The sequence below is a fragment of the Bacillus yapensis genome (genome assembly GCF_005280205.1).
In the GTDB taxonomy this organism is placed as follows: Bacteria; Bacillota; Bacilli; order Bacillales; family Cytobacillaceae; genus Robertmurraya; species Robertmurraya yapensis.
This window is the reverse complement of sequence record NZ_SUND01000013.1, coordinates 1-57,671: the sequence shown is the minus strand read 5'-3', so window position 1 is coordinate 57,671 and position 57,671 is coordinate 1. Positions and strand designations below refer to the sequence as shown.

General features: G+C 39.0%; 58 protein-coding genes and 1 riboswitch. Of the genes, 10 read left to right on the top strand and 48 right to left on the bottom strand.

Annotation, left to right across the window (positions count from 1 at the left end):
• Positions 1-393: 393 nt before the first annotated feature.
• From FAR12_RS15575 to FAR12_RS15505, 15 genes are all read right to left on the bottom strand, one after another.
• Positions 394-1,251, bottom strand: a complete 858-nt coding sequence (locus tag FAR12_RS15575) for a PhnE/PtxC family ABC transporter permease (protein ID WP_126409697.1) — start codon at positions 1,249-1,251, stop codon at positions 394-396.
• Positions 1,251-2,036, bottom strand: coding sequence for a PhnE/PtxC family ABC transporter permease (locus FAR12_RS15570; protein WP_126409696.1), 786 nt, complete (start codon positions 2,034-2,036; stop codon positions 1,251-1,253). The genes FAR12_RS15575 and FAR12_RS15570 overlap by 1 nt, the downstream gene beginning before the upstream one ends.
• Positions 2,026-2,814, bottom strand: coding sequence for a phosphonate ABC transporter ATP-binding protein (gene phnC, locus FAR12_RS15565; protein WP_126409695.1), 789 nt, complete (start codon positions 2,812-2,814; stop codon positions 2,026-2,028). The genes FAR12_RS15570 and phnC overlap by 11 nt, the downstream gene beginning before the upstream one ends.
• Positions 2,815-2,838: 24 nt before the next feature.
• Positions 2,839-3,882 (bottom strand): phosphate/phosphite/phosphonate ABC transporter substrate-binding protein, encoded by a 1,044-nt coding sequence (phnD, locus tag FAR12_RS15560; protein WP_126409694.1) that lies wholly within the window; start codon positions 3,880-3,882, stop codon positions 2,839-2,841.
• Between the two features lie 111 nt (positions 3,883-3,993).
• Positions 3,994-4,689, bottom strand: coding sequence for a phosphonate C-P lyase system protein PhnL (locus tag FAR12_RS15555; RefSeq protein WP_126409693.1), 696 nt, complete (start codon positions 4,687-4,689; stop codon positions 3,994-3,996).
• A 30-nt stretch (positions 4,690-4,719) separates the two neighbouring features.
• Positions 4,720-5,898: a phosphonate metabolism protein PhnM gene (gene phnM / locus FAR12_RS15550; RefSeq protein ID WP_126409692.1), complete on the bottom strand. Its 1,179-nt coding sequence runs from the start codon at positions 5,896-5,898 to the stop codon at positions 4,720-4,722.
• A gap of 30 nt (positions 5,899-5,928) precedes the next feature.
• Positions 5,929-6,774, bottom strand: a complete 846-nt coding sequence (locus FAR12_RS15545) for an ATP-binding cassette domain-containing protein (RefSeq protein ID WP_126409691.1) — start codon at positions 6,772-6,774, stop codon at positions 5,929-5,931.
• Complete coding sequence (locus FAR12_RS15540) at positions 6,775-7,620, bottom strand: alpha-D-ribose 1-methylphosphonate 5-phosphate C-P-lyase PhnJ (protein ID WP_126409690.1); 846 nt, start codon at positions 7,618-7,620, stop codon at positions 6,775-6,777.
• Positions 7,620-8,735, bottom strand: coding sequence for a carbon-phosphorus lyase complex subunit PhnI (locus tag FAR12_RS15535; protein ID WP_126409689.1), 1,116 nt, complete (start codon positions 8,733-8,735; stop codon positions 7,620-7,622). The genes FAR12_RS15540 and FAR12_RS15535 overlap by 1 nt, the downstream gene beginning before the upstream one ends.
• The gene (gene phnH / locus FAR12_RS15530; RefSeq protein WP_126409688.1) at positions 8,735-9,340 is read right to left on the bottom strand and encodes a phosphonate C-P lyase system protein PhnH; all 606 of its coding nucleotides are present in this window, start codon (positions 9,338-9,340) and stop codon (positions 8,735-8,737) included. The genes FAR12_RS15535 and phnH overlap by 1 nt, the downstream gene beginning before the upstream one ends.
• 14 nt (positions 9,341-9,354) lie before the next feature.
• Positions 9,355-9,780, bottom strand: a complete 426-nt coding sequence (gene phnG, locus FAR12_RS15525; RefSeq protein WP_126409687.1) for a phosphonate C-P lyase system protein PhnG — start codon at positions 9,778-9,780, stop codon at positions 9,355-9,357.
• A 306-nt stretch (positions 9,781-10,086) separates the two neighbouring features.
• Positions 10,087-10,404, bottom strand: a complete 318-nt coding sequence (locus FAR12_RS15520; RefSeq protein ID WP_126409686.1) for a DMT family transporter — start codon at positions 10,402-10,404, stop codon at positions 10,087-10,089.
• The gene (locus FAR12_RS15515) at positions 10,404-10,754 is read right to left on the bottom strand and encodes a DMT family transporter (protein ID WP_126409685.1); all 351 of its coding nucleotides are present in this window, start codon (positions 10,752-10,754) and stop codon (positions 10,404-10,406) included. The genes FAR12_RS15520 and FAR12_RS15515 overlap by 1 nt, the downstream gene beginning before the upstream one ends.
• A gap of 473 nt (positions 10,755-11,227) precedes the next feature.
• Positions 11,228-11,929, bottom strand: coding sequence for a GntR family transcriptional regulator (locus FAR12_RS15510; RefSeq protein ID WP_126409684.1), 702 nt, complete (start codon positions 11,927-11,929; stop codon positions 11,228-11,230).
• Between the two features lie 324 nt (positions 11,930-12,253).
• Positions 12,254-13,021, bottom strand: coding sequence for a MerR family transcriptional regulator (locus FAR12_RS15505; RefSeq protein ID WP_126409683.1), 768 nt, complete (start codon positions 13,019-13,021; stop codon positions 12,254-12,256).
• 371 nt (positions 13,022-13,392) lie between these two features.
• On the opposite strand from FAR12_RS15505, the gene FAR12_RS15500 reads away from it, so the two are divergent.
• On the top strand, positions 13,393-13,842 hold the full coding sequence (locus FAR12_RS15500) for an SRPBCC family protein (RefSeq protein ID WP_126409815.1): 450 nt from the start codon (positions 13,393-13,395) through the stop codon (positions 13,840-13,842).
• Positions 13,843-14,010: 168 nt separating this feature from the next.
• Here the strand turns inward: FAR12_RS15500 and FAR12_RS15495 are convergent, their stop codons facing one another.
• The 6 genes from FAR12_RS15495 to FAR12_RS15470 all read right to left on the bottom strand — a co-directional run bounded on the left by FAR12_RS15495 (position 14,011) and on the right by FAR12_RS15470 (position 18,680).
• Positions 14,011-14,784, bottom strand: a complete 774-nt coding sequence (locus tag FAR12_RS15495; RefSeq protein WP_126409682.1) for a class I SAM-dependent methyltransferase — start codon at positions 14,782-14,784, stop codon at positions 14,011-14,013.
• Positions 14,785-15,137: 353 nt separating this feature from the next.
• The gene (locus FAR12_RS23500) at positions 15,138-15,317 is read right to left on the bottom strand and encodes a sulfurtransferase TusA family protein (protein WP_281275680.1); all 180 of its coding nucleotides are present in this window, start codon (positions 15,315-15,317) and stop codon (positions 15,138-15,140) included.
• Positions 15,318-15,389: 72 nt separating this feature from the next.
• A complete protein-coding gene (gene yedE, locus FAR12_RS15485) occupies positions 15,390-16,616 on the bottom strand; it encodes a selenium metabolism membrane protein YedE/FdhT (protein ID WP_126409681.1) in 1,227 nt (408 codons plus the stop codon).
• A gap of 25 nt (positions 16,617-16,641) precedes the next feature.
• A complete protein-coding gene (locus tag FAR12_RS15480) occupies positions 16,642-16,980 on the bottom strand; it encodes a DsrE family protein (protein ID WP_126409680.1) in 339 nt (112 codons plus the stop codon).
• Between the two features lie 208 nt (positions 16,981-17,188).
• On the bottom strand, positions 17,189-17,821 hold the full coding sequence (locus FAR12_RS15475) for a DapH/DapD/GlmU-related protein (protein ID WP_126409679.1): 633 nt from the start codon (positions 17,819-17,821) through the stop codon (positions 17,189-17,191).
• Position 17,822: 1 nt separating this feature from the next.
• Positions 17,823-18,680, bottom strand: a complete 858-nt coding sequence (locus FAR12_RS15470) for a PHP domain-containing protein (RefSeq protein ID WP_126409678.1) — start codon at positions 18,678-18,680, stop codon at positions 17,823-17,825.
• Positions 18,681-19,156: 476 nt separating this feature from the next.
• Between FAR12_RS15470 and FAR12_RS23495 the strand changes: the two genes are divergently transcribed.
• Positions 19,157-19,309, top strand: a complete 153-nt coding sequence (locus FAR12_RS23495; RefSeq protein ID WP_170972223.1) for a hypothetical protein — start codon at positions 19,157-19,159, stop codon at positions 19,307-19,309.
• A gap of 75 nt (positions 19,310-19,384) precedes the next feature.
• On the opposite strand, the gene FAR12_RS15465 is transcribed toward FAR12_RS23495, so the two are convergent.
• A complete protein-coding gene (locus FAR12_RS15465; RefSeq protein ID WP_126409677.1) occupies positions 19,385-20,518 on the bottom strand; it encodes an MGDG synthase family glycosyltransferase in 1,134 nt (377 codons plus the stop codon).
• A gap of 201 nt (positions 20,519-20,719) precedes the next feature.
• Entirely contained in the window at positions 20,720-21,418 is a 699-nt protein-coding gene (locus tag FAR12_RS15460) for a DUF4386 domain-containing protein (protein WP_126409676.1), read from the bottom strand.
• A 63-nt stretch (positions 21,419-21,481) separates the two neighbouring features.
• Between FAR12_RS15460 and FAR12_RS15455 the strand changes: the two genes are divergently transcribed.
• Positions 21,482-22,381 carry a helix-turn-helix transcriptional regulator gene (locus FAR12_RS15455; protein WP_246010409.1) on the top strand — a complete coding sequence of 300 codons (900 nt, stop codon included), beginning with the start codon at positions 21,482-21,484 and terminating at the stop codon, positions 22,379-22,381.
• Between the two features lie 231 nt (positions 22,382-22,612).
• Here FAR12_RS15455 and FAR12_RS15450 read toward each other — a convergent pair whose 3' ends face one another.
• From FAR12_RS15450 to FAR12_RS15410, 10 genes are all read right to left on the bottom strand, one after another.
• Positions 22,613-23,374, bottom strand: coding sequence for an alpha/beta hydrolase (locus tag FAR12_RS15450; RefSeq protein WP_126409674.1), 762 nt, complete (start codon positions 23,372-23,374; stop codon positions 22,613-22,615).
• Between the two features lie 373 nt (positions 23,375-23,747).
• Positions 23,748-24,590: an aldo/keto reductase gene (locus FAR12_RS15445; RefSeq protein ID WP_126409673.1), complete on the bottom strand. Its 843-nt coding sequence runs from the start codon at positions 24,588-24,590 to the stop codon at positions 23,748-23,750.
• Between the two features lie 89 nt (positions 24,591-24,679).
• Positions 24,680-25,393 (bottom strand): M48 family metallopeptidase, encoded by a 714-nt coding sequence (locus FAR12_RS15440; protein ID WP_126409672.1) that lies wholly within the window; start codon positions 25,391-25,393, stop codon positions 24,680-24,682.
• Between the two features lie 18 nt (positions 25,394-25,411).
• On the bottom strand, positions 25,412-25,903 hold the full coding sequence (locus FAR12_RS15435) for a YehS family protein (RefSeq protein ID WP_126409671.1): 492 nt from the start codon (positions 25,901-25,903) through the stop codon (positions 25,412-25,414).
• 166 nt (positions 25,904-26,069) lie between these two features.
• Positions 26,070-27,398, bottom strand: coding sequence for a D-arabinono-1,4-lactone oxidase (locus FAR12_RS15430; RefSeq protein ID WP_170972227.1), 1,329 nt, complete (start codon positions 27,396-27,398; stop codon positions 26,070-26,072).
• A complete protein-coding gene (locus FAR12_RS15425) occupies positions 27,398-28,570 on the bottom strand; it encodes an amino acid deaminase/aldolase (protein ID WP_126409669.1) in 1,173 nt (390 codons plus the stop codon). The genes FAR12_RS15430 and FAR12_RS15425 overlap by 1 nt, the downstream gene beginning before the upstream one ends.
• A gap of 167 nt (positions 28,571-28,737) precedes the next feature.
• Entirely contained in the window at positions 28,738-29,469 is a 732-nt protein-coding gene (locus FAR12_RS15420; RefSeq protein WP_126409668.1) for an ABC transporter permease, read from the bottom strand.
• Complete coding sequence (locus FAR12_RS23490; RefSeq protein WP_170972222.1) at positions 29,466-30,200, bottom strand: ABC transporter ATP-binding protein; 735 nt, start codon at positions 30,198-30,200, stop codon at positions 29,466-29,468. The genes FAR12_RS15420 and FAR12_RS23490 overlap by 4 nt, the downstream gene beginning before the upstream one ends.
• On the bottom strand, positions 30,201-30,632 hold the full coding sequence (locus FAR12_RS23485; protein ID WP_170972221.1) for a helix-turn-helix domain-containing protein: 432 nt from the start codon (positions 30,630-30,632) through the stop codon (positions 30,201-30,203).
• A 155-nt stretch (positions 30,633-30,787) separates the two neighbouring features.
• On the bottom strand, positions 30,788-31,066 hold the full coding sequence (locus FAR12_RS15410) for a YciI family protein (protein ID WP_126409667.1): 279 nt from the start codon (positions 31,064-31,066) through the stop codon (positions 30,788-30,790).
• Between the two features lie 133 nt (positions 31,067-31,199).
• Between FAR12_RS15410 and FAR12_RS15405 the strand changes: the two genes are divergently transcribed.
• Positions 31,200-32,528, top strand: a complete 1,329-nt coding sequence (locus tag FAR12_RS15405; protein WP_126409666.1) for a radical SAM/SPASM domain-containing protein — start codon at positions 31,200-31,202, stop codon at positions 32,526-32,528.
• A gap of 166 nt (positions 32,529-32,694) precedes the next feature.
• On the opposite strand, the gene FAR12_RS15400 is transcribed toward FAR12_RS15405, so the two are convergent.
• On the bottom strand, positions 32,695-34,491 hold the full coding sequence (locus tag FAR12_RS15400) for a glycoside hydrolase family 2 protein (RefSeq protein ID WP_126409665.1): 1,797 nt from the start codon (positions 34,489-34,491) through the stop codon (positions 32,695-32,697).
• A gap of 33 nt (positions 34,492-34,524) precedes the next feature.
• Positions 34,525-35,142 carry a YesL family protein gene (locus FAR12_RS15395; RefSeq protein ID WP_126409664.1) on the bottom strand — a complete coding sequence of 206 codons (618 nt, stop codon included), beginning with the start codon at positions 35,140-35,142 and terminating at the stop codon, positions 34,525-34,527.
• Positions 35,143-35,484: 342 nt separating this feature from the next.
• Between FAR12_RS15395 and FAR12_RS15390 the strand changes: the two genes are divergently transcribed.
• On the top strand, positions 35,485-36,348 hold the full coding sequence (locus FAR12_RS15390) for an AraC family transcriptional regulator (RefSeq protein WP_126409663.1): 864 nt from the start codon (positions 35,485-35,487) through the stop codon (positions 36,346-36,348).
• A gap of 71 nt (positions 36,349-36,419) precedes the next feature.
• On the opposite strand, the gene FAR12_RS15385 is transcribed toward FAR12_RS15390, so the two are convergent.
• The 3 genes from FAR12_RS15385 to FAR12_RS15375 all read right to left on the bottom strand — a co-directional run bounded on the left by FAR12_RS15385 (position 36,420) and on the right by FAR12_RS15375 (position 38,617).
• On the bottom strand, positions 36,420-36,818 hold the full coding sequence (locus tag FAR12_RS15385; protein WP_126409662.1) for a sporulation protein: 399 nt from the start codon (positions 36,816-36,818) through the stop codon (positions 36,420-36,422).
• Between the two features lie 292 nt (positions 36,819-37,110).
• On the bottom strand, positions 37,111-37,932 hold the full coding sequence (locus FAR12_RS15380) for an EcsC family protein (RefSeq protein ID WP_126409661.1): 822 nt from the start codon (positions 37,930-37,932) through the stop codon (positions 37,111-37,113).
• Positions 37,933-37,945: 13 nt separating this feature from the next.
• Positions 37,946-38,617 carry a protein kinase family protein gene (locus tag FAR12_RS15375; protein ID WP_126409660.1) on the bottom strand — a complete coding sequence of 224 codons (672 nt, stop codon included), beginning with the start codon at positions 38,615-38,617 and terminating at the stop codon, positions 37,946-37,948.
• A 246-nt stretch (positions 38,618-38,863) separates the two neighbouring features.
• On the opposite strand from FAR12_RS15375, the gene FAR12_RS15370 reads away from it, so the two are divergent.
• Positions 38,864-39,886: a phosphatidylglycerol lysyltransferase domain-containing protein gene (locus FAR12_RS15370; RefSeq protein ID WP_126409659.1), complete on the top strand. Its 1,023-nt coding sequence runs from the start codon at positions 38,864-38,866 to the stop codon at positions 39,884-39,886.
• Complete coding sequence (locus FAR12_RS15365) at positions 39,883-40,257, top strand: GtrA family protein (RefSeq protein ID WP_126409658.1); 375 nt, start codon at positions 39,883-39,885, stop codon at positions 40,255-40,257. Before FAR12_RS15370 ends, FAR12_RS15365 begins: the two co-directional genes overlap by 4 nt.
• A gap of 105 nt (positions 40,258-40,362) precedes the next feature.
• On the opposite strand, the gene FAR12_RS15360 is transcribed toward FAR12_RS15365, so the two are convergent.
• The 3 genes from FAR12_RS15360 to FAR12_RS15350 all read right to left on the bottom strand — a co-directional run bounded on the left by FAR12_RS15360 (position 40,363) and on the right by FAR12_RS15350 (position 44,276).
• Positions 40,363-41,355, bottom strand: coding sequence for a ketoacyl-ACP synthase III (locus FAR12_RS15360; protein WP_126409657.1), 993 nt, complete (start codon positions 41,353-41,355; stop codon positions 40,363-40,365).
• Between the two features lie 324 nt (positions 41,356-41,679).
• Positions 41,680-43,074, bottom strand: a complete 1,395-nt coding sequence (locus FAR12_RS15355) for an L-cystine transporter (RefSeq protein ID WP_126409656.1) — start codon at positions 43,072-43,074, stop codon at positions 41,680-41,682.
• Positions 43,075-43,325: 251 nt separating this feature from the next.
• A complete protein-coding gene (locus tag FAR12_RS15350; RefSeq protein WP_126409655.1) occupies positions 43,326-44,276 on the bottom strand; it encodes a helix-turn-helix transcriptional regulator in 951 nt (316 codons plus the stop codon).
• A gap of 98 nt (positions 44,277-44,374) precedes the next feature.
• Between FAR12_RS15350 and FAR12_RS15345 the strand changes: the two genes are divergently transcribed.
• Together FAR12_RS15345 and FAR12_RS15340 are read left to right on the top strand one after the other, a co-directional pair.
• A complete protein-coding gene (locus FAR12_RS15345; protein WP_126409654.1) occupies positions 44,375-44,857 on the top strand; it encodes a GyrI-like domain-containing protein in 483 nt (160 codons plus the stop codon).
• Between the two features lie 7 nt (positions 44,858-44,864).
• Entirely contained in the window at positions 44,865-45,335 is a 471-nt protein-coding gene (locus tag FAR12_RS15340; protein ID WP_126409653.1) for a phage tail protein, read from the top strand.
• A gap of 938 nt (positions 45,336-46,273) precedes the next feature.
• Here the strand turns inward: FAR12_RS15340 and FAR12_RS15335 are convergent.
• The 7 genes from FAR12_RS15335 to FAR12_RS15305 all read right to left on the bottom strand — a co-directional run bounded on the left by FAR12_RS15335 (position 46,274) and on the right by FAR12_RS15305 (position 56,055).
• Positions 46,274-49,342, bottom strand: a complete 3,069-nt coding sequence (locus tag FAR12_RS15335; RefSeq protein ID WP_126409652.1) for an MMPL family transporter — start codon at positions 49,340-49,342, stop codon at positions 46,274-46,276.
• Positions 49,339-49,854 carry a MarR family winged helix-turn-helix transcriptional regulator gene (locus FAR12_RS15330; protein ID WP_126409651.1) on the bottom strand — a complete coding sequence of 172 codons (516 nt, stop codon included), beginning with the start codon at positions 49,852-49,854 and terminating at the stop codon, positions 49,339-49,341. Before FAR12_RS15330 ends, FAR12_RS15335 begins: the two co-directional genes overlap by 4 nt.
• A 652-nt stretch (positions 49,855-50,506) precedes the next feature.
• Positions 50,507-52,747: a DEAD/DEAH box helicase gene (locus FAR12_RS15325; RefSeq protein ID WP_126409650.1), complete on the bottom strand. Its 2,241-nt coding sequence runs from the start codon at positions 52,745-52,747 to the stop codon at positions 50,507-50,509.
• A gap of 170 nt (positions 52,748-52,917) precedes the next feature.
• A complete protein-coding gene (locus FAR12_RS15320; RefSeq protein WP_126409649.1) occupies positions 52,918-53,715 on the bottom strand; it encodes a DUF2705 family protein in 798 nt (265 codons plus the stop codon).
• An 18-nt stretch (positions 53,716-53,733) separates the two neighbouring features.
• Positions 53,734-54,531 (bottom strand): ABC transporter permease subunit, encoded by a 798-nt coding sequence (locus FAR12_RS15315; protein ID WP_126409648.1) that lies wholly within the window; start codon positions 54,529-54,531, stop codon positions 53,734-53,736.
• 6 nt (positions 54,532-54,537) lie between these two features.
• A complete protein-coding gene (locus FAR12_RS15310) occupies positions 54,538-55,422 on the bottom strand; it encodes an ABC transporter ATP-binding protein (protein WP_126409647.1) in 885 nt (294 codons plus the stop codon).
• Between the two features lie 21 nt (positions 55,423-55,443).
• Positions 55,444-56,055, bottom strand: a complete 612-nt coding sequence (locus tag FAR12_RS15305; RefSeq protein WP_246010408.1) for a TetR/AcrR family transcriptional regulator — start codon at positions 56,053-56,055, stop codon at positions 55,444-55,446.
• Positions 56,056-56,373: 318 nt separating this feature from the next.
• A riboswitch (cyclic di-AMP (ydaO/yuaA leader) is annotated at positions 56,374-56,520 on the bottom strand.
• Between the two features lie 283 nt (positions 56,521-56,803).
• Here FAR12_RS15305 and FAR12_RS15300 point away from each other — a divergent pair.
• A complete protein-coding gene (locus FAR12_RS15300) occupies positions 56,804-57,526 on the top strand; it encodes a gamma-glutamyl-gamma-aminobutyrate hydrolase family protein (protein WP_126409645.1) in 723 nt (240 codons plus the stop codon).
• Positions 57,527-57,671: the final 145 nt, after the last annotated feature.

The window sequence follows — 57,671 nt, the reverse complement described above, 5'->3', positions numbered from 1 at the left end:
TGAAAAGTTAATAGGAAGGTGTTAGGAATGTGTATCAACTTCGTCTTAAGCATATAAAAGTGGTAAGCATATTCAAGATGTAGCAGGTATACAAGCTCCTGGTAGTTACATAACACTAGGTTAAGATACTTCATTTAAATTTCGGTAGTACCAAATTTTTCGAAATTCAAGAAGGTAACATTCATTGGTTTTTTAACTGGTTGTACAGACCCATATAAGGACCAGCAAAACGAACCAAAACTTTAAACACCTGCTGAGGATAGAACTACAGAAGAAAATAACGAAGAATACAGAGAATTTATAATTATAAAGAGTTGTCTCATAAAGCGAGAACAACTCTTCTGGACTTCTAAAGAATCTTTTTATCGTGGGAGAACATCTTCCCTTCAACTTTTATCCATTCACCCTAAGCTTCTTCTTAAACTTTGTCGCAAAGACCTCTAACAAAATGGCAATTGCTAAAATAAAGTACGTAATCGTACCGATTTCTCTGATATCCAAGTAGAAATTACTTGCCATGAACATGTCGAAACCGATTCCGCCTGCACCTGCTGCCGCTCCCATCGCTACGGCGACTGCGAAGTTAATTTCAAAGCGCAAGAATGTCCAGGAAATCATGTAAGTGAGTGAAGATGGAATGACAGCTTGAAAAATGATTTGCCAAAAGCTCGCTCCACTTGCTTGAAGGGCTTCAATGACGCCATTATCCAGTTCCTCAAAAGACTCGGAATAAGCCTTTACTAAATAACTAACAGAATGAAATGTCATCCCGATGACCGCTGCCACACTACCAAGACCAGCTGCAACCGCAAAGATGAGCACCCATAAAACGGTTGGAACCGCTCTAATAAAAGCAACAATCCCTTTAATCACTGCAGATACTCGCTTCGAAGTTAAATTTTCGGCTGCCAATAAGCCTAAGAAGACAGCAATAATTGCCCCAAATATCGTCGTTAAAAACGCGAGGCCCAGTGTAATCAAGACCTGATAGAACGCATGGGTAAAAGTGAAATGATTAAAATGCGCTTCAAAAAACATCGCTTTTATATTCGCGAATGTCGCCAGTATTGCTTCACCAAAATCAATCTCTTTATAATCAAAACTAAAAAAGGCATATACCGTTAGGAACGCTAGGGCAAGAAGAGTGATTCGAATGGCAATCGTTGATTTTGTTAAGATTTTAATTTTGATCGGCTTAGATGGAGACTCAAGCATCGGCTCACCCGATACGACTTGTTCATTGGCTTCCATTAGAGAATCACCCTCCTTACATAATTCGATATGGATTCGATCAAAAGAATCGAGATGATGATAGTAACGACCACAAGTGACGCGATATCGTAATTCAAGCTTTTATAATACAGATTAAAAGTAAAGCCAATCCCTGAACCGGTCAGCAATCCAATTAATGTCGCACTACGGATATTCGTTTCAATCATAAAGAGAACCCAGCTCAGCATTTGCGGTACACTTGATGGAATCACCGATTGAAAAATAATAGATGCATAATTGGCACCCGTCGCTCTTAATGCTTCAACCGAACCTCCACTGACCTCATCAATCGTTTCCACAAAAGCCCGCGTTAAGAATCCAAAGGAACCGAAGAACAACGCAAAATAACCAGTCAATGAGCTTTGTCCAAAGGAAAAGAGCAAGATTAATGCCCACGCTGCAACATCAATATTTCGAAAAAGCGTTGCGATTGCACGACTGATGCTTCCGAAAAAGGCATTCACTCTCGTCGTATTCGAACCCATAAGCGCAAAAAACAATGCAAACACGGCACCAATTGATGTAGCCGCAATCGAAACGAGCAACGTTTCAATAAGGCTACTCAAAATATCTGGAAGCTTCACCAAAGACTCTTGTGTCGGGTAAAAATTCCCTAATGCCCATGTCACCGCTCGAGGAAGGGATTCGAATCCTTTTACAATATCGTACTCTGTGATGATAATGGCACCGACCGTAATTGCAGCTAGAATGGCAAAGAACCCGATCGAATTTCTTCTTTTTTTGGCAAAGAAATCAGCTTGCATGGATGCCTCCTATGTCAAAGATGAGGTCTTCAGCTTCCGAACCGTAAATACGCTGAATATCATCCTTTGTAATGTCTTTCGGAGTACCATTAAATACAACCTGTCCATGGTTAATTCCGATCACTCTATCCGAATACTTTAACGCCACATCCACTTGGTGCAGATTCACCAATACGGTAATGCCCATCGTTGTAGAAATATTACGAAGATGATCCATAATGACCTTTGCTGAGTTCGGGTCGAGTGAAGCAATCGGTTCATCACAAAGCATCATCCGTGGATTTTGAATCAAGGCACGTGCGATCCCAACGCGCTGCTTTTGACCACCACTCAATTGATCCGCCCGCTTGTATATATGCTCAACTAGGCCCAGCGTCGATAAAATTTTAACGGCCTGTTCCTTCTCCTCTTGGTTATAGAGACCTAGAGCTCCGGCAATGGTGGATTTCTTTCCAAGATTTCCATGAAGGGTATTTTCAATCACACTCAAACGATTCACTAAATTGTAGTGTTGAAAAATCATCCCGATTTTCGTACGGACCATTTTAAGCTCTTTCTTCTTCAAATTCATCACGTTCATGTTATCAAAGATGATTTCTCCGTTTGATGCATCAATCATTCGATTGATACAGCGAAGGAGAGTTGATTTCCCCGCTCCAGATGGACCGATGATTGATACAAACTCTCCTTCACTGACGGAGAAGTTAACATCTGATAACGCCTTTGTCTCATTTCCAAATTGCTTGGACACATGATTGACTTCTAAAAGGGGTGTCATAGGTTAACTCTCCTTATATCCATGTTATTTTGAAAGCTCACGAATCGGATCGAACCACTCGTCCTCTACTTCAACTAAGCGCTCATCCGCTGTCTTCTTAAATAATCCTGAGAACTCAGAATCCTCTGGTACAAATACTTTTTCATTGTTCGTAATGTCATCTGAAGTCATGATTTCAAGAAGCTCTGCTCGTAAGTCTTCACTGATATTATCTGTATTGATAACAAATGGTGCATTCAATACTGGTGTTACAGAAATCAGTTGGAACTCTTTTCCTACAACTGTATTGAACGGTTCTGCTGCATCAGTCTTTACTTTATAAATCGCACCTGGTCTGTTAACATCACCTTCAGCTAGCTCTACATAGTTGTTCACACAAGTATCACAGAATGCAGCTACATCCGCTTTTCCTGATAAAAGGTTCACTGCAGAACCTTGGTGAGAACCACCGTATAGAACTTCACTGAAGAATTTGTCGTCGCCACCTTCTAGTAAATCTTCAGCTGTTAAATCTTTAAAATCATCTTTTTGGCTGAAGTATTCTACGATTCCAGTAGAAGGAACTTTAAAGCCAGAAGTTGAGCTATTCGATACAAATGAGAATTTCTTTCCTTGAATGTTATCAATCGCAAACTCTTCGCCATCTTTGTATTCATCTACATTATCTTTTTCAACAGCTAACCAGCTATAGTAAACAGCATCCTCTAATGTACCTGACGCACCTGTTGGTACGACTAAAGGTTCAACCTTATCATTTTTGTTTTTTGCTTCGATATAACCTTGTGCTCCTAAGAACGCCATGTCTGCATTTCCGTTGGCAACAGCTTCAATTGCCACAATATAGTCAGTAGTTGTTTGATGCTCTACTTCTTTACCAGTCTTCTCTTCGATTACTTTCCCAATCGCATCACGCGCTTCTGTTAAATCAGCACCAGATTCATTTGGAAGCCATGCAATCGTAATCGTGGCTTTGTCTTCCCCCGAGCTTCCTTCAGAATTCGCTGATGATGAACAACCTGCAACAAATAGGATTACTAGTGATAGTAAAAATAAGAAAGATTTCTTCATTATGAATCTCCTCGCCTTATATTTTTTTTACCCTCATTACTATATCTACTAAATGTCAATTCACTATTAATGAAGCATTAATTTTTGTAAAGTATTGGTAAAAATAGGAGTTTAAGAGAATACACCATTTTGCATATTGTACTCTCGATTGACTAGATGATTCATAAACTCCAGATCGTGGAAGATTCCTAGCATCGTTGTTCCTTCGTTCATCAGCTGTTCAATGAGAAGCTTCACCTTCATTTTCGAGTCATGATCGAGACTCGCAGTTGGCTCATCTAAGAGAAGCAAACGTGGCTTCTTCACCATTGCTCTCGCAATATTGAGTCTTAGCTTTTCCCCACCGGAAAAAGTCGTTGGGTAACTATCCCAGAGCTCTTGGTCCAATTCAAAATGAGCTAAAATCTTTTCTGTTTCTTTTTCTGCGAAACTCTTACTTTCACCCATTTCAAGAATCGCCTGTTGTACAAGCTGTCTTGCCGTCGTTCTAGGCATGACATTCAAAAATTGGGACACATATCCAATTTCATGTTTCCTTAAGTAGAGCATTTGGCGTTCGGAGGCATCAGCCAAATTGATGCGGCCAAATTTTTTCGAATGGTACCAAATACCCCCTTGCTGGATCCGGTAAGCCCCATAGATGCATTTTAAAATCGTTGACTTTCCACTTCCGCTTTTTCCGGTGATTCCGACAAATTCGCCTTCATTTAGCTGGATATCCACATGACTGACGGCGCGGATATGTTTGCCGAGGTTATGGAGGTCAAACGATTTGGATAGATCCTTGATTTCTAATAGAGTTTCCACCTGCTCACCTGCTTTCTCTTGATTGGTAGATTAGATTCGATAGTTTGTCTTTTGAATGAGCTTCCCATCGACAAAGACACCTGTAATGACAGGAAAGTCATCAGTAATCCGTTCAATGATTAGCAAATCAGCTTTTTTCCCTTCGCAAAGCGAGCCGATTTCATGATCCATTTTTACCGCTTTTGCAGGATTAATCGTCACTAGCTTCATCGTTTCTGCTAGGTCCATGTCATAGTTATCTAATAATGCAAAGATGGCGTGGAGCATCCCCGCAGGATAATAATCACTACACAAAATATCAATCGCTTGATTTTGAATCGCTTCTGCCGCCCCTAAATTCCCGCTGTGAGAACCGCCTAGAAGCACATTTGGAGCACCTGCAATCGTGTACATCCCAAGCTCTCTTGCTCTTTGAGCCACCTCCAGCGTAATCGGAAATTCACTAATCGTTGTACCGAAGCTTTTCACAAGTTCTAATTTTTCAATCGAATCGTCATCATGTGAGGCTACGGCAATTTGATGTTCATGGGCTAACTCTGCGATTTCCCTGATGTCTTCAATCGAAAGTTTTTCTTTCGTTTGGTGATTATGAATAAGCACATCAATAGACGCTTCACTAAGTTTGTTATAGCCCTTTATCGTTTTTCGATAGATTTCTAGATGACGATACTGGCCTTGCCCAGGCGTATGATCCATGAAGGAAACGAGATGAACTTTATTCTCACGAATATAATTTTTGAGATTATCAATTTCATCGACATTATCAATCTCAAATCTTGCATGAAATCGATGACGAACGAGATGCCTTGTTGTGTGGCTCTTATCGATTAAATCGATGAACTTTCGAACATTATCCGGCTCGCGGATTGGTTTGTAGTCATACTCTGTTCCTTTAAAAAGAGAAAGCGAATGAAACATCGTCGTAATTCCGTGCCCAATTAATTCTTTTTCCGTTTCTCTTAAGCTCAAATCAAAATTCATCAATGAAGTCGGTCTTGGCGCCGCCATATGCTCAATATAGTCCGAATGGATATCAATAAATCCAGGGGAAACATAGCCCCCAGCTGCATTAATAATCTCCATTCCCTCTTTAAATTTAATCTCACCTTTTGGTGCAATCTTTTTGATTCGATCTTCTTCTATTAAAAGATCATAACCATGCAACACGGTATCTTCGGTGATTAATCTACCATTTGTAATGACGTACAAAGTCCTTCCCCCTAAGCTTTTCCGAATAGTTTAAAGCAAAGAATGAACCAATTGCTGCGTATATGGATGCTGTGGATCCTCTAAGATTTGGTCAGTTAAGCCTTCTTCAATCACTTTTCCTTCTAGCATCACAAGTGTTCTGTCTGCGAGCATACGAATCACACCAAGGTCATGTGAGACAAGAACAATGCTAATGTTTAGTTCACGTTGCAGACTCTTGATTAAATCAAGAACACTTGCTTGAACAGACAGGTCAAGTCCAGTCGTCACTTCATCTAGCAAAAGTAAAGGTGGATTATTTGAAAGTGCCTTCGCGATTTGCACACGCTGCTGCATTCCGCCGGAAAATTTTTTCGGAGCTTCTTTCCTGCGGTGCACAGGGATATTCACCTTATTTAAAAGCTCGGTACCCCTTCCCTCCATCATCCCCACATGGTTGCTCCCTGCTGCAATGAGCTTTTCTGCAATATTACCAATCGAGGAAAAGTTCATTCTTAATCCTAGTAATGGGTTTTGATAGACTTTCCCCATAATGTGGTTACGAATGTATCGTTGCTGCTGAGATGATTCCTGAAAAAGGTTCTTTTCCCCATTTTCATAAGCACTAACAAAGGCTTCGCCATCCGTCACATCCTGGTCAAAATAAAGGCACTGCATCAAAGTCGATTTCCCACTGCCACTCTCCCCTACAATCCCTAGCACTTCTCCTGGAAACACATCAAAAGAAACATCGCGACAAGCGTAGACCGTTCCGCAAACCTGGCAATAGTTTTTCACTAGTGTCTCAGATTCTCCATTTTTACAATGCGGACAGCCAAGGCCAAACTGTTTATTTAAGTTCTTTACCGATAAAACTGGAACTTCAAATTCAGTCATTTATTTCACTCCAACCGCATTTAATTTTTCAAGACAATAGCTTGTATCGTTGCATTGATAGACCGTTTCATCTGTTGCTTCATCGACAAGCTCATCTAAAAATACGCCAGTCGAGCCACACAAGCGACACTCTTTGTCTTCAAAGGATTCTGGTTCAAAAGGAAAATCTTCAAAGTCTAGTGACACAACCTTTGTATACGGTGGAACAGCGTATACCTTCTTCTCACGACCAGCTCCTAGTAAAATAAGTGCTTCACTTTCATCCATTTTTGGATTATCGAAACGTGGAATCGGACTTGGAGCCATCACATAGCGATCATGTACAAGAACAGGATGGTCAGCCCCTGTCGTCATGCTGCCATATTTCATAATCTGCTCAAATAACATCAGCCACGCACCAGAGTATTCTTTTTCCGCATGGAACTTCTTCGTTTCACTTTCACTTGGCTCATAATAGCGAAGTGGTTCTGGAATTGGCACCTGCAGGATCAGAATCTGGTCTTTTGATAAAGACACTTCAGGAATTCTGTGTCTCGATTGAATCAGGGTCGCCTCTCTTGTTTCGTCGGTTGTTTCGACTCCCGTCGTATCGAAAACAAGCTTTTTGATATTGACCGCATTAACCGAATCATCAGAGCCTTGGTCGATGACCTTCAAGACATCATCCTTCCCGATAAGGGAGAGCGTTAGCTGCAATCCCCCAGTTCCCCAGCCTCTACCAATGGGCATTTCTCTAGAAGCAAATGGTACTTGATATCCCGGAATCGCAATCGCCTTTAAGGTTGCGCGGCGAATCTCCCGTTTTGAACCTTCGTCAAAAAAAGCAAAGTTATAGGCTGTGTTCATCAGCTATTCACCTCTTGTCTTTCCTCTTTTTTCGTCTTCCGCACGCTGTCGAGCTTCGATTGGAACGTGACATAATGAGGCATTTTCAAGTGCGAAATAAAGCCCGTCGACTCAACAGAATCAATATGATAAAGAACAAATTCTTCATTATGACTAGGAAACTCATTATTTGGATGTTCAAGACAGTTATCGAGAATTCCCATCGCAATCGCTTTTGTCTCATTTTGTCCGAAGCAAAGCCCATAGCCGATTTCAAACTCCATTTCCTTTTTGCCGTATTCTTTTTCAACACTTATCGGCATAAGCATTTCCGCTTCTGTTACTTGAACCTCGCCAATATAATAAGCGTCCTCATCATTTCCTTCTGATGTTGGATGATCAATCGTCACAGGCAATTTGCCAACACGTAGCTCGCCAACCGTTGGATGTAACGCCCCATAACCGCGAATAACCGCATACGCTAGTGATGTGACCGCACCGGTTTGCCCTCTTGTTAAAATCTGTAGCCTTTGGCTTCTAGTCGATGGAAACTCAAGACTTTCTCTTGTTACATCGTCCGGTACTTGATCGTTATTTTCACAAGGCGGAATTAAGCCTTCTTTTCGTAAATAATCAAGGACATTTGGAAGAGTAAGCTGACTTGCTTGCTCATCTACTTGGGCATCTTCATTCAGGTATTCATGTAGCCACTCCTGGACACTTTCATCCGTTTCCATCATTAACTGGAAATCGAGAAGGCGGTGGGTATAATCCGTTGTTGCCCCTAGAATCTGGCCTCCTGGAATGTCTTTGAAGCTAGCTGAAATACGTCGTTCCACCCTCATGTCACTTGATTCAATCACTCTAGAATAATGCTTTCGCGGAACGGTCGAACGGTACGCTCTTAACAAAAAGACCGCTTCTTCTGGATTTCCTTCTGCTTGTTTGATCGCTAGTGCCGCTAATGGCTCATCGTAGATACTACTTTCTGACATTACTTGATCGATGAGTCCTCTCATTCCTGCGTGGATCTTTTCAACTTCAATCGTTCTGCCTTGTTTTACTCTTTCAAATTTTAATCGCTTAATCGATTCCTCAATCGCAAGCGTTCCACCTTTAACAGCTACATATCCCATTAGACAATCACCCTATTTTCGGTAATTTGTGTTGTGCGTGGCAATGACAGTAGTTGATCCTGGTGATCAACAAACATCAATTCAATTCCAAGTGGATACTCTTTATTTTTCATTTGACGAGATTCTACCCATTTCTCGGTTGTTTCCACGTGTACGAACTCGACTGTATGAATTCCCGGTCCTTTTAGCTGAAGCATTGGTTCGTTTGACATCTTACTCACTTCCACAATGATAGTCGCAGAGGAGTGAGGATTTTTTAATGTTCCTGGTTTTGCTTTTTCAATTGCAGTAGCTAGTGTCCCTACCCCTGCATCTTGAAGGATTAAAATGTAATCTGCATCCTCTGTTTCGACTGGCTTTGCATATGTTAATTGATTTATTATTTTTGTGATGGCTGCTTCTTTTTCAGAAATCACTTTAAAGGTAACTTCCTGATCAAATAAGGTTAAGGCCAATAATAAAATCGAGGCAGGACATTCATGGTTCCCCTCTTCCTTGACGATGCACGCTTCCTTCGTTAATTCAGATAGTTGCCCTGGTCTTGCAGAAGCATCCACTATTTTTCGGTAAACGGATTGCAAATCGTGAACGATATCTAGCTTCACTATTAATCCCCTCCTCAAGATACATCCATGGTTTCAAAGTTGACTTTTGTTTTTAAAATAGATTGATTCTCTGCTGCTTTTGCTTTCATGATGTTTTGTTCTTCTTGTTCGAGGAGCTGGCTCCATTCCTTTGTTTCTGGAAAGTTTGCTTCGTATGCCGCATCAATGACTGCGAGATTACAAGCTAAATCTGGTTGGTCACCTGTTACGATACCGATTCCGATGGCTCCATTGATTTGAACTTTGCATTCGGTGACGAGTACTTCGCCTGGATAGAACAGATTTTTTTTAGATGTTTCTCGTACTTTCATCATGACTAAACCATTTTCGGGCTCTTGAATGACTCTCACGTCGTAGTGTTCGGTGATTGTCTTCGCCAATGTTTCTGCTAGCATTTGAGAGCCGTTGATTAAGATTTCAGTTCTTCGTCTTCTTTTCATCGATAGGCCTCCGTGCATTTCGTTTGTTTTTACTCTTTTACTGTATCTTGTTGCCAAGTGAGCGCACGTAAAAGAACGGTGAAGTTTGTTTGGGTTTTGTAAAGAAGGTGTTAATGATTTTTGAGAAAAAAAATAGGCTACCAATTATTTTTGGTAAGCCCTTTTCTTTTGCTATATACAAGGAAGTAAAATGAGGATCGTTATTCGGAAATGCATTAGCTCTTCTATTAGTTAATAATTAATTGAATTATCTTATGAAAGTTTAGTTTCATCTTTTTCAAGGTTGGAGATCACTTTGTCATTCCACTACTCAAGGAACTTCAATATGGTCACTGCCCCAATAACACCGAGAATGCACAGGAGTCGTAATGGATTACGTGATTCCTGAAAGAAAAGCATACCAACGATGGCGGCCCCAACAGTCCCAATACCAGTCCATACCGCGTAAGCTGTCGCCAAAGGTATCCATTCCATGACCTGTAGCAGTATTTGAAAACTAACGATGAAACCGCCGTAAAGCATGATGTTATTTAATAAGTTATTTTCTTCTGCTGTTCTCTTAATACCAATAACACCGATTACTTCGAAAAGACCAGCAATTACAAGTAGAGTCCATTCGAACATCAAACTTTTCCTCCCTTCGAAGTAGTTTTAAGACCGATTATACATAGCAACAAGAACAGAATTACCACTACTTTTAGTGGGAGAATTCCACCTTCCATTACACCCTCAACAACCGTTGTGCCGATTGTTCCCATCCCAGCGAACACCGCATACACTGTGCCAATCGGTATAACTGTAGCTGCACGTATTATAAGATCAAAACTAACGAGCAGGGCTATCAGCACTATTAGCGACGGAATCGCTTCGTATTTAAAACCAGTAGCCCAAACGATTTCTAGCCCCCCGCCAAGGAGGACATATAGCCAAGCTCGATTAACGCTTAGGCTCTTTTTCTCTTTTTCCACCCGCATTACCACCTTTATGCAAACTTTGGATATATCATTTTAGATGAATGAAGTTATTCAATATAACCCTTCACAGGGTCTTATTCATCCATTTTAAACTTGATTGTAAAAACCAAAAATTTAATATAGCTTTGCAATTTTTATAGTGTTATTCTCCATAAAAATCCTATTTTTTTTACAATTGTTAACCTTTGTTTAACACATCTCTTTGGTAATATTACCATAATATTATTCTCAAAAATGCTAAAAGCAGTGCGATTTCACTTACGAAATCCACTGCTCTTATACTTTTTATATTTTCTCTATACCGATAACCAAATAGAGAACAGCTTAATAGGTTGGTGAACTATATTAGCTTTCTTACTTGAAGTTTAATTCCGTTCTAGGTACTCATTTATCGCGACTATGAGAGCTCCCTCCTGAATCTCTTACCCTTAGTTTCAATCAACATGCCACTAGGAACTTTACACAACCCAAATTTATATTAAATAAGTGAAACAGTCGCTTCGATAGATATTTCTTGAGTATTCTAGGATTTTACCTGTTTTTTTGTCGACGCAGCCTGATTCTAGTTGTAGGAGTGGAACTAGAATAGGACATTTTAGTATGTCTCTTTCCCTTTTATTAGGAAATACAACACTTAGTTGGCTTCGCATCGTTTCAAAGTCTGTATATCCTTGTTCATGATAATACTGAAAAATCGAGGTAATGGCTTCTCCTTCTTGTTCGATATTTTCAAATGTTGATTGAGATAAATACGATGTGTGGACTGCGATTGGACAGTCTTCCACAATTCTCAAGCGACTTATTTTATAGACAGACTCACCGTTTTTTGCCTGTAATGCATGATAAATAGAGGAATCATAGTTGATGATTTCACTCGCTATATTCTTCGTTTCAAACTCATAGTTTAGCTCTCTCATTTTTTCACTAAAACTAACGTCTCCCGTTAGAATGAGCGGAATTTGCAGCTTCTGATTTTGAACATAGCTTCCTTTCCCTTGTTTGGAAAAAATATAGCCGAGCTCCTGCAGACGTTCATATGCCTTTCGAACAACCATTCTTGGCACTTGATAAAAATCTGCCATTTCATTTTCCGACGGTAGCTTGTCATTAGGTTTATAGTTACCTGCCCGTATTTCCGAAATCAGTCTATCCACCAACAATGCTTTTTCAGACAATTCGACTTTGCCCCCTTCGACCAATCTAAGTTGAGTATATCCTTTGAATATAAATAAACTGTTTCAACTTTGTAAATTTCGTAAATTCAAACCATATTGAAAAGCTCTAAACTTAGGATTAAGGGTTTAGTCTTGAAGTGTTTTTTTAAACACACCAAAGCGACAGTGATTTTGACATCACAAAATGGCATATAAAAAAACAAAACTCGCCACAATAGTTATATAAAAAAAGTACGCTTATTCAACAATCGCGCACTTTAATAGAAAATCAATCGTTTTATTTTAATAAAGTTATACCATCTGAAATTTAAAGGTTAAACCTTTCTATTCCAACTCTTCTTGCTTCATATAAAATTCCATTGCTTGATTAAGCCAATTTTGTTCATCTTCTGTGAAGGGAGAAGGTGCCATGTTTTCAAGTTCTTGAATATCGAGCTCTTCTATATTAGTATCAGCCAGTTTTTGTATCAAATCCTCACCAAGAAATGAAAAGGATGCTTCTAAATAGGTCTTTATCATACCTTGTACTTTTGGGTCATCTACAGATTTTCCATATAATTGTTTTACTTCTTTAGACAAATGAATAAACGTTTTATCTAAAGCGATTTTATCTTCTTCTGGTTTTTTTGTTAATTCTTCCACGACCTCCGTTAACATATGACTTTCCATCCATTCTTCTTCTATATACTCAGTTCGCATACCGTGAATTAAACTAAATAACAAGGCACTATCCACTTCCCCTTCTTCCTTGACTAACTTAATTACCCTTTTAATGGATTTTATTGATTGTTCAATTTGTTCTTTTTCTTTGTCTAAAGCTTGCAAATGAAGAGACAAACTTTCATTCAAATCGACAGTAAAACTTGATTCATATAACAAATTAGCGATTTTATCTAGACTATACCCTAGAAATTTTAGACTTAGAATTTTTTGTAAGGTTATTATATCTTGGTAATTGTAAATACGGTGTCCTGAAGAAGGATTTTTTTCTGGGCGTAATATCCCAATTTCATCATAGTAATGTAAAGTTGGAATAGATATTCCTGTCTTTTCTGAAAATTCACCAATGGAAAACTTGTGATTCTTATTCATCAAAATTCCCCCTATTAGTAGTATAAATTCATTATAAAACCTCAAGTAGCTAGAGGTTCAAGGGGCAAATTTGAAAAATAATATATTTTCCACTATCCCGGTAATCCCATAATCCTTATTCCATTTAACGGCTCGATTGTTGAACAAGTAAAAATTATTTCTTCATCTAATCTGCCTCTAAAGCTAAATAAAGAATTTCAATAAGGGAGAATATTCCCCTCAATGAATCAACAGAACCCTATAGTTGAAAAGAGATTATACTTTCTGATTCTTTTAAATAATGTTACTATTTTTAGAGTAAGTGTAATAATTTTTCAAAAGGAGAGGTTTCTTTGACAAATATCACAAATAAAAAAGCTATTATTAAAGAGATGACAATTAATGCACCATTAAATTTAGTATGGTTTGCCTGGACAATTTCTGAAAGAGTTTCTGAATGGTTTGCACCTGAAACTGTAGTAGAACCTGTGGAAGGTGGTGCATATGAACTTTATTTTATACCTGGTAATAGTGAGGCTATGAATACTAAGGGTTGTAAAATTACGAAACTTATAGATAAAAAAGAGCTACATTTCACTTGGAAAGGGCCAGATCAATTTGAGACATTAATGAACAATGAAAACGAGTTAACAAATGTTAAAGTAAGTTTTGAATCAATCAATGATAATTCTACTAAAGTGATTGTTGAACATAGTGGATTTACTGAAAATGAAGATTGGACTGAAGCGATTAACTGGCATCAGATGGCTTGGTCAGGAGTTCTGGATAGTCTAAAATCTGCTCTCGAAAAGGGTGAAGGAATTCTTTGTTGCCAACCCTAAAATATTATAGATCATTAATTCAACGTTAAAAAGCATACCCTTCTATTGGGTTATGCTTTCATTTTGTTATCGACTATCCTGCTTCTTTAGCACAATAACTTCAAAAAAAGTAAGTGATAATCCTTCTTGGACTATCACTATCCATTAATTGAATAAAGAATATTACCATTATTTATGTCGTTTTCGGCAAATGCAAACCATAAGTGGGCTATCAGCTTGAAATGGACTCTTGTCAAAGTTCCCATACATCTCTACTAGTTCAAATCCATTATAGAACAGCAAACTTTCAAGCTCCTGAGGAAAAAAGTAGCGAAGAACAAACGGCTCAATGGTTTCTACTACCTTCGAAAACTCTTTCCATCGACGATTCGTAAAGATATAGTGCTCCAATTGGCTCTTATGATCATAGGTACGTCGGTATGTACTGCTACATTGATAGCCATCATTATCTGTCCATGAACCCGCATCCTTTTCTACCTCTTCATCCGCCATCAAAATGGAACTAGTCGGATTCCTAGATTCGAATGCAAAGACTCCATCTTCATCAAGATGTCTATAAACTGATCCAAGCAATCCGTCTACTGAAGCTCTATCCAGGAAGTGCTGAAAAGAGTTGCCCGTAGTAAAAATGAATCGATACTTGCGACTTAACTCAAATTGTCTTGCATCAGCATGAACCCAATTAACCGAGACGTTTAAGCGCTCAGCCTTTTGTTTTGCAAGTTGCAACATTTCTGGAGTTATATCCAGACCAGTAATATCAAATCCCCGCTCAGCTAAAGGAATTGTAAATCTACCTGTCCCACATGCAACGTCTAAAATTGGGCCTCCTTGTAAGCTTGCAAGGTCAAAATAAAACTTGCTTTCTATTTCACTCAAATCATTCAATAAATCATAAGTGTCTGCGTCACGATACCCCTCTAAATTATCAAAATCTAACATAGCCACCTCCAAATTGAATAACAAGATTTTTCTCTTTATATAATTCTATTTGTATGCTTGAATAACCTTTATCCTGCTTCTATAGAATAAAATCAAGCATCTTATTGTAGAAACGCACCCTTTAAGACCGGCAACCAAATGAAGATTATATTGACAGTGTTTTGGTTGTATAAACTTAATGTCAGCATAAATATTGTTGTCATTTGTGATGTCAAAACTTAATGAATATGCTTATAAACCCTAGTAAATAGGGAAAATGACGGGTGCCAATGCACACGTCATTTTCTATCATTTTTAAGAAATCACCCAAAATCAGAATCCTTTAATCGAATGATTTAGGGCTTTTTCTTGGTTCACTTTTTTACTTGAATATAGAAATAAATATCCTGACCATCCTTTTCCGGATCCATGACCAATTCATAGCCATGTTTCACCGCCTCTTCTGGTACACTTCGGAAGGACTGTGGGCAGTCAGCTATGACCTCCAGCACTTCTCCGATTCTCATGGTTTTCAGCGCATCCAGCGCATAAATGACAGGATATGGTCAAGGCTCACCACGAATATCCAGGGTGTAATCGATTTTAAGATCCTCCAACATTTTGCGTTATACCTCCTTCGTTTCAAGCACAGTTCGTTTTTCCTGTTTGATCCCTGTTCCATAACGGAAACGTTTTTCCCACCAGCTTGAAAATAAGAACCAAGCCATTAACATAATAAGTGTTCCAATGAGCGCTCCCGTTGCTCCCCATTCTTCGATAAGATTCACTTTTGGCCAGTCTGCTGCAAGCGCATTAAAGATCCCTAAATGGTCCCAACCAAACGAAAGAACCGTTGCACCAATAATATTACCTAATCCAACAATCCAGTAGAGGACTTGCCCTTCCATCGCGCGGTACATCATCCCTGTCTCACAACCACCAGCAAGGACAATTCCAAACCCAAACAATAGCCCACCAATTACCGTACTAGGTGCGGCCATTTTTATAATTTGAACGGCTCCACTTTGGATAGAAATAAATGTGATGACCACACTGATTATCATTCCAACAGCAATGGCTTTTGACATCACCGCACGACCTGAAATCCATAAGTCGCGGAAAGCTGATGTAAAGCAAATTTGGCCACGTTCAATCAATATTCCAAATATAGCGCCAGCTATAGCCCCGATCGCTAATAAGTTTTTACCTGATGCAAAGAAATACACAACGATTCCTATATACGCACAAGCAACAAGGAGTCCAAGAATTGGTTGTACCTTAGACTTTTTAACCGCCGCTTTTTTCATGATTCGTTTACCAGCATTTTTCTGCAAATTCGGCTTACCTAGCCACCATTTGGTGTTGACTACTTTTACTCCGAAATAAGTACCAATTGCAGTCGTAAGCATAAAAATCCATGCATGGAAAGAGAACTGAGGAACACCAGTGAAAAAAGCTGCTAAATTACAACCGAGAGCTAGACGAGCACCAAAACCAGCAATGATTCCACCAATAAATCCTTGAACAAGACGACGTTTTTGCATAGGTACCCGAATTTTAAAGCTATTACTAAGTAATATCATCATGAGTGCGCCAACGAGCATCCCGATTACAATCCATCCGTCAGTACGACTAATAGGTGTTCCCTCGAGACCAACTAGTCCAAAATAAGCCCAACTAGATACATCAATGCCAAACCATTGTAAGATATGTCCTCCGAATCTCGTAAACTCTCCAGTTACGGCCCACACAGTTCCTGTAAAGTGAAAGTACAATGCACTAACTAAACCAGCAAGTCCAATGGCAACATAGGGGTTCCAATACTCTTTGAAAATTTTATGATATAGAGTCATTTTTTAGTTTCTCCTTATTTACAACTTAAGATAATGTAAGGACTTCATACTTTGAAGCCAATTCAATAAAGTGAGCCATCCCACTAATTTTCCCTGTTGCTAGCTGTTCATTTAGCTCATAATAGTCCACACATGTTTTACAAGCTAAGACCGCTACTCCCTTTTCTTCCAATTCTTTTAAATGGAGTGAAACAAGGGATTGTTCAGTTAAGGCAAATACACCTCGGTTCATACAAAAGATAGCTAGGGGCAAATCTTCTTTTTGCTTAAGAATCGTAAAGAAGGTTTCTAATATTCCTTCCCCGAGTTCCTTGTCCCCTTTTCCAAGCTGATCGGATGTTAGTAAAATAACCTTATTTTTCATAGACTCCACCTCAATGATTTAATGATCCTATATGAAATGTTAATATACACTCCATCTACAGAAGGCCAATAACATTAACAACTGTAGCATTAATCCCATTTATGTTTCTATTCAACTTATATATGGAACAGATACGATTCTATCTATTTTTTGAATACTTATCCAAGTTTGTAAAAATAAAAAAGGACCACAAGGGGTCCCAGCAAAATTATCCATGCTTTTTGATAAAAGCTTCTATGTCATTGAACTCATGAAAATGAGATTCAAGCTTTTCTCGCGGCCAATCCCACCAAGCGATTTCTAGTAGTTTTTCAGCTACTTCTTCTGAAAATCTTCTTTTAATCGGTTTGGCAGGAGTCCCCACAACGATCGTATACGGTTCAACGCTTTTCGTCACGATAGCTCCTGAGCCAATAACAGCACCCGTACCAATCTCAACACCCTTCATAATAATGGCACCATGACCAATCCAGACGTCATGGCCAATTTTAACTCGATGCGTCCGACGCCACTCGAATAGTGCATCGTCATCTTTTTCATCAAAGTCATATGCTACTTTTCGATAGGTCATATGGTGCTGGGTCACTCGGTCCATTGGATGCTGAACTGGGTTAATACAAACATGCGAAGCAATCGAACTGAATTTACCAATTTCAGCATAGTTGACCGTCACATCATCCATTGTGTACGTGTAGTCACCGAATGAAGATTCGATGATTTTATTATTCGGTCCAATTGAGGTCCACGCTCCTGCAAAACTATCAACGATATGGCTCGTATCATCTATGCTTGGTGCAGAAGATAACTTTTTTTCATTATGCGGTTGAAAGATTAGCGGCATCCTACACACTCAACCTTTCTTTTCTTAATTTCAATGCCTCGAGTGCTTCAATACCTGGGTTCTTGCTCCCTAAAAGGACTGGTTTCTCTCCATATGCACCGTGGAAATCGGAACCTCCTGTCATAACGAGGTCGTATTCGTTGGCGAGCTCTTTTGCCATTTCCTCATCTTTTTTTTCATGCAATGGATGCCACACTTCAATGCCCTGCAATCCTGCTTCCACTAATTCTGGGACCATTTCAAAATTGCGATACTGTCCAGGATGTGCGAGCACCGGAACGCCTCCAGCTTGCCGAATGATTTTAACGGCAGTAAAAGCATCGATATATTTCATCGGAATAAAAGCAATTCCTGGCGGCTCCCCGTTTTGTCCACGATTGAATATTTTCTTATAAAGCTCGCCATAAATAGAGTCAGCATAGCCAACTTCAATTAGTGCCTGCATGATATGCTGCTTGTACACACCCGTTCCCCCATGGGCGATTTCGAGACATCGCTCCCATGTAATGTTATAGCCAGCTGCCATCAAGCGTTCCACCATTTCATTCGAAGCTTGATGTCTTTTTTCCACTAACGGCTGGCAAACAAGCTCAATAGCTTCACTTCCTGGTTCAATAAAATACCCAAGAATGTGCACACGTCTACCTCGCTCAAAGTCAAAGCCAGAAACCTCAATTCCCGGAATGATTTCGATGCCAACTCGCTTGCCACATTCTATTGCGTCTTCGAGACCCTTTGTTGTGTCATGGTTTGTCACCGCTAAGTGTGTTACTTCCTGTTCAAGCGCTAGGGATAAGACCTCATTAATGGACAGCGGACAATCGGAAATATTCGTATGACAATGCAATTCTACTTTCATACTTGGTACCCTCCCACTATTTAATAACTAAAGCTCTTTTCTCTAACTTTGTTGCTTTTGGAACTAAAAATATGGTGAACTCATCTTGTTTTAAAAATATACATCCTTAAATAGATGAGAAAAGAGCTAGTAAACTTAATAATGAGCACAAATTAGCTATTTCTACGTTAAAATCGGATTTAAGATTTTAACAATAATCTTTAAAATAACTGTCTTAACTTAAGAATAACTTGGTACCAAGTTTAAAAGGTTAATAGGACGTTAATTTCTTTTTAAGGGATTGTTAAGACGGAAATGACTATTATTTTCCGCTTAAAGCTAGTAAAATGGCGCTCCTTAGGATGAAAGTAATAATCTACTCGTAGGTACATGGATTTGGAAACTATTAACAAAAATTAGAAGTAACTTAATATTGGATTAACAAAACCGAATTACACTAGGGTAGTACCAAAAATTCCTTTGATGAGGTGATTTTCTTGAAATTCAAAAAGTTAACATTAGCAATGATGACAGCTTTACTTTTCACTGGCTTTATGACTGGTTGTGCAGACCAAGAAGAGGAACAACCTGAGGATCCAGCAACTGAAACACCTGCAGAAGATGAAGGAACAGAAGAAACAAACGAGTAGACCATAGACATCACATATCATGAAAGAAGCCTTCACATTTTTTGTGAAGGCTTCTATTATTTGATGTATTCAAACTCAACCCTTTAGCTCACTTTGCGTCACTTTCCAATCATAAGTCTCGAGCACATCTGTGACAATTTTACCTGCTGCTTGGGGACTCAAAAGGCTTGTCACTGCAGCTTTCATTTCTTTTAACTTTTCATCATCGGTAACGAGTTGTTGTATTTCTGCCACAAGCTGTTCCCATTTCTCACAAAAGATTGCCGCACCATGGCTTTGAAAAAACAGGGCATTCTCCCTCTCTTGACCAGGCGTTGCACCTAGTAAAACAATTGGTACATTTTTCACAACAGCCTCTGATAATATAATCCCTCCAGGTTTCGTAACCACACAGGTTGCAAGTTCAAACAGCTCAGCCATCTGATTTACGTAGCCAAAGACTCGAACCCTATTTTCCTGTTGATATTTCGTCTCTAACTGATGGAAAAGCTGCTGATTTTTCCCACAAACGACCAATATCTGCATGCCTTTTTCTTTCCTTAACTCATCGCAAATATACTTGATTTCCTTTGATACACCATAAGCCCCAGCAACAATTAATACAGTTTTCAGATTGGCGTTAAGTTGATATTTATCTATTAAAGATTTCCGGCTATGGGAGTGCTCAAATTGTTTTTCGACTGGTATTCCAGTAACAGCAATCTTGTTTGGATCGATGTCATGGTTGATTAAGAGATTCTTGAGATGTTGGGTGGCCACATAGTATTTCGCAATGGAAGGCTGAATCCATGCGTGATGGAGACAATAATCTGTGATGACTGTATAGGTAGGGGGCGCATGATTTATTTTTGTTGAAAAATATTCGACTGCATAAGAAGGATATGTATTAATAATGGCGTCTGGCTGTTCTTCGTCGATGATTTTACGAAGAGTCGAATACCCGTAAGGAAACAACATTAAGTTTTGACGTTTCGTAATTTCTTGGCTGCTATAGTAGAAAAGTCGATATAGATGCTTCCCACCCTTAGTAAAACTTTTAAGATATAATTTTCTAGTCCATTCATTTAAGCGGGGATTCGTTTCTTGAAACATATTTCTTACACATACATCGGCTTTAGCGATTAAGAATCGTTCTTGAAGTGCTCGTGCCACTTGGAGATGTCCGTTACCATAATTGGCTGTTAAGATTAATATTTTTGGTTTTTTCATCTACACAGCTCCCTTATATTTAAGTGGGGATTTTTAAATGGGGGTTGAAAGGAGTACATTTAATTAACATTAATGTAGCAAAGAAATGTGGAGATAATTTTAAGGGAATGTAAAATTATTCAGAATTAAGTCCCCGTATAGAAACGCGTTTTAAAAAAGGTAGCTCTCCAGAAATAGTTAGCTACCTTCACTTTGAAACTACTACTTAAGCGTTAACTTCCCAAGCATTTGCTTATCAAATCCCTTGACGATTAGCCAGACCGCCAAGCTCATTTCATAAACGCCTACTGGTAGGGCAATGAGTCCTTTTATGGCTGAGAACGGCTCTACAATCCCAAACATTTCAAGTAAACCGGCTATAAATACTAAAACGGCTGTAATCATACCAAATACCGCTAACGGTTTTGGGACAAGCTTTGTTTTAAGTAGCAATGAACTATACAAAAAAGTATTTAGGCCTAGCATTAGATTCGGTCCCAACATAGCAGTCCAGCGATGAAATGATTGCAATAATAAACCAATGGAAAAAAGATGTTCTTCACTCACAAAGCGACCCTCATCATAATATATGCTAAGATGCCATAAACCTAGTATACTGACCAAGCCTATAGCAATAAAAACAGCTTCCATAAATCGAAAACAAAGATACCCTAATGCAATATGTTCATCCCAACGTCGAAGGTAAGGAAATAGCATCACTGCTGTCCCAACCGCCGAGACTACAAGTAAAACGTCATTTAGCACACCTATTAATACCTTCGTTTTGAATCCATTTGTCACGGACAAGTACCATTGGTCCTCCAATACCGGCTGATAAAAGATAACAGCTATAATAGAAGTGGCTGCAGCCGCTATATATAAAAGACCGATTATAATTCCATTCATTCTGTCTTGAGTCATTACGTTCCCTCCTCTACATAATTACTTTCCTAGATTCATATGGTAAACTGTTTATAAAAAATCTTGAAAAAAGCATGGGAAAAAGGTGATACTTTGGAACATTATGATGTAATCGAAAATGCTTTACATTATATTGAGGATAACTTACAACAACCTTTGTCTCTCGACTCTGTTGCGAATACCTTCAACATGTCAAAATACTATTTCCATAGACTTTTTTCTGCCATGATGGGGTGTTCTTTAAACAATTACATATTATCTAGAAGATTGAATGCGTCTGTAACATTGCTTCAAAACGACACCTTGTCTTTAACCGACATCGCCTATCAGTTCAACTTCGGCACTCAAGCTTCCTTCACCCGTGCTTTTAAGCGGAAATATGGTATTACTCCAAGCTCTGTAAGAGGAAGCGATACACCCTTAACTCCACTTCCAATACCTTCAGTTGTGAAGAGACCAATTAAAAACATCAATGGGGATATTGTCACCGATTTTACCCTTACAGAATTTGAATCGATTAGGATTACTGGAATTGTCTTCGAAGTTGATTTAGAAACCGAAGATTACAGAATGAAGATTCGCTCTCATATAAAAATGGTATTAGATCATATTAATACAACTGTAAATGGTCCATGTTATGTGATCTATTCGAACTGCCATCACAATTCTACCCGTTTCAATGTACTGGCTGGGATTCCACGTGATATCCAAATAGATAAACCATTGTATTTTACAATTGATGTACCACAAATCTTTTGTGCCAAGTTCAGATATTCTGGTGATCTCCTTGAATTAGGCGAGGTGCTAAAGAGCGACTTTGCAAGATTCTTGAAAATTTCCAAGCAAGAATCCGAGAATACAGATATCGAACTTATTCAAGTTTTTGAGAACCTACACAATCTTGAATCTAGCTACCACATCTATGCACCTATCAAAAAACTCCCAATTGATTCAGAAATCTAAATTCCGATTTTTCTCGATTTGTACTCCTTTCTTTTTATACTTAAAAGATAACAACATTGAGTTTCTTTGACTTTCCAAATCTTGCTGTAATTTTAGGTCGATTTTTTTAATAAGGCGCAAATGCCTCTACTTTCTCCCCACAAATTGAGCCGTGAATCTATACAGTGAAAAGACAGAATCATGATGACCCGAATAACGGCAAAAAAGAGCAACCACTTTGGTCGCTCTTTTTTATCTATGGATCAATTCACCTGTTTTTTCCTGAATATAGCTATGTGCCTGAATAATAATTCGGTCACGATCGTTGTCTAGCGACGCAACGTGATACGAATTGTATAACGTAACAACTTCTTTTTCTTCGGATAAGACATGGTCAAAGATATAATCCGTATTTTCTGGTGGGACTACGTGGTCGACTGCTGATTTAAAGCATAATAACGGCTGATTGATTAATGGCAGGAGTTCAGGTGTTTTTCCCATTAACGCTTGCAGTTGATGAATTGAAGAAATCGGAACCTTGCTATACGTGATTTCATGGACACCTTCTGCCTTAATATCCGGTAGGGATTCATCGAGATATCGTGGGTTTGATACGCCAACCCATTTTTCATAGCTTGGTAGCGTTAGTGCAGGGTTGATGAGAACAATCCCTTTAATATCCTTGTATTTACTTGCCAACCACAACGCCAATGTTCCACCCATCGATTGCCCCATCACATAGATGATTGAACAATGTTCTTTTAAAAGCTCATAACCTTTCTCAAGCTCTGCAAACCAATCTTCATATGTGGCGATTTCCAAATCTCTGTAATCCGTGCCATGACCTGCTAATCTTGGTGCATAAACTGTATATCCCAAATCCGAAAATCTCTTCCCTACATATTCAACACTTTGAGGAGTTCCCATGAATCCGTGGGAGAGTAACAAGCCGACCTTGTTTCCTTTTAGAAAAAATGATTCTGCCCCTGCTATGACTGAATATCCTTCTTTCATGGCTATTCCCCCTTGAATTTTGTATATAAAAAGGCTCTTTTCGCAAAAATTGTTGCTATTAGATAAATTGATTTAAATGAATATCAAGATTTCCTTTTAAAGACAGTAAATGGCCAGCGAAAAGTGCCGTGCAAAAATAATGTGTAGCACTAAACCTTGTAGGTAGTGTAAATGTCGGCTTTAGGACATTTACGAAAAAAACAACAAGTTTTTTTCGACAGAAAATAAACAATCAATGAGAAAACAGCGTAAAAAAAAGACATGACCTAATATGATAGGCATGCCTTCGTTTGTCCGATCAGCTAGGTAATTTGTTTACATGAATTATAATTCACATTATTCCTACCTGTCAACTTGTATTTAATTTGAGTATTTAAAATTCCTCATACACAGCCGGATCTTGATTCGCAATTCTTCCATCTGGAAGCGACAATTGTGAAATCATTTCCATTTCTGTTTCATCGAGTGAGAAATCAAAAATCGAGATGTTTTCGAGCTGTCTTTTCGGTGATTCAGATTTTGGAATGGAAATAGCCCCTAGTTGATAGTGCCATCTTAAAACAACCTGAGGAATGGTCTTGTTGTGATGCTCAGCAATCGTTTGAAGCGTTTCAATTTGTAAATCCTTAAATCCTCTCGTAAACGGACTCCAAGATTGCGTAGCGACGTTTTTCTCTTCATGATATTTTCTTTGTTCAGCTTGGTTGAAGAACGGATGTAATTCGATTTGATTCATGCTTGGAAGAACACCAGTCTCTTTTTCCAATCGCTCCAGATGCTCAGGCAAGAAATTGCACACACCAATCGAACGGATGAGTCCCCATTTTTTCGCATCAATCAAAGCCTGCCAAGCCTCCACATATTGATCCTGCTTCGGATTTGGCCAATGGATGAGGTACAAATCGTAGTAATCCAAATTGGCCCGATATAAAGATTCTTGAATGGCCGTGACCGCCTTGTCATATTCCTGATAGCGCCCTGGCAATTTGGATGTGATTCGTAGATCGGATCTCGGTACCGAACTCCGCCTAATCGCTTCTCCTACTGTTCCTTCATTCTCATAATTATAGGCAGAATCAAGAAGTCGATAGCCAATTTCGAGGGCATTTTGGATCGCGCTTGCCCCTTCATTTCCCTTTAGCTTGTAAGTCCCTAGACCAATTACCGGTACAGTAAGACCATCATTCAGCGTAATTTCTGGAATAGAATTGCTCATTGCCTGTCACATCCTTCATTAGAATACTCTAAAAATATCATAATAATGGAAAAAATTCATGGCTTCTGTCTCGAGGTGAGCCTCTCAAACTAAACGGTCATTTTCCAGCTTGAAAACTTGAGCCAATCTTCCTTCTCCTCATAATCAGGCATGATTTTTCCGACAAGACGCCAGAAGGATCGGTCATGATTGAGATGGACCATATGACACATTTCGTGAACAACTACATAATCGATAACCTCTTGGGGTGCCATCGCTAATTTCCAATTGAAGGTTAACCTCCTGTTTGAATCACAGGTTCCCCATGTTGTTTTGCTATCGTTTATTTTGATCGAACTTGGTTTTGTCTTAAAATTACTTTGATAGACTGATATGCTTTTTTCTACTAAAGCTTTGCACCTCTGATAGTAAAAACGTTTTAAGGCTTGTTGTATTTTTTCAGGATCATGCTGCTTGACGTAGATTTGTAGTTTCTCTTCCTCAAGAACGACATGGTCTTGAGTAGTATTTATATCTACATTTATCTGGATAGGGAAGGTTTTTCCTAAATAAAGAAAACTCTCCCCATATTCATATACCTTTTTCTCATGTCCTTGTAGCCGCTCATTCATCTCGGTTAATTTTTGCTGAATAAGGTCCCAATTTCCCTCAAGTAAATGAAGAACCTTAGCATCCTCCGTCCCTTTCGGAGCCTGCACTTCCACATTTCCATAACTATCAATCCTAATAGCGAAAGACGTGCGATTTTTGTACTTGATTTCAAAACGAATTGTCTCACCTAAGTATGTATGTGTTTGTATCATAAGAATCACCTAGCTTTTTTATCCCCGATATTTGAAAGCCAACCCTTTTAAGAAATTCCGTGCAAATTTATCTCCACACACTTTGTAATTCTTGTGTCCCTCTTTTCTTAATAAAGCCCCGAGTTCGCCTTTAGTAACGACGATTCCCGCTTCTTCAAAGATATCGAGCATATCATCCGTCGTTAAAGCTAATGCGATTTTCACTTTTTTCAAAAGAACATTGTTCATGTGTGAAGTTTTGGCTGGTTCAGGTGCAGCAGGCTGCCCCGGTTTCGGCTCCTGAACGCCTCTTTTATAAATAATGAACCCATTCAAAAATGCATCCAACATGTTGCTCGTGCATTCGATATGGTCCTCACTATCCTCTTCAAAGTCGTCTGTTCTTGTGAGAATCTTTGTGACTTCTGGTACCGATACTTCCATACCACCTAGTTTAAAAATCTCCGCCATTTCTCTATTTTTCAGCTCCATTGCATATCTTAATCGAATTAATCTATCGTTATTATCCATTTTGACCTCCTTAGAAAATTAGTTTCCGACTTCAGTTAGTATGTTCCTTGAATATATGATGAATGCTTTGCAACAAAACACTGGCACATTTGATTACTATAAACTTTTTTCTTCTTTATTACCATATCCGATTATACTGGATTCCAAAAATCAAACCCCTGAGAAATTAGTTTTCAGGGGCTTGAAATGTTTCTTCATCCATCATGTTTTTAAGATAGTCATTTAAAAAGATTTCTTCAGGATCTAGTTCCTTCCTAATCGCAAGAAAATCCGGTAGTCTTGGATAGCGGCTTAGTAAGTCCCTCTTTCCAAGCGTATGCATTTTTCCCCAATGCGGTCGTCCTTCGTATTTCTGCATGATTGCTTCCATATCTCGAAAATACGCTTCATAAGGCATCCCTTTATACATGTGAAAGGCTATATAAGCCGAATCCCGCTGATAAGATGGACTAAGCCATATATCATCTGCCTGAACAGTCCTGCATTCTATCGGAAAATGAACCCTATATTTCTTTTCTTCTATCTGTGTCCGAATCTCTTGAAGGGCTTTTCTAAAATATTGAAGTGGAATACTATATTCTATTTCTCTAAATTTGACTAATCTAGGAGTAGCAAAAAGCTCATGACTTTTTGCCGTAACAACTGTCTTGCTTATTCCTTTCGCCGATAATCGGCTAATTAAACTGGCGGTACCAGGAATCCATCGGCTCAGCTCCGACAGAACAAAAAATAGATAGTTTTCAAGTATTAAAGAATTAAGATGATGGAAAAATATGCGTTGCGGCTTTCGTTCAGTCTTATTCATCGTCTTCACTTGGACCAGGTCCGAATAAGGGAAGAGATAGAATTCAAAGTGACGATTTTCGTTGATGTACCGCTCAAGCTGTGGTTCAAAATGTGGATATTCAATCTTATCACTTCTATACTCATAAACAGGGCATTGAATGATAATCAATTTCACTTTTACAATGATTCCGAGGGTGCCGAAGGATACGAGACAAGCCTTGAAAAATCGAGTGTTTTCTACCTCAGAAACGGTCAGAATCTCTCCCGATGCTGTCACAATGGTCAGTTCCAAGACCTGGGTAGAAATATTGCCGAACGCGATCCCCGTGCCGTGTGTTCCCGTCGAAACAGCTCCCGCAATACTTTGGACATTGATATCCCCTAAATTCTCCTGCGCATATCCTGCTTTCCCTAGCTCTTCCCCTAATTGAAATAATCTTGTGCCACCAAGGACAACAACCGTACTAGCTGCTTTATCAAGTTGTTCAATTCCACTTAATAAATCAAGGGATACCAGCCAATCATCTGTTTTTACTAACCTTGTAAAAGAATGTCCAGCCCCTACTACTCTTATTTTCTTCTTTTGTTTCGAGGCTTCCTTAACGAGTAGAACAACCTCATCAATCGAGGAGGGATAAAGAATTTTCTCAGGGCTACTTTCAAAGGTTTGCGCCCAATTGCTCCACCGTTTTCCTTGTATCGTTTTGATTACAGAAAGCATTTCCCTTCCCCCCGATAAGTCTTAAATCGATTGACAACTTGCTGCCCTGAAAAACAGATGATTTCATTAAAACGCTCGCAAATTTCTCCCGCTTTGGCGGCCCTGAAGATAATCGCATCCCCGATTTCTAATGTTCCGTTTTCATAAAAAACTGGGGTTTGAACCTCTCCCGCTCCTTCAAACGGTAGCAACTTTCCACCTGATGGATACACCGGCTGCGGCACTTTATCCTCCCCATGTGGACCTGATGAGACATACCCACCACCGAGACAAGTATAGATATTGGAGGTCGGTTTTCTCACAACCGGCAATGCAAAAAATAAGGCAGGTGCAAAACGGAAATTCCGGTAGTAATCGAACAGCAACGGAGCATAGAAACCTGAGCCCGCTGTTAATTCAGTAACACTCTCCTCTTGCGCCGTCATATCAAGGCTACCCGTCCCACCTCCATTCACAAATTCGAGTTGAAATCCTTCTCTCTCAAGAGCTTGAACAATCGACTCCCGTCGTAATTCGATTTCATGAATGGATTTCTTTTTCAAAAATTTAACGGCTTGGTTCTTAAGCTGTTGTGAAGGCACTTTGTCACCGACTCCTGCAATCTGTGCCTCATACCCCATCATTCCAATCAGTTCTAACTTTGGGGATTCCTTTATTTGCTCGAGTAGTTGAATGACATCCTCCTCTGTTTTCAAGGGAGAACGCCTGACTCCAAAGTGAAAGCCTCCAAAAGTTGTGCTCATATCAATATCCATACATAGATAAAAGAGTCCATTCTCTTTTCTAGCAATCTTGTTTAGATGAACAATTTGTTCAGGTGAATCGACCATGCAGGTGATTTGTTTGCCTGCAGCATTTAGTTTGGCAATTTGGCTAAGCGCTTGATGATCCCAACACGGATAGCCTAAAAGAATATCATCAAAGCCATGTTCTGCAAGAAAGACAGCTTCTGCGGGGCTATAACTCATTAACCCCTTGAAAACAGGGCTAGATTGGAAAATTCTTTTTAAAACCGAAATGGATCGTATGGATTTGGTTGCAATTCGAATGGTTTTCCCATTTGCCTTTTCAGCGATACTCTGACAATTTTGATCAAAGGCATCTAAATCCAGCAGTAGAGCTGGAAGAGATAGATCCTTTGTGATTTCTTTAGGAAACAATGTTATCACCTCACTTTTATATTAAATGAGGAATGAAAGGAACAAAAGGATTGTTTTAAAAATTCAGAATTTTAATCATAAAAAAGAAAGGCAATCATTCCACCTTTCTTCAATCCAACTCTTAAATAGTGCTTTGTAAAAGAGTGTCCATACAGATCCAGATGGAGTTAATCAGCCTTCATTTTCTTTTTAAATAACACAATCGCAAGTACTGTTAATACGACTGCGTACCCAAGCACCCACCAAAGATGAGGAAAAATATCACTATATTGACCACTCATAGCAGCTTTCCCCATGTCAACTGCATGTACAAATGGTAAAACATACGCGATATTTTTGAATAGTCCCCCCACTAAATCTAAATCAAACCAGATGCCCGAAAGCCATGCAGCCAAGTTGGTAAGAAGGGCACCGGAAAGGCCCGTAGCCGCTTTTTCACTTAACAATGTGCCGCATATGAGTCCAAGACTAACAAATATAAACGCAGGCGGGACAAGCAATGCAATAGCCATGAACATGGAAGTAGAAATAGATAACCCTAGAATAATAGCAACAATATAACAAATAATTCCTTGCACGACGGACATCAGAAGTAAAGGCAAACTATAGCCGATAATGAAATCTTTCGATGTCATTGGTGTTGTGAAAAGCCTTGTTAAAAACGAACTTTCTCTGTCTTTTGATACAACTTGCGCTGCAAATAGAGCCATAAAAGATAGACCGAACACTGCGATTCCAGGTGTTAATTCCGTAATATTAAAGAGATCGACTGGGATGCTTTTGTTAATCGCCGATAAGAGAAGTAATAACACAATTGGAAACCCTAGTCCAAAAAGGATTGCCATCGGATCGCGTACAATTTCCTTTGTTGTTCGGTTCGCAAATAAAAGTATTCTCATTGCACATCTCCTTCCGTCACAAAATAAACGAATGCATCCTCAAAGCTTGTTTTATTAGAAGTCTCAATCAGCTCCTTAGCTGAACCAAGAGCTTTCATTTGTCCATTCTTCATAATGCAAATTCGATCAGAGAGTGCCTCCGCTTCTTCTAAATAATGCGTCGTTAAAATAATTGTTGTTTTTTCCTTCAGCTTTTCAATTTGGGCCCATAATTCGCGCCGTCCTAATATATCAAGCCCAAGCGTTGGCTCGTCCAAAAATAAAATCCGTGGTTCACTAATTAAAGCAATGGCAATGCTAAGCTTACGCTGCCAACCACCAGATAAAGTTTTACCCCGCTGATTTTCATACGGTTGCAGTGAAAACTGGGCAATCATTTCATCCGCTTTTCTTTTTCCCTCTTCTTTATTAAAACCTTGGATACCAGCCATTAGTTCCAAATTTTCACGTACCGTCAAATTGGAAGCAATGGCCGTTTCTTGTGGAGATACAGCAATCACTTGACGCACTTGTTCAGGAGATTGTGTAACACTTTTTCCTAACAATGTCGCATCACCCGTTGTTGGCTTTGTTAAGCCTGAAAGCATTTTGATCAGCGTCGTTTTACCAGCACCATTCACACCAAGTAGACCAAACAATTCACCTTCTTTGATGGAAAAAGAAATATTGTCCACGACAGTCTTCATCCCATATTTTTTCGTAAGAGAATTGATTGAAATAGCCGTAGTCATTTACTCACCCTCTTCATCGATAGTCGTTTTAACCATATGGAAAAAGTTACTCATCATTCGCTCTGGCACAAGGGCAAGCCCACGTTCATCATCACCAACGATAATCAATTTATCTCCTGCACCTAACCCAAAAATCTCTCGTGCCTGTTTGGGAATAACCATTTGCCCTCGTTCTCCAATTGTCGCCACCCCAAAGAAATGTTTGCCTTTCGGTGGAATACCAAGCTGTTCATCTGCTTCCTTAAAATTGACCAAATCATCTAAAGTCACATTGTACAGTTTTGCAAGCTCCATACAATGCTGAATATCAGGAGTAGATTCACCTTTTTCCCATTTTGCAATAACTTGTCGAGATACATTTAAACGTTCAGCCACTTCCTCTTGAGTAAGCTTGTGGCGCATACGTAAATTTTTCAGATTCATATTTATCATACTTTTCATACCTCCTAACACTATTATCGAATAGAAAACAACGATCGTCTATCAACGTCCGTTTACATCCATGTTATGATTTGTTACCTGCGAGAAAAATAACCTTTATAGTAAAAAAGAAGAGTGCGAACACGGAAACTTTCGCACTCTGCTTATTATTCATCAAAAAGATAGTTATTTTCCTCATTTGCTACTTCAATCGTTCTCAATTCAAAGGATTTACAGCCTGAGCTTATGAACGGGTCTGATTTTGCAATTGTTGTCGCTTCATCTAAATCCTCTGCCACATACACAACCATTCCCCCTGGATAATCTGTGAAAGGTCCACAAAGTACCAGCTTTCCTTGTCTCTTCAATTCCTTCAGATACTCGACATGACTCTTGATAAGTTCTTTATCAACTGATTTCACATTGTTCATCAAATAGACGTACATTCATTGTCCTCCTCTGTTCTCTTTCTATTATCATACCAAAATCCGATTCCCTTGTGATTGACCTCACTGACCACCCTACCTCAAAACCTCTATAATGTTCTTTGTCTATCAAAAATGAAGGTTTGTGAGAAAGATGAAAAATGCATATGTTCCATCTCGATTTAATGCTTTATCCCATACGGATGACAATGGGCTAGTCCTATTTAATAGTTATACAGGTGCCATTGCTCATTTTTCCGATACAGAAAAACAAACGGTCCTTTCTGCTTTAAAAAGAGCTGGCACCAATCAATTGGAAAACGAGATCCAAGAAGACTTGTACAACAACGGATTTCTCATTTCTAGTTCTGTTGATGAAAAAAGAAGAGCACAGTTTCTGCACCAGTCGTTGCACCGAACCGATATGATGCATCTTATCCTCATGCCGACTGAAGCCTGCAATTTCCGCTGTACCTATTGCTACGAATCGTTTGAACGAGGAAACATGAATCGGAAAATCAGAAATGGATTAAAATCGTTTGTCCAACAAAAAGCAGCAACTCTATCTAACTTACATATTAGTTGGTTTGGTGGTGAGCCACTTATTGCCTTAGATGTCATCGAGGAACTGTCCGAGTCTTTTTTGGCCGTAGCAAAAGAAAATAATATTCAATACTCCTGTGACCTTGTGACCAATGGCTATCTTTTAACAAAAGACGTGTTCCAGCGCTTGCTCTCTTGGAATATCAATCAATTCATGATTACCATCGATGGAATTGGTGAGGTTCACGATAGCCGCAGATATTTAACAGGAGGCGGGAAAACGTTTGATACCATCCTCAAAAATCTTTTAGCCATTAAAGAAATCCCTGGAGTATTTGATATCACGATTCGAACGAATTTTGATGAGGATAATTTGAAAGAGGCATCCGAGTTAACAAGATTTCTAAAGGAGCATTTTACCGATGATCAGCGTTTCGGAATCCTTTTTCGACCAGTTGGAAAATGGGGTGGGAAAAACGATGATGACATCCCCGTTTGCAGTCGGACCATGGCTGATAAGAAAATTTGGGAGCTGACCGATGAGGCGATTACTGAAGGAGTTAATATGAGTTCGATGGTCTCGGGTTCAATGATGCCGTCTGCGTCTGTTTGCTACTCAGCAAAGCCCCACTCATTAGTGGTCGGTTCAGACGGTCAATTGTACAAATGCACCCTCTCGCTAAATGAAGAGTGTAATAAGGTCGGAACTCTCCACGAAGATGGACAGCTCGACCTGGACTTTGACAAAATCGCCAACTGGGTCACATCAGGAGAAGAAACCGACGAAGGTTGCCAGTCCTGCTTCTACCGACCTGCATGCCAAGGCAATCACTGTCCGTTATACCGCATGAGAACTGGTGAACGGCCTTGCCCTTATGAAAAGCGAAGTATTAAAAAAGTCTTAAACCTCATCTGGAAAAATAGTCTTGAAAGGTGGTGAATTCCATGCGTGTATTACGTCCAGCAACTTCTCCAGTGAACACTCAAAACACTGGGAAGATCATGAAGTCTGTTCCGGGGAGCTTGAAGTAAACATGAAGGCAACACCAGTAATCTGGGTTGCCTTTCTTGTTTTAGTCCATAAAAAACAGGGGTGTGCTCATTACTCAAATCGTATCCGCATGCCACATTTCATTAATACACTTAATCTCTTTCAGGTCACACTTCGGTTTGCGGTCATAGGTTAGGATTCCATTAATCTCTTGTTCAACGTCTGTTAACTGTGTATAGCAGTAGCCAAATAAAATCTTCGAGCTATAGATAGCCTCCATAATTCGGCGGTAATCCGCTAGGTAATCCTCTACATTCGCAACTGAGGTATAGCCCCAACCATTCGCATCATCGACTTTAAAGCCAATACCTCCAAATTCCGTTAGTAAAATCGGTTCCCCTTCATGTGCAAATCCGTTGGCATAAATGCCACGTCTTGCTGGTTGAGAATGAAGAATCCCCTCTTTCGTTGCAAGGTCTTCTTTAAATTTCTCATATTTCGCGACTTCATCATGGTTTCCATGATTGTAATTATGGACGGCACAAATATCTGTTTTCGTTAACTCCCAGCCATCGTTTGAGATGACGAGACGAGTTGGGTCAAGGGAATGAATCAGATGATACATCGCTAATGAGTGATGCTGTTGCTGACGGTTCGAACGAATATGTGGAACACCCCAGCTTTCATTGATTGGTACCCATGCCACAATCGATGGATGACTATAATCCCGCTCGACAATTTCAATCCATTCCTTCGTTAAGAGAGCAACCGCGTCTTCACTGTAAGAAGGAGAAGCTGCACATTCGCCCCAAACCAAGAATCCAAGCTGATCTGCCCAATAAAGGAAGCGTGGGTCTTCCACTTTTTGATGCTTCCGACAACCATTAAAGCCCATTTCCTTCGCCAGTTCAATATCCATCTTCAGGTCCTCATCCGTCGGTGCAGTCAATAATCCTTCTGGCCAGTAACCTTGGTCTAAAACTAGTTTTTGATAATAGGGACGATTATTAAGATAGACCATTCCGTTTTCCGTATGAACCTTTCTCATCCCAAAATAAGATTGAAGCTCATCCATAACCGAATCCCCTTGAAGAAGCGAAACTTTTACATCAAAAAGGTTCGGATTTTCCGGCGTCCACGCCCAGCCATCATTATGGAAGCTTGTTCGAAAGATTTTTCGATTAAAAAGATTAATAGAGTGACGGTGGTACGGCTCTTGCAGTTCAAAGAGTTCTTTGGCAATCCTTTCTCCTTTAAAAAGAATCTCCATCTCTACCTTAGCCTCTGCGTAGTTCCCATCGACTTCACATTCTACGATGACTTCCCCTTCATCCACATTCGGGGTGAATTTAAGCTTTTTTAAATGTATCGGGCTCACGGGCTCAATCCATACCGTTTGCCAAATCCCAGTCGTACGTGTGTACCAAATCGCATCCGATTTTTCTACCCAGAACTGTTTACCACGTGGAATCGTTTCATCTGTCGAAGGGTCCTCGACTCGAACGACAAGCGTTTCTTTTCCACCCTGCAGGTAATCCGTTATATCAAATTGAAAGCTGACATGCCCACCTTCATGGAATCCAACTAGCTGCTCATTCACATACACCCACGCACGATAATCTACTGCACCAAAATGTAACACGACACGTTGACCTTGCCAACTCGCTGGAACTTCAAACTGACGGCGATACCAGACAAAATCATGGAAGGTTGAGTCTTCTATTCCACTTAATTTTGTTTGATACGCAAACGGGACATTGATTTGTTGATTAAAGGCAGTACTATGTTCTTTAAACCACTTCTCTTCCGTTCCTTTTTTCTCATCATCAAACGCAAAATCCCAAACTCCATTCAAATTCAACCATTTTTGACGAACAAATTGCGGTCGCGGATACTCTGTACGAAATGTCATCATGAATCCTCCCCTAAAACGATGTGTAAACGTTTACTTATTAGTTAAAGATAATCGATACTTTTCGATTTTTGTAAACACTTGATGACTTAAATGGAAATGTAAATAGCCATACAGGCTGACTAGAATAAATAGAGTAATCGGTAAAATATAAACAACTAAGAAAAGAAAACCTCCGCTGATCACGATCAACAATGTTGTAGGGAAGTATGCAAACGAGATAATAAACATGTTTTTGATGTTATCTTTTAACTTCAAATCGTATTGAACGATCAGTGGGAATAAAAGAGTACTCATACATAAAAAGGTTGCTGTGATTAAGACTAAAATGATTTTAACCGGGATGAACCCTGCCGAAGTCACTTGGAAGACAATTTGAAAATCATAGAATAGAAGACTAGCGATTAACACCCAAATGATTTCGAATAGTAGACTCTTTTTGAAATGAAGTTTAAAGTTGTTCCAAAATGGCTTAAAAACACTTGTCTCCCCATCCATCTTCCATTCTCGAATGACGCCATACATGGCTGCAGTGGCGGGAAAAATGGTGACAATCGGAATACACGCAATCACCCACAATAGATTCAGAAGAAAAAAATTAGCCGCTTTTTCCCAAAGTAAATAAAATTTGTTATTCAGGATATTATTCATTTTTTCACCATTCCTTAGCTGTAGGTGCGAAAAGTAAAAATTATCGCTCAAAACAATTATATTAAAATTAGGAAAAATCCGATATAGAAATATGGAAAAATGACCTATACATTTGGATACCAAGTGATATTCGGACTAGCCCTTTGAAGGAGTATTTCCAAATGAAAATTATAAGTTTAATTGGATTCAAAGTAGAGTTCTTTTAATAACCATTAAACGTTATGAAATGATTATTTAAGTGACTATAATAGTGACAGGCGAATTCCGATATATTCCGTATGAAAAATATCGAGTTATTAATAAATTTTAACGATAACATGTATGTGTAAGGGAGGGAAATGAATGTTACAGGAATTCAATCAATTAATGGATTACATCGAATCACATTTAACGGAAGATATCTCTGGAGAGGATATTTCAAAAATTGTAGGATTATCTGATTATCATTTTAAAAGAATGTTTTCCTATATGGCTGGAATGTCATTGAATGAGTATATCAAAAATAGGAGATTATCGGTTGCGAATGTTGAATTGATTAATGGAGCAAAAGTGACAGATATTGCCTATAAATTTGGCTATCAATCCATTGAAGGATTTTCAAGAGCCTTTCGGGAATGGAGTGGTTTTTTGCCTTCAGAAGTCACCAAGAACAAAATTCAAAAATCATTTCCCAAATTTACATTCTATATCGATATTAGAGGAGGAATTTCAATGGAATTCAAGATTGAAAAGAAAGAAAAGTTTAATATTGTTGGTGTATCGAAAAGAGTACCCATTCAATTCGAAGGTGTAAACAACGCTATCCTAGAATTAGCCCAGACAATTACCGACCAACAAAGAAATGAAATGCATCAATTAGCTGATTTATATCCTCATCAAGTGTTGAATGTATCGTATGATTTTGATGATGGATACTTAGAAGAAAAAGGCTATTTAACGCATATGATAGGTTTTGCAACTACACAAGATAATCCATTCGATGATTTAGAGCAAATTACGATTGAAGAAAATTTATGGGCGATTTTCCCTAATCAAGGACCTTTTCCTTCTACGTTCCAGGAAACACATACAAAAATTTATTCTGAATGGTTACCTTCTTCTGGTTATGAAGTTTTGGATATCCCAAGCATTTCTTTTACAAAGTTCAACGGCCCTTCGGACAATGTCTATAGCGAGATTTGGATGCCAGTAAAGAAAAAAAGTTAATTTGGATGATAATTCTATTTACTGCAAAAAAATATGAGGGGATATCAGCTACTGTGATCCCCCTCTATTTTTTATGCTAGCCTCTCACCTTCAACAACCTGAATAATATCTTGGTCAACACTTTCCACACCTTCGGTAAATGTTAATCTTGTTTTAAAACGATAGGAAATGTCTTCTGTCGAGATGGGCAGAGATGTTGGCAGTTTGAATGAGAATGGTATTTTATTTGCTGCTTCTGACTCAATTGATCGGGAAGTCAAAATCGATGTTGCCTCAATCATAGATTCTGTTCCGTTCTCAACTTTTACCAAATCGCAATCAATTCTCTTTAATTGTTGTTCAATTAATCCACCCTTGAGTAGAAAATATCCAGTAATTTGTTCACCTTGTGTATACGTTTCTTTGTCTAGAATTAGATCAATTTTTGCTGAACCTATGCCTACAAGAGACATGAATTTTCTTAATAACAATTTTTTGTCCTCCAATTTATATTATAAAAATAAAACCTCTACCAATCTTCATTTGGTAGAGGTCCTTTAAGATCCAAAAAGACCTCTACCAATAGGTAAAGGTCTTGCTAACAACAGGTTCGTCAGACAAACCCATTGCCAACAAAGCCGAGAGTACAAATACTCCGTAATGACGACTTTGCTGTAAAAGCTACTCCCCTTTAGGGAAAAATAATTTATCAATTAAATTAAGATTACTATACAAGCTTACTGGTAGAGCTGTCAACAGAAAATTTCACGTTTACTGGACAGTTTAACTCCCCAGCGCAAGTGCTTCAAGCTTTTCTTTGACACGGCGTTTCTTGTACAGCATCTTCCCCGTTTCCCCAATATCATGAATCATCGATTTATTAATAAAGGAACCAAAAATAATCCCTGCAATTGGAATCATCTGAAACAACTTTTTCCAGCCAAAATTGTCTCGATAGGTCATGATGACCTCTCTCCAACCCTGGACCTGCGAAAGCGTTTCGTCTCTCGTTTCCACACCGGGGTCTGAATAGGCAGACAACTCCTTTAAAATCGCTTGCTTCCCAACAATGTCTGAAGAAGCAAATTGTAGGCATTTGACGATGAAAATACGCTCCTTTTTATCATTTGGGTCGTAACCATAGGCGACGGCAATTTCCTGAAGTGTTTTAAGGGATATCCCAAGAAGGAGTGGAATATCAATCGATAAGGTGAAAATTCCCCCGATTCCTGTTGTGGCACCTTGTGTCATCGCGATGTTTTTTCGCGAACGAATTAATTCATCACTGACTTCATCCATCATCTGTATCGGCAATGCAGAAATGGACGCTAATGTAGCATCCTCAACTCCCGTTTTACGATTGAATCTTTTAAGAACGTCCTTTTCATTGGATAAATAACGTCCACCCGTTTGCAGGTAACTCCCCAATTCATCAAGGGCCTGCCCGATCTTGTTATGAATGAACTGCGGTGTAAGTCGATCCAGAATTTTAAAGGGAAGACGACCAAGCTTTTCCCAAAACCATAGACCCTTTTGTTCATTCTCCCAAATTTGAATGGCCTCTAATTCTTTTTGCAGCTGTTCTTTTGTTTCATTTCTCTCCACACGAACTCTCCTTCTAACCTATTCTTCGAAATAACTTTATAAGCTTATGAACAAACTCTTGAAAATCCAACTGTCCATTCGGCGTGAGGTTATACCACTTTCTCACCGTTTCGATGAGCCATAAAGGTACTTCTCTGCCGTCTATTAATTCATAGTAATCTTCATAGCCTTTCTTTAAATAAGTCCAGCGATGATCATTTCCTTCTTTTAAGTATTCGGAAACATCAAGAAGCTTCCCTCTACCTTCATGTAAAAGAATGTTTTTTAAATGAATATCTCTTGGGTTTAAGCCTTTTGAAATGGCGTATTCACGCGCCGCTTCAACATCCCAAATCACTTGTTTTGGGATATGTACGCCCTTTAGCAAGCAATCATAAAGAGTAATCCCTTTTTCATAGCTCAATATAAGAAAATTACTCCCTGCGCCATAGTAAATGGGAAAAAAGGGTGATTCACCGAGCTGTTCATAAACCTGCTTCTCCCTTTCCATGGTTTCTAGCTTATCCTCACTAAAAACCTTATACACATAGCGTGTGTCATCTTCTATTTGAAAAACCGCAGCATCTGTCCCAATTCCGACACATTTTAATACTTCGGAAAAACCTTTAACAATTACAGGGTTATTATCTTTAGTAGATAGAACTTGAATATCTTTTATAACTTCTTCAATAGTATGATGCTTCAATTCTTCACCCCTATAGGATCAGTCGAATAGTTTAGTAACTGTTAATATTTTTCCCAATTAATCCTTGGATTAAATACGTTTCACATTCGAAAATGTTTCAATTTTTCACAAACTGGCACCATTTCCCTACTGAAATTACAATATATTCTATCCGCTCAAATCCTCTTTCCTATGATATTATTTATGGGTAACTCTTTTCAGGAGAATACCACTCTTGAAGCTATTCTTTTATAACAGAGGGAAGAAATGAAGCCATCTATAAATATTGATCAATTGACTTCTTTTTTAAGCGAAAATGGCGGAAATCATGTTTCGCATTTGATTTTCTTAGAAGATAAAGAGATTTTTTGGACGAGCGATCAAGATGTTTTAATCGTTTATCAACGGATTAACAATAAATTAATCGTCTTAGGGGATCCGATTGGAGAAGAGGCAAAGATACAGGGAGCCATCAAGGAATTCTGCGATTTTAGCCAAAGAAAAGGATTTAACCCTGTCTTCTACCAAATAAGCCCACAGTATATGCACTATTACCATGATTCAGGGTTTCGCTTCCTGAAGGTAGGAGAACAAGGATTAGTGAATCTCCAGCAATTTTCCCTAGAAGGAAAAAAAGGAGCCAGACTTAGAACAAGATTGAATAAATTCACGCGAAACGAGTATACCTTTAGCGTCGTTCATCCTCCTTATTCGGAGCACTTCCTCTCCGAACTCAAACAGATATCTGATTCATGGTTAGGAAGTCAACGAGAAAAAGGATTTTCTGTCGTCTCTTTTGGTGAAGAATATGTATCGCGTTTTCCTATCGCCCTTTTACACAATCCAGATGGAAAGGTCATTGCTTTTGCCACTTTAGCAACCGATTATAAAAATACGATGACGATTGACCTGATGAGAAAGTATGCAGATAGCCCTCATGGCACAATGGATGTGTTGTTTATTCATATTCTACAGTGGGCAAAAAATGACGGGTACCATACGTGCAGCTTAGGTATGACACCATTATCAAATGTAGGAAACTGCAAGCATTCATTTACCGGTGAAAAAATCATCCGTTTTGCGTATCTGTACGGCAATTCGATGTACAATTTTAAGGGCTTAAAAGAGTTTAAAAGTAAATTCACATCCAATTGGGAGCCGAAGTATTTAGCGTACAAGAAAACGTCATTGCCGCTAACCTTGTTCCAATTGCTCGTTTTAATCAACTACAAAGGTCGTCCAAAGAACGAAAGTGGCGTTTTGAAAAGCCTATCTAAGAAGCTGTCATGAAGGAACTATCTATTAAATTTGTAAAATATAGTTTAGTAGGCTGCATAAGCACGCTTATCTATTTTCTTTCAGTCTTTATTTTTGTAGAGATTTTTGACAAGAATCCTGTTTTTTCATCAGCTGTTGCCTTTGTCATCATGACGGTCATTTCATTTTTTTTGAATAAAAGGTTTACCTTTGGCAGCGACTTCTCTTACGATAAATTACTCCGTTTCCTAGCAGTTTCGGCCATAGGTTTTACATTGAACTTCGGGATTATGTATTTGATCGTGAATGTCTTTTCGCTTCATTATGTAATCGGGGAATTGGTTACAACCTTGGTGATTCCCGTTATCAATTTTATTTTGAATAACTATTGGACATTTAAATAAGACAAAGCAAGGAGCATGATAATTGTTCCTTGCTTTTTTTGCTGAATATTCTATGTGTAAGAACAGAGTTAAATTGAACGAACATTGACGGAGGAATACCCTCTTTCACTGATCCGGAACTCCCCATTTAACAACGAGTCCGGTATATGTCAGCCCTCCGCCAAAACCAAATAAAACAATCGTATCTCCATAACGTAATTTTTCTTCTTCGATTCCCAAGTGAAGTGCTAATGGTATTGAAGCTGACGAGGTATTTCCCATTTTTTCAACACTATATAATGTATGATCCATACTAATATTTGATTTTGCACAAATAGATTCAATCATTCTTAAATTTGCACTATGAGGGACAAACCAGTTAATATCTTCCGTTCTTAAATTGGCTTTCTCTAACAAAGTTTGTATACCGCTGGGAATCGTTCGTACTGCCCACTTATATACTTCACGCCCATTTTGAACCAAATTTCCATCACCAATCAACTTCACACCATTCATTTCTGTTGACAAGCCAGAACGATAAAGATGAATTCCCCCCTCACCATTTGTCCCGAGAACACTAGAGATAAAACTTGGATTTTCCTCATCGTATTCAACTAAAACTGCACCCGCCCCATCACCGAACAGAAAACAAGTCGAACGATCAGTGTAATCTAAGGTTTTTGAAAAAGTTTCCCCTCCGATTACCAATATTTTTTTGTGGAGACCGGAAGAGATTAGACCGTTGGCCACATGCAATCCATATGTAAATCCAGCACATACGGCGTTCAGATCAAAGGCACCGGTACTCTTCATCTTGAATGCTTCTTGTAATTGACAAGCTACGCTTGGAAATCCAAAATCTGCTGTAGTTGTCGCAACGATAATTAAATCTACATCGTCAACGGTTTTATCGTAATTTTGCATTAAATTTTCCACCGCTTTAATACATAAATCCGATGTGAATTCATTCACCCTCGTGATGCGCCTTTCCTTAATCCCTGATCTTTGAATAATCCACTCATTATTTGTATCAATCATTTTTTCTAGATCTTCATTAGATAAGACACGTTCAGGAATATAAGTGCCAATCGCAGTAATACGAGCTTTTGATTGAATCATCCCATTCACTCCCTTAGTACGCTTTCTTCCCTTTCAAATCCAACTGATTTATACAGCCTGTACAAACTTGAATTACATAGGTGTGAAGTGACAAAACATTTCACCTATAAAAGAGTTCACCTATTGCCTTTGGTAATACTCGCAATATATCAACTCGTAAAAATGATTTTCTCGTTAATTCATAAAACTCCATTATGGAGCTTGCCTCTCTTCATACTATTCTTCAATCCATATATGCGCACTCTGGAGACGTCCCAATTTAAAAAAAGGCAGTCCCCCATAAAATGGAGAACTGCCTTCGATTTTTATATTAAACTCTTAAACTTAAGCTTCAACGACTTCGTCTAAGCCAGCTTTTTCGTTGTATACTTTTTGGTCGAATTCGCCTGTAATTTTACCAGTTAAGATACCAGAAGTCATACTTCCACTTACATTTAGTGCTGTACGACCCATATCGATAAGTGGCTCAACAGAGATTAATAGACCAACGATTGCGACCGGTAAGTTTAGTACAGAAAGTACGATTAGAGAAGCGAATGTTGCTCCACCACCTACACCTGCAACGCCGAATGAACTAATGATAACCACTAGGATTAATGTGAAGATAAATCCAGGATCCAATGGATTAATACCAGCAGCTGGTGCAACCATAACTGCTAACATTGCAGGGTAAATCCCTGCACATCCATTTTGTCCGATTGTTAAACTGAATGGTCCAACAAAGTTTGCTACCGCTTGAGAAACACCAAATCCATCAGTTTGAGTTTTGATGTTAAGTGGTAATGTACCTGCACTTGAACGAGATGTGAACGCAAATGACAGAGCAGGTAAACCTTTTTTCAAATAGGTCGCAGGACTTAATTTTGCTAGACTAATCATGATTAAGTGAACGATGAACATTGCAATAAGTGCCACGTAAGAAGCAACTACGAATTTACCTAAATTCACGATGGCATCAAAATCACTTGTAGCAACCATTTTTGTCATTAACGCTAATACGCCATAAGGTGTTAAGCGTAAAACTAATGATACAATGCGCATTGTGATTGCATATAAAGAATCTACAATTTTAGCAAACAACTCAGCATGTTCTGGTTGCTTACGTTTGATTCCTAAGAATGCAATTCCAATAAATGCTGCAAAGATAACAACCGCGATTGTAGATGTGGAACGAGTTCCAGCCAAATCTGCAAAAGGATTATTTGGAATAAAAGAAAGAACTTGTTGCGGAATTGTCATACTTTCAACAGTTGCCACACGCTCTACAAGTGCTTCATTTTGAGCATTTTCAGCATCTCCTGCTTGTAGCTCGATTCCATCTAAGCCGAAACCAAGTGTAGCAGCGATCCCGATTGCAGCAGCAATCCCTGTTGTTACTAAAAGAATTCCGATTCCGTAGATACTGATTTTACCAAGATTCTTAGAAAGACTTACTTTCGTAAATGCTCCAACAATGGAGATAAAGACTAATGGCATAACAACCATTTGTAGCAATTTAACATAGCCAGAACCGACAATGTTAAACCAGTCAATCGTACCTGATGTTACTTCATCAGTCGTACCATAGACAAGATTAAGAACTAAACCAAATAAAATACCTAGACCAAGACCTGTGAAAACTCGTTTTGAGAATTTCACGTGTTTCTTTTGCATCATATATAAACCGACAATGAGTGCTAGAAGAATAGCGATATTAACGATAATAAGAAACGTATTCAAAATGGTCTCCCCCTTTTATGTAAAATAATTTAACAACAATAACTATAATATAATAAATCCTATTGGTAAAGTATGAAATACTTTTAAAAATCGATAATGCTAAAATCATAGCTTTCCAGTGTGCGGTTTTTCATTAGTTAGCCTATAAAAGAACGCATTAGGCATACATTCTTTGCTTTGGCATTATTATCTTCATGACACAGCCACCATCTTGCCAACCTCATAGTGATTTATGTTTTAACTGGCTCTTTTTATGGGCACAATGAGCGTAACCTCTCTTGTATACCTTCTAAGACTGATTCTGGCACTTTCCTGATCTTAATATCCTCACCTAAGAATAGTAGCCAATTTGTCATTTCAGTTAACTCTTCTGAATGATTCACATTGATAAACGTCTTTAGAATAGCTGTGGATTGATAAGGATTCGTATAGGAAATAGAAACTTTTAAAGGATGGTATTTCTTGAACTGAGCAATCGCTTTTGGACCTAGTTCAAGGACAAGGTTGTTTACTTCTTCATGCTTACTTAATCTTTCTAAAATCTTTTTCTTACTTAACCTATTTTTCACCGAGTAGATCTCGATATTAGTAAGATTGTCGACAGGAATAATCCGCCTCTTTTCTTCCTTTAAATCATATCCTTCAATAAGCCATACGCTTTTTTCACGATAAAGGTGTAAGAGATAAATGGGAAAAGATTCTTCTTTGACGGTAATTAGTAAATAGCTATCCATTAGAAGGATTTGAATGAGTTTTTCTAACATCGGATGTGGAAGATCTGACAGATCGAGTAGGTCAGGATTATGAGGATTCGTCCCTTCAAAAAGCAAGATCTGATTTAATAGAACAAGTTCATCCTGCTGGTTTTCTGAGATGAGACCTAGTAATTTTTCAGCTAGAGACTGACGGCTTTTAAGATAAGGAAGCTGCTGATTTCTTGTGGCCATAAAGGCAATAAAAAGAGCTTTGACCTCATTATTGGTAAAGCGAACTTCAGGCAAGACAGAGTTGTGCATAACAAAATAGCCCCCATCCCTTCCTACCTCAGCAACGAGTGGCATCCCCATGGCTTCAATTTCTCTAATATCTCTAATCGCTGTCGAACGGGAGATATTAAATTCCCGCATGATTTCAGTAATGGTAAAATGAGATCGATTGTTGATATACCGCATAATAATATTGATTCGTTCAACTTTTTTCATTTGCGCTCCTAAACAGTATCATTTTTTGACATGATTTAAGGTTATTATATACCTATCAAATGCATTTGATAAATTTTTAAAAAAGGAAGGTTTTGAAGATGGCAAACTATACTCTTGAAGAAAAAGACAGCTTTATTGTTTTAGGGTTAGGAACTGAGATTAAGAGCGATTACACAGATTATGTTGGCATTAACAAGGAAAAGTCGGACTTCTGGCAGGCAATCCAGCAAGATGGAACGCTAGAAAAATTAAAATCAATTGCTAAAAACGACTACATTTTTTCCGTAAATGAAGCAGTCAATAACAAAATGATGCATTACGCCGGCGTTATGACGGAGGAAACAGTACCAGAAGAACATCGAGTTATTCAATTTCCTAAGGGAGAATACCTAGTTGTTAGAGGCGAAGCAAACACGGCTGAAGAATTGAGCAATATGCTTACTGGCATCGCCTTCGGTCAGGCCTTGCCGGAAGCAAAAGACTTTGCCTATGTTGGTGGGCCAAATACAACTGTTGAGATGGGAGAGCAAAACGGTCTAGTATTTGGGGAAATGTGGATTCCTGTTGTTAAGAAAGGATGAGTTGGTAATGTCATATATTGTTGATTTTAAAAATGTATCTACAGTTGGCTTAGAGTCTTCGCCAGTAAGTGATGCCCTTGCTGGATTACGGGCAAACGAAGCCCGTTACTTTATGAACAAATACAAGCATGAATTTACGGTCGTCCCAGCTAGCGAAAGTCAGGAGACCCTTGATTATGTGCACCGAGTTTTAAAAGAAGAACGTAATATTGAGTTTGCTGCCAAACCTTTAGAAACATCCATTCTTGAAGTAGAAAACATCAGATGGGCCTTCGTCTTTTATGAGGATGGGCTTGCGGTCAATGTCTTGTATACGCTTGATAACCCTAAGAAAAGAGCCGTTGGTTTTAAGCTTTCGGAAGGCATGGAAGTACCAAAGGAATTAGAAGGAAAGTTTAAATTTGCTAGACAGAAGTCTAAATTAGCTGGAACCATTCGGGGATCATTTTTCGTCATCAAAGGAGAATATGAATATTAGTAGCCACAGTCTTTCATGCAACAAATGCTCTTACTTAACCAAGCAGCATTCTCCGTCAGAGGGTGCTGTTTTTTCTTTGAAAAATTAATCTTACATAATATTAAACAATCAAAGGTACTTTCGATTGATTTTCCATTATTCTCTTCGTAACCCCACAGTTGTTTAGTAAACATCTCCATTTTCCACCTATTTGAGGTAAAAAATCTATTTCGCCAAAACAATGCAAAAAATTAACTTTCGACTTGAACGTGCCAGCCTATACATGGCGTGGCGTTTTTGATCAAACGTTTGATTGGTAGTGGTGTTTTTGTTTTCTTAATATAACTTAAGGGGCTTGCGGTCCATTTGGCGGGGTTTCCTATTTTAGAAAAACATTCCGAAAAATTAACTTTCGACTTGAACGCACCAGCCCATAGGCGGCGTGGCAATTTCAATCAAACGTTTGATTGGCAGTGCTATTTTTGCTTTCTTACTATAACTTGGTTCCGAAGAGGGTTCTGAATGGTTCGGAGGGGTGAATCTAGTATCGTTTCATAATTCCCACCAACTATTCTTCAACATTCTGGAGGTTCATGGAGACATTATTATTAGGATTTTCTAATAAGTGTCTTCATGAATGGATCATGCGGACATTGTTTACGAGTTCCGTCCATGTAGTGTCTTCATGCACGGCTCATGCGGACATTGTTTACAAGTTCCATCCATTTAGTGTCTTCATGATGGGTTCATGCGGACATTATTTACAAGCTCCATCCATTTAGTGTCTTCATGCACGGCTCATGCGGACATTGTTTACAAGTTCCATCCATTTAGTGTCTTCATGGCCGGTTCATGTGGACATAATTTAGCAAGTTCTTTAGATTATTGTCTTCATGAATACAAAATAACCCCAGGCCAATCGACCTGGGGGTTACACTTACCTATTATTCTATTTATTCTTACGCTGACCTTCCGATTCTACCTTCATCATTCTGTTTGCGTCGATAAAAGACTGCTGGAAGAGCCATTAATGCCGGTAGGAACAGCGGCAACAACACAAAGCAAAGAATGACTAAGCCTACGATAACTGCGATCGCCAACTCGACTAACAGGATGATTCCTGCAGGCATTAGGGTCGCGAACGTTCCGCCAAGAATAATCACGGCTGAGATAATGACTCCACCAATCTGCCTTGAAGCTTCAACAATTGCCTCTCTAGCTGGAAGATGTGGATATTCCTTAAATCTCATCATCAAGAAAATACTATAGTCTACACCTAACGAAACAATGATGATGAACGAGAAGAATGGTACAAAGGAAGAAATCCCTTCTAGCCCCATCATATTAATGAAAATGAAATTAATCGTGAACATTGCTGCATAATACGCTCCAAGAAGAGACGCCGTAATGAACACTGGTATCCAGAATGAGCGAATGACAACGAATAGTACGAGCAAGACACCGATAATAACAATCGTTGTAGCTTTCGTTAAGTCGCTCGATAAAATTTTATTCATATCGTTCGTTGTCGCACTTGGACCGGATGTTCCACTATCTGCACCTGCAAGATAAGAACCTTCCAGACCATCCGAAACAGTCTTATTAATCTCTTCAATGGTATCTAATGCTTTTTCAGAGTAAGGGTCATCAGTTAAAACAATTGTCATTTTCGTAATCGTTTTGTCCTCTGACATGAACATCTCGAAGGATTGCTTAAAGTCTTCGTTTGTCAACGCTTCTTCTGGCATAAAGAACGTCTTCGTGTTCAACTGTTCAAGATAACCATTCGTTTGCCCTAATCCATCAGAGATTTGCTCTAAACCTGTGTTGACTTCAGACAATTTTTCTCCGAACTCACTGAATCCATTCAAACCGTCAGCAAGCTGCTGTTGCCCTGATTTCATTTGACCTAGACCATTCGTCACGCTATTCATATTCGTGACAATCGTGCCGATTCCTGAAGACGCTTGATCAAGTCCAGATTCTAGCTGTTTCAATCCATCTGCCATTTGTGCTAAACCATTGCTCATAGCAGTTAAATTTTGATTCGCTGTTTTAAAACCAGCTGTTGTCACATTGTAATTTTCATTTAAAGCTTGAATACCTTCAGGTGTAATGTCACTTAATTCAGCTAATACAGTGTCGATTGTTTGCTTCAGTCCCAAATAACTCGGATCAGTCGCTGAATTTGCATAACTGCTACCTAATGCTGTTACCATGTTTTGCATTTGTGATAGTGCACCTTTAACCCCAAGAAGTCCCTCTGCCGCCTCTTGATAGTGAGTACCCATCTCAGCATAACCAGCCTGCATTTTTCCATAGTTATCTGCAAGCACGCCAACACCCGTACTCATCGACGAAAGATTGCTCCGAATCGCTGCGAGCCCGTTGGAAATGGATTGTGAGTTATTTGACCCATCATCGATTCCCATTTGGATCTGCTTTAAACCATCCGTCAAAGCACCCATTCCAGTTTCCAGTTTGGCTGTACCGTCAACCATTTCTCCTACTTTTAAAAAATCAGCTGAGGCAAGTCCTTCTTGTGCCTGTTTCAGACCATCATTAATGTCATCGACGCCGCCTTGTGTTTGCGAGAGCCCATCTGTAACAGATCCCATCTGACTATCGACGTAAAATTCATCAATCGCTTCCCCTTGAGGTTGTGTAACAGATGAAACCATCTTCACGCCCTTAAGAGCCTTCAATCTTTCCGTAATATCATCAATCACAGCAAGTGATTCATTATTATCCATCGCTTTGTCTGCTTCAATCACGACAGTTGCAGGCATCGCCTGACCTTTCCCGAAATGATCGGCGACTAAGTTAATCGCTTTTGAGGATGGATAACTATCCCCTAGTTCTCCAACCGTATCAAAGTTCAGTTTTTCCTCATTTAGAAGCACCGTTGGTCCGATGATTAAAACAATAATCGCCGTAACGATAATCGGATGCTTCACTGCAAATGAGGAAGTTTTTCCCCAGAACTTATTCTCTTTATGACCAGTGGCTTTTTTCGATGGCCAGAAAAGTTTTTGACCTAACACCTTCATCATAAATGGCGTTAGGGTAACAATTTCAAGGAGTAATATACTGACCCCAATCACCACAACTATACCTGAGCGATAAATTGGTGATTCAGCAAATATAAGCGCAAAGAACGCAATAAATACCGTTAAAATACTGTAGGCAATTGTTTTACCAGCCGTTTTATACGTATTAACGATGGCGTCGTCCACTGAATGCCCATGAGACAATTCTTCCTTAAAACGGTTAAATAAGAGAATGTTGTAATCCGTTCCAATCCCGAAAAGGATCAGAACCAAGAGCATCTGCGTCAAACTCGTAATCGGAAATCCTGCTTTATCAATTAATTGAGCTGCAATCCCCATTGAAACCAGGTAAGAAAAAGCTACCGCAATTAATGAAATGACCGGCGTCACAACTGATCTGAATGCCAAAATTAGTACGACTAGGATAAAAATGACCGTTAACGCTGCACTTTTTTCAACACCAGAAAGTGATGCTTTCAAATAATCATTGTTGATAAACTCTTCCCCGCTCAAATAGTATTCTACGGGTACATTTTCTAGCTTACTGTCGAGTTGTTCCTTGATATCGTCGACTTCTCTCCCCTGTTTATCAAGCTTATAACTGACCATCAGAGTCGTTCCATCTTCCGATACTAACGAGCTTTTTGCCTCAGGCACACTGAACGGATCAATGAAATCCGCAAGACCAAGCTCTTCGCTACTATCGCGAAGATCATCAATAGCCACACCGATTTCTTTCATTTCTTTATCAGAAAACTTATCTTCATCATAAAAAACGATTAAGCTGTTAACCCCTTCTGTAGTGTCCATCTTTTTTAAGATATTGTCCGCCATGACAGATGGGCTGTCAGCACTTGTTCCTTGCTGGCCCTGCGCGCGTAAAATGGCATTGATATCTGGCTGTATAACAGTAAGCACAATCGTGGCAACTAGCCAGATTGCAAGTATAGCCCAACGGCCTTTTATAATCTGTCTCACCTTACATCCTCCGATTTCTTGGTTGTTTTTTCAGGAAAGAACACGACATCAAAGAAGTCATAATGCTCCATTCCATCCGCGACCATCTTTTCCTTCACAGCAGAGACCAGTAACTCCATGCCCTTTGTCACCGTCTCCTGCTCCTCTGGTTTTAAGAGGCTCAGAACCTCTGATAATGCTTGATTACTAATTTCTGAAATATTCGCAGTAATCCCTTCTGATAATTCACTAGAAAGCGAAATTTCTACAGAACGTTTATCTTTCGGGTTCGGAGTCTTCACAAGTAGCCCTTTAGATGTAAGACGTTCAACAATATCTGAAACGGTACTTTGTGTCATCTTCAATTTGGTCGAGAGCTGTTTGATACTTACAGATTTGTTCGCAAACACTTCCGCAATGACTCTCGCTTGGGGGATTGTCACACCATGCTCCTCCGAGTACTTTTGAAGGCTTTTCATCAAATATTGTTGTAAAAAATCAATCGATTCTCGAACAAAAACCGCCTTTTCCATCCCTGTATTTCAGCCCCCTCACAAATAAATCGTATACGATACATCGCATACGATTTATTTTAAGTCCACAGGGCTCCCAAGTCAATTTAAATAGCACTATCGTTTATGTAAAAATGACAATTTGGTGAATGAAGTGGGTCCGCAATTCTACTAGAAGAAAACCACTTCTGTTAATACAAAACCGCCTTATAAAAAGAACACATTGGAATGCGGTCTTTTTATAAGGCGGTTTCCAATTACCTGCAACTTATTAATTTTTCTCCCAAACTATTAATGTTAAATAATCTCAATAAGAACATATGCGCTATAATAAATTTATAATAGTCTGGTAACTCAAGGGTGGTTGGCTCACTCCTCAGGAAAGGGGTGAGCCCTGTGACAGTATTTGAAGCATTAATGTATGCAGTAGCATTCGCAGCATTGATTGTAACAGTACTTTCATCAAACCATAAAAAATAACCCATCCTTGAGTTGAGAGCTCAGATGGGTCACTTAAGACCACTGTAGCCAAGCCCTTGAAGGGACCGACTGTTATGATTGACTACTTGATGCTACAACATCAAGTAGTCTTTTTTAAATTAAAGTTTTTGTTACTTGAATTATACAAAATTTTTGTATTTTTAACAAGTATGGCAATCTATTCCACGATTTTTTATGAGTCCCATCTTCTCTGCTTTAACAAGTACTCACACACTTTACTTGAATTCAGTCTTGCCGAAACATAAGGAGGGCGAATCCCTTTAGCCCCTTCAAGTGGCAGTCCGAGCCACAAAACCTTCTCGTCAATCATGACAAACGGAAAAGGGAAACAATCGTCCAGCCAAGCATCGGGTTCTCCCCACATTTGCTCTGAAATTAAGGTCCATTTTACCCGCTTACCTCTGTTGCTTAACTGCTTCAACCATTCTTCAGAAAACACGGTTCCCGCGGGCATAGAGATCGTAATCGATGACCTTGCCGATTTCAGGTCTTGAAAAATCGCTTCCAGTTTCAGCGCATGTATCCATCTTAGTTTTTTGTGTTGGTTACTTATCCAAGTCCCGATTTCTTTTGTGGTGACAGATTGGTAGTGTCGTACCTGATGGTCAACGAGTTTCCTTAGTGTTTTTCCTTGAAAAATACGCTTTTCGATAAAATTTCTGTTGCTGACGTGGACAAATTTCCCTCTTGTTCTGGTAATGGCTACATTCAACAGACGTTCACTGTCCTTGCCTGTTAAAAGCATACCCGCGCGTTCTTGCGGGTCACCATCGACCGTATCAAAGATCATCACATCCCGTTCACTTCCCTGGAATCGGTGAGCAGTAGCCGCAATAATATCCGCCTGGAGGCGTTCATCTTCATAGATTTCTTCAAGCAACAGTTCCATCAGGTTTGCCTGAGCCCGATATGGTGTCACGTACCCAATTGATTTGGTTCCACCCAGGTAGGCTTCATGAATCAATTGAAAAGATATGAGCAGCTGCCAGAGGTTGAACCTTGAATTGGTTGATTGATCAGGAATACAATGCAAACCCGTGAAACTTGTATCTAATAGCACTGCCGCTCTCGTTTTAAAAGGAGCTCGACTTACGATTTCATTTCTACTTTTATAAACACTTTCGTGATCTCCAACCAGCGAATGATAGATGTACTGATTAGTAAACGCCGAGATATCAGGATGCATTCTCCGCTGTTCTTTTAACAAAAGAAGCTGAGGGTGCAGTTCTCCTTTATTCAACGAATCCACCACACCTGCATGATGAAATACATCCTCTTTCAGCCATTTTTCCACAAGTAAAGCTCGACTTGAAGCTATCGGAGGCAACTGCTTAAAGTCCCCACAAATAATGACCCGCTTTCCCATCGTAGCTGCAAATGCAGCCTGTGGAACATAGGCCATGCTGGCTTCATCAAGAATAACAAGATCATACTCCTGTTCATAAATAGCGCTGTCACTCGCTGCCTTTGCCAGTGTCGTCCCGACAATGAAAGCATCTTTTATAAATTCGATTTCCTTCCTCCTAACCTTTTCCAACACCCTTGCAATCTGTGTTTCAAGTTCCAGAAGATGATCCGAGTCTCGTTTGTTAAAAGAACTTGCTAAATCTTTCTTTAGATTGCGCCGTTCTTCTATTAGTCTCTCTCGATCCTGAGCAAGAAGTGGGTCCTTTTTCTCCATGAGCTGACCGGTCGTTATTTCTTGATGGGCCGTCAGCATATCTTGAGCGTTCCCTCCGAAACGAAGCACATCCCCTTCTCGAAATTGGTTTTTCTTTTTAATAAAATCCGTCAGTTCACCCATCAACACATCTACAGCTTGGTTGCTATGTGAGAGAATCAACACTTTTTTCTTCTGAAAATATTTGTTAGCTGCCGTTCTCGCCAAAGTATATGTTTTTCCCGTACCCGGTGGCCCCCAGACGAAAGTTACTGGACTGTATTTTGAGCGTAAGACCAATTCATGGACATTACTTTTTATCTTTTCTTTGGGATGCTTGGTTTCGACGGAAGGATTCATTAATCTTCTCACCCTAAGTCGCTTCTGCTTACTTTTCTTGATTTCATCCAACCGCTCGATTAATTGCTCAAGAAGCTCCCAAGGATCGTGAAGAAGATATGCATCTGAAATGAGGTCTCCAAAGCTCTTCTCCAATAAAAGTATGACTCCTCTTCCCTCAGAGGAAAGTACTTTTCCACTGCTTTTCATCGTGCCCCATTCCAATTTTATCGTCGAACCAACTGGGATTCGTAATGAGATAGCCGTATCAAAATAATAACTATACCCGCTATCATTCGATAACAACCGTCCATTTGTAACCATATAGCGGCTCCCGCCAAACTTCTTTAAGTAATTTATCTCTTGTTGTAGCGCCTGCTGCCACTCTTTGATATATGTCTTCGTTGATATCATTTGATGCTCCTGTTTTTGCCATTTAATAAACTATATATATGGATACCTATAATACCACACGAATTCAGGCAAATCGAAAGGACATGAGTTCCGTACAAGAGCAATTAGAGAATCCCACCCCCAACCACACAAAAAGGAACAAGCCCCCATCAGCTTGTTCCTCCAATTTCCTAAGTATTCAAATCTCTTCTCCTAAAAAACACATAAGTCACAATTGAAAGTCCAACAATCAACACAACCGACAGAATAACAAATACAGCTTCAAAACCGCCACCGTACATGACGTTCTTAGCTTCGAAGTATTTAAATGGAGTAAGGTATTTTAAGCCTTCGATGTCTTCATTTAAATCAATGACAACTGATAGAATATACGTGAGCAAAAGGATTCCAGTCGCCAGGGATGCAGCCGATTTGGGTCTCTTTTTTATCGCTGCAAGGGCGCTACCGATGACCATAAACAAGACCTGCATAAAGAACATCGCCGCCATCAAAATGGCAATTTCACCATTCACCGCTTCTCCATCGCTGTATCTCCCTAAAATCACAATCGACGAAACGAATGTGGCAAGATTAAAGATGACAAGATTCGTGAATGCAGCCAACAGCTTGGCGGTTATGATCTTATTTCTTGAAACGGGTTTAACAAATAGAAATTCAGATGTCTTATCCCGCTCTTCTTTCGCAATAATCGTTGCACCTAGCATGGCTGCGTGGATGGTTGCCATTAATAACAAATAGAGAAAGAGCATCCCATAGAAGCCGCTAGCTTTCGTTAAATCAAAATCACTGAATCCAAATACTGCCCTTAACGATTTAGGCAAATCCTCCAATAGCTCTGTCATCGATTGGCCTGATGTTGAATAAGCATCATATTTTGTCATTCCAGATACAACCATTAAAAAGACACCGATGCTCCAAAAAATGATCGATTTTCGATGTGACTTCAGTTCCTTCAAATATATATTCACTGTGTAACACCTCCAATTTTAAACAGCATGGATATCCTTTCTCGCATACACAAAATAACTCGCCCCAATTGCTAGAAAAATAATCACTGCCCCTGCAATCAAAAATGAGGCTTCATATCCGGCATGTTTCATGATATAGGCAGTGTCAAAATACTTGAACGGCGTAAAATAACGCTTGACCTCTTCACCGGTTGTGTCGAAGAACGCACCCACAAAGTAGAACGCAAAAACGACGGGAAGGGAGACAGCCAGTACCATTTTGAGCTTTTTGACCATGACGGAAATGATAATTCCTAAAGCCATGAAAATCAGTTGAACGAAAAAAATCGTTAGTGAGAGCAAAAAGAATATTTTCAAGCTAAAATCATCTGTCTTTACTTGGAATGCCATTAAGCTCGCTCCAGCGAAATAAAGAATATTGGTCATGACAAGGGAAACAAATGCACCCAATAATTTCGCCGTCAATATTTGGCTCCGTGTCACAGGCTTTGTTAATAGAAAATCCGCCGTTTTTTCCCGAACTTCCTTGCTGACAATGGATGTGCCAAGGTTCATCGCCTGGATCGCTGCACAAAGCGTTATAAATGATAATGGAAAGCTATAAAAACCTTCAATCGAAACTAAATTATCGATGTTAATCCCGAATGCATTTCGGATCGCCTCCGGATAATTTCCCAATATTTTCACCAAACCCTCTGCATCCTGTGAAAAAGAAGAATACATCGACAAGAAAATCACAATCAGCGCGATATAGGATATCGTCCAGATGATCGTCGAATTCCGATAGGCCTTCAATTCGTGCAAAAATATATTCATCGTGCATTAAGCCTCCTTCTCATAATAATGCATGAAGATCTCCTCAAGATCTGGCTCTTCTATCCAAAGATTTACAATTTCCATTTCGGCAATTTTTTTCATGACTAGATTAATATTTCCTCTATATAAAAAGCTGGTAATGTTATCCTTAACCTCCAGTTTATTGACTCCCGTGATATTAAAGTAATTGGGGTCAAGAGGCGCCTTCGTTTCGATTTTAAACTTCTTATAAGTGTTTTCTTTTAAAGTACTAATCTTTTCAACGGTCACAATCTTGCCCTCTTTGATAATCGCTACACGATTACACAAGCGCTGAACCTCCGTTAAAATATGAGACGAAAATAAAATCGTTGCCCCTTTTTTATTTTCTTCTTCGAGCAATTCAAAGAATTTTTGCTGCATCAATGGGTCAAGGCCGCTCGTCGGTTCATCGAGAATAATCAGCTTTGGTGAGTGTAGAAGGCCCTGAACAATCCCGACCTTCTTCTTGTTTCCCAATGACAAATCATCGATCTTTTTATTGAGATCCAGGTCCATAATCTCGGCCAATTCTTTTATTCTCTGACTACAGTCTTTTTTGTAAAAGCTAGCTGAGTATTTTAATAGGTCTTTCACCTTCATATTGTCATAATAAAATACTTCAGATGGTAAATAACCGATGTGCTTTTTAATTTCGGGAGCATCTTTGATACAATCCTTGCCAAAAATCGTCGCACTGCCACTTGTAGGATAAATGAGAGATAGTAGCGTACGAATAGTTGTCGACTTCCCAGCACCATTTGGCCCAATAAAACCAAAAATCTCGCCTTCTTCGACATTGAAGCTAACATCGCTTATCCCTCTAGCTTTCCCATAAGTCTTTGTTAGATTATTGATTTCAATTACATTCATCTGTAGAACCTCCCTAAATGATCATTTGTAAAAACAATTCTTTAGTAACTTAGAATAACTGTCCCATTCTTGAAGATATTGTTCACCAACATCTTCAACGGAGTTTAATTGATTAAGTGCCTTCTCCCCAAACCCAAACATGGTCCAATTCAGAATCTCAATGGCTTTCTTAATATCGATGTCTTCTCGAAACATCGAGTAGTCGATATTTTCATAAATTCTTGTGACGCCCTCTGCTTGGATCGCATGTACTCTTTCCTTAATGAGGTACTTCACTTCTTCAGATTCTTCTTTGGTTAAAGATAAAAGAAAATCGAAAATTTGCGGAAACTTTCTTTGGATTTGCAGTTTTTTGATTCCTAATTTCTCGATTCTTTTAAAAATATCGGTTTCCTCTAAATCGATCTGTTCATAAACGAACTCGACAATTTGAACACCATATTCAAATAAATATAAATAAAGATCTTTCTTGCTATTAAAATAGTTGAATAATGAGCCTTTTGAGATTCTTGCCTCTTTAACAATTTCGTTTGTGGATGCTTTTTCATAACCGCTTTGAACAAACTCTTTCATCGCGGCATTAATAATACGTTCTTTTTTCTCTGTTTTTAGACTGTTAAATATAGGATTCATGACGATTATCCCCTTTCTACTTGACCTTTGTTAACTACAATCTAACAAATTGTGACCAAAGTGGTCAATTTAAGATAAGGGGATAGGAAGGACTGGTCATGGGTCTCAACAATACAATGACCAGATTGGTCATTAAATATTTAAATTTTTTTAGACTCACCAAGCCTGAACCGGAACCCTCCGAATCCATATTCTTCAGTCATGTTTCCCCCTTCCAATTCCCCAACACAATTTTGTTATATTCGCTGTTTTTCGGCCATGAAAAAAAGACCATCACAAATAAGAATGGTCTTAGGGTAACCCTTTGACCTTTCTCCCGGATAATACTTGTAACGCTTACGAGGTTAGCTGTCGGATTAGGGACTGAGAGTATCCCCTCTTACTAACGTAAGATTCACCCCAAGATAGACAAGTGTCTATCGAAAATGGTTCCCCCGCTCAACATTGATTCAGCGAATAAAAGGTGTTCGGAAATATTTAACTTTTAAATTCAACTCAAAAATACTCCCATTCTTATCTTTTGTCAATCATTTTTTTGCCCAAATAAGCAAAGCGTTTTCGTATAAAATTTGTACCTGTTTGATGTAATTAGTAGCCTGCAAAAACCACAACAGATGCCACTACCTTTTGAAACTTCATTTCTCCTAAGCATAATTTTAAAAATCCCTAATACTTTAAATTAAATAAAGGAACTATCCATTTCAATGTGGAATAAATTCCATAATTCATATAAAAAACGAGGTGTAAAATGAAACCAATTATAGGTATTACTTCAGATTTGGAAGGTCGCCATCTCTCCGTTTCCATGGACAATATCAATTCAGTTGTAGGTGCCGGGGCAGTTCCAATTGTACTTCCTAATCTATTGGATGAAGAAAATATTGATTTATTAGTAGAAAAAATAGATGGGTTACTTGTTACCGGAGGAAATGATGTGGATCCAACCTTATTTGGAGAAGAACCACATCCAAATCTCGGAGGCGTCTATCCGGAAAGAGATGCCTTTGAGATAAGCATCATTAAGAAGGCACTAGACCTTAATAAACCAATTCTAGCAATCTGTAGGGGGTGCCAAGTTCTATCTATTGCTGCTGGCGGAGATATTTATCAGGATATCCATGCACAGTATCCTGGAACCCTTTTACAACATTCGCAAAAAGCTCCCGTATGGCATGCTTCCCATTATGTTGATGTAAACAAAGATTCTTTACTGTTCAATATCACTCAAGCAGTGAAATTCAAGGTGAATAGTTTTCATCACCAGGCAGTTCGAAAAGTTCCGGAAAACTTTGAGGTATGTGCAAGGTCATCTGATGGGGTTATTGAAGCTTTTGAAAGTAGAAAGCATTCCTTTGCCTTAGGAGTACAATGGCATCCTGAATGTATGACGGTAAAAAAGGATGGTCCGTCATTATCCATTTTTGATGCTTTTATTAAGGCCTGTAAGAAAAAGGCTCAAGTACTTGGTTAATAGAAAAAACCGACTGTGTTAGCTTGAACTGTGCCCCAGTTTACGGACAGTTTAAAAAAGCACCTATGCGGCTAGTAAGTGACCCCGGTATTGTACCGGGGTCATTTTATTTAAGCCCCATTGATAACGGTGATGGTTATATTCC

Coding starts and splice junctions, on each gene's coding strand:
- FAR12_RS15575 (WP_126409697.1), bottom strand. CDS start 1,251: ATGGAAGCCAATGAACAAGTCGTATCGGGTGAGCCGATGCTTGAGTCT.
- FAR12_RS15570 (WP_126409696.1), bottom strand. CDS start 2,036: ATGCAAGCTGATTTCTTTGCCAAAAAAAGAAGAAATTCGATCGGGTTC.
- phnC (WP_126409695.1), bottom strand. CDS start 2,814: ATGACACCCCTTTTAGAAGTCAATCATGTGTCCAAGCAATTTGGAAAT.
- phnD (WP_126409694.1), bottom strand. CDS start 3,882: ATGAAGAAATCTTTCTTATTTTTACTATCACTAGTAATCCTATTTGTT.
- FAR12_RS15545 (WP_126409691.1), bottom strand. CDS start 6,774: ATGACTGAATTTGAAGTTCCAGTTTTATCGGTAAAGAACTTAAATAAA.
- FAR12_RS15540 (WP_126409690.1), bottom strand. CDS start 7,620: ATGAACACAGCCTATAACTTTGCTTTTTTTGACGAAGGTTCAAAACGG.
- FAR12_RS15535 (WP_126409689.1), bottom strand. CDS start 8,735: ATGGGATATGTAGCTGTTAAAGGTGGAACGCTTGCGATTGAGGAATCG.
- phnG (WP_126409687.1), bottom strand. CDS start 9,780: ATGAAAAGAAGACGAAGAACTGAAATCTTAATCAACGGCTCTCAAATG.
- FAR12_RS15520 (WP_126409686.1), bottom strand. CDS start 10,404: ATGTTCGAATGGACTCTACTTGTAATTGCTGGTCTTTTCGAAGTAATC.
- FAR12_RS15515 (WP_126409685.1), bottom strand. CDS start 10,754: ATGCGGGTGGAAAAAGAGAAAAAGAGCCTAAGCGTTAATCGAGCTTGG.
- FAR12_RS15505 (WP_126409683.1), bottom strand. CDS start 13,021: ATGAATAAGAATCACAAGTTTTCCATTGGTGAATTTTCAGAAAAGACA.
- FAR12_RS15500 (WP_126409815.1), top strand. CDS start 13,393: ATGACAATTAATGCACCATTAAATTTAGTATGGTTTGCCTGGACAATT.
- FAR12_RS15495 (WP_126409682.1), bottom strand. CDS start 14,784: ATGTTAGATTTTGATAATTTAGAGGGGTATCGTGACGCAGACACTTAT.
- yedE (WP_126409681.1), bottom strand. CDS start 16,616: ATGACTCTATATCATAAAATTTTCAAAGAGTATTGGAACCCCTATGTT.
- FAR12_RS15480 (WP_126409680.1), bottom strand. CDS start 16,980: ATGAAAAATAAGGTTATTTTACTAACATCCGATCAGCTTGGAAAAGGG.
- FAR12_RS15475 (WP_126409679.1), bottom strand. CDS start 17,821: ATGCCGCTAATCTTTCAACCGCATAATGAAAAAAAGTTATCTTCTGCA.
- FAR12_RS15470 (WP_126409678.1), bottom strand. CDS start 18,680: ATGAAAGTAGAATTGCATTGTCATACGAATATTTCCGATTGTCCGCTG.
- FAR12_RS15465 (WP_126409677.1), bottom strand. CDS start 20,518: ATGAAAAAACCAAAAATATTAATCTTAACAGCCAATTATGGTAACGGA.
- FAR12_RS15460 (WP_126409676.1), bottom strand. CDS start 21,418: ATGACTCAAGACAGAATGAATGGAATTATAATCGGTCTTTTATATATA.
- FAR12_RS15450 (WP_126409674.1), bottom strand. CDS start 23,374: ATGAAAGAAGGATATTCAGTCATAGCAGGGGCAGAATCATTTTTTCTA.
- FAR12_RS15445 (WP_126409673.1), bottom strand. CDS start 24,590: ATGAGCAATTCTATTCCAGAAATTACGCTGAATGATGGTCTTACTGTA.
- FAR12_RS15440 (WP_126409672.1), bottom strand. CDS start 25,393: ATGATACAAACACATACATACTTAGGTGAGACAATTCGTTTTGAAATC.
- FAR12_RS15435 (WP_126409671.1), bottom strand. CDS start 25,903: ATGGATAATAACGATAGATTAATTCGATTAAGATATGCAATGGAGCTG.
- FAR12_RS15420 (WP_126409668.1), bottom strand. CDS start 29,469: ATGAGAATACTTTTATTTGCGAACCGAACAACAAAGGAAATTGTACGC.
- FAR12_RS23490 (WP_170972222.1), bottom strand. CDS start 30,200: ATGACTACGGCTATTTCAATCAATTCTCTTACGAAAAAATATGGGATG.
- FAR12_RS23485 (WP_170972221.1), bottom strand. CDS start 30,632: ATGATAAATATGAATCTGAAAAATTTACGTATGCGCCACAAGCTTACT.
- FAR12_RS15410 (WP_126409667.1), bottom strand. CDS start 31,066: ATGTACGTCTATTTGATGAACAATGTGAAATCAGTTGATAAAGAACTT.
- FAR12_RS15405 (WP_126409666.1), top strand. CDS start 31,200: ATGAAAAATGCATATGTTCCATCTCGATTTAATGCTTTATCCCATACG.
- FAR12_RS15400 (WP_126409665.1), bottom strand. CDS start 34,491: ATGACATTTCGTACAGAGTATCCGCGACCGCAATTTGTTCGTCAAAAA.
- FAR12_RS15395 (WP_126409664.1), bottom strand. CDS start 35,142: ATGAATAATATCCTGAATAACAAATTTTATTTACTTTGGGAAAAAGCG.
- FAR12_RS15390 (WP_126409663.1), top strand. CDS start 35,485: ATGTTACAGGAATTCAATCAATTAATGGATTACATCGAATCACATTTA.
- FAR12_RS15370 (WP_126409659.1), top strand. CDS start 38,864: ATGAAGCCATCTATAAATATTGATCAATTGACTTCTTTTTTAAGCGAA.
- FAR12_RS15365 (WP_126409658.1), top strand. CDS start 39,883: ATGAAGGAACTATCTATTAAATTTGTAAAATATAGTTTAGTAGGCTGC.
- FAR12_RS15360 (WP_126409657.1), bottom strand. CDS start 41,355: ATGATTCAATCAAAAGCTCGTATTACTGCGATTGGCACTTATATTCCT.
- FAR12_RS15350 (WP_126409655.1), bottom strand. CDS start 44,276: ATGAAAAAAGTTGAACGAATCAATATTATTATGCGGTATATCAACAAT.
- FAR12_RS15345 (WP_126409654.1), top strand. CDS start 44,375: ATGGCAAACTATACTCTTGAAGAAAAAGACAGCTTTATTGTTTTAGGG.
- FAR12_RS15340 (WP_126409653.1), top strand. CDS start 44,865: ATGTCATATATTGTTGATTTTAAAAATGTATCTACAGTTGGCTTAGAG.
- FAR12_RS15330 (WP_126409651.1), bottom strand. CDS start 49,854: ATGGAAAAGGCGGTTTTTGTTCGAGAATCGATTGATTTTTTACAACAA.
- FAR12_RS15325 (WP_126409650.1), bottom strand. CDS start 52,747: ATGATATCAACGAAGACATATATCAAAGAGTGGCAGCAGGCGCTACAA.
- FAR12_RS15315 (WP_126409648.1), bottom strand. CDS start 54,531: ATGAATATATTTTTGCACGAATTGAAGGCCTATCGGAATTCGACGATC.
- FAR12_RS15310 (WP_126409647.1), bottom strand. CDS start 55,422: ATGAATGTAATTGAAATCAATAATCTAACAAAGACTTATGGGAAAGCT.
- FAR12_RS15305 (WP_246010408.1), bottom strand. CDS start 56,055: ATGAATCCTATATTTAACAGTCTAAAAACAGAGAAAAAAGAACGTATT.
- FAR12_RS15300 (WP_126409645.1), top strand. CDS start 56,804: ATGAAACCAATTATAGGTATTACTTCAGATTTGGAAGGTCGCCATCTC.